Here is a 49199-nt window from a genome sequence, read left to right on the forward strand (position 1 = left end):
AGGAAGGGGATTTCTATTACCTGTGTCTGGAATATCAGGAAGAAACTGCAGAGCTTATGCATAACGTGACGGGGACCATGGGACGAAACAGCAGTGAATACAACAAATACAAAGAAGGTTACCGGCTGTTTGTAACTCAGGAGGAGCCAGAACGGGAAACTTTCTCTCCTGCCCGGCTTTATGAAGAACGACAGACGGTTTATCAGGAACAGGGCATAAAAATTTCTCAGGTACTGCCCAGCTTTCTGGAAATGGGAAAAGACACGGTTTTGCGGATTGAGGTGGAACATACAGGGCAGCAGGAACTGTCCTTTGAATATGAGCTGGAGCTTTCGTTTCTCACAAATGGAGAAGGAAACCGGGTACATGTTTCTTTTCAGGAAGAAAATCAGGAGAAAGCAGGAAAATATCAGATAGAAATTCCTATGAAAGCAGCCTGTGTCAATGATGTACAGGCGGAAGCCGCTCTGGTGGGAGACAGCTTTAAACTGAAATTAGGCGGCAGAGAATACAGTGAGGCCGCTCCCTGCGTCAGCCGGGCCAGGATCAGTGACCAAAATATCTATGATTGTCTGCAGACAGAATACTATAAAACAGCCATGGATTATATTGTGGGAAATACCTTTCAGCAGGGGATTTATCTGGCAAAAATTTATGTGGTCCGGGCCGGGGACGTCTGTTTGATTGAGCGGATTGAACCATTGCCTTTTGAACAGAAGATCATGCATACGGAGATTTCGGCGGCCATGATTGGCAGGCTAACGGAAGACGTGAAAAGGCTGAAAGAAGCGGAGCTGCTGGAAACAGAGAACCGGAAGGAGCAGGAAGAGAAAAAACCTCTGAAAACAGCCTACGGGGACGTGGTCTTTGATGTGAGCCATATGCGTCCAGGCAAGGTATTGTATTCTGATGAAATTGTACATGGACTGGGTTTCGGCCCTGTGACCATTGATCTTGGATATGAAGTGGATAATGGATTTTCCGGAGATTCCCAGATGGTATTTGGAGACGCTTCCCTGTTTCAGGATAAATATGGCTTTGCGGCTTCTCTGGGGGCAAGGCTTGAGCCTTCCAGGGGAACTTTTGAAATTGCTCTGAAGATTATAAAAAACAGCAGTGCAAAACTGATACGGGTGCACTGGACTGCATTGCGCAATGAAGTCCGCAAATCAGAATCAGCCAGGAAGAAACGTATTTATATACAGCCGGATAATCCAAATGTGTTTACCGGAGACAGTATTGCTTTTACTGCGGTTTTGGAAGGATTTACGGACGAGCGGCTGCAGTGGAGCGTCAGGGACCGTAATGGCGGGACCATTGATAAAAACGGAAAATATACTGCGCCGGAGACTGCAAGTATTTTCCAGATTTCCGTATCCAGTACGGCTTATCCCCAGGTACAGGCGTCAACCTTTATAGTGGTACGCGAGAAAGAGTGAGACAGATATGGTACTTAAGTTTCAGGATGAACAGTATGAGCTGATTTCAAAGATTAAGACCACAGGTTCCGGAGCCATTGATCTGTATGTAGCCTGTGACGCTGCCGGGACAGAGGGCGTCCGGTATACGGTGGCCTGCGTCAACGATATGGAACTGGCCAGAAAACTGGTGCCGGTCACTACCAGGAATAATATTAATTATACCTTTAAAGACTTTCAGACCAGCTTTAATGCAGAGGGAAAGTATTATATTGTGTTCAGCCATGCCAGCGGAAAGACATTGCAGCAGGCCATGGAACAGGGCAATTATAATCTGCTGGAACGTTTGCAGCTTATGAAAAATATTTTTGCGCAGATTTTTCTTCTGAATATGCCGGAATGTTTTCTGTATGAAGTGCTGCGGAAAGACAATATTGTGGTTGGGGAGGATTTGAGCGTCCGGTTTAATTATTTTTTTACGGAAGTGGACTACTACTGGCAGATACAGGAAAAAGATTGTATCAGCCGGGTCAGCGGCCTGGTGCAGGAGATGTTTTTAAAGGAGCTGGAACAGAAAAGCTCCAGAGAACTGATGAAATATGCCAGGGATATGGAAGAAGGCCGATTGGTTTATCTCTGGGACAGTTATGTGGCCTATGACAATATTTATGAGTCAGTGCTGACAAAAAGCGAACAGCAGGAGTTAAAGCCAGGAAGAATCTGGTGGCGCGTCTGGGAGGGACTTAAGAAAATATTTCCGAAAATCCGGGCGGTACTGGCAGCCCTTCTGATTGGCTCAGCGGCTCTGTATCTGTTGCTGACACTGCCCAATCCGGTGTTGTCAGATAAAGGGATTTCTTTTCAGAAAATCGGGACCCTGGAAATTCAGGAAACCGGGCGCATGAAGAAAAAGTAGTTCAGACAGGAGGGATGTAATATGCGGGGCGGACTGATTAGCCGTACAGCCAGGAGGCTGTCACATATTTTAACAGCGCCGTTTCAAGTGGCGTTTCGCAAGGCGAAGCGGATGGTCAGCCCGGAATCCTTTTCTTCAAAAGTTCTGAGTGACGTCCGTAAGGGAATCAATCAGAAAAAAAATAAAAAAGAGCGGACCATCGGGGATTATTTTTCTTTTGGCCATTATTATGTGCTGAAAAGGATGGTATATGTTGTTCTGCTTCTTCTGGCAATCCTTCCGGTTTTGTATGTGAAATTACTGCACCCCATTTTAATTTCACAGTTTTTTACCAAAACCATGGTGATTAATTCACCGGAAATGGTAGGGTACAGCGGAAAGGTGGAGCTGGTGTCTCAGGATGATGGAACGTTGATCTTTCAAGGAAAAATGGAGGAAGGGCGTATCAATGGAAAGGGACAGCTCTATACCTATACGGGAGCATTGCTGTATGACGGGAATTTTGAGATGGAGGCGTATTCCGGAGAGGGAGAGCTTTACTATGAAAATACGGATATTCTCTGTTATAAGGGGAACTTTCTGCTGAATCAGTATGACGGTCAGGGGTTTCTCTATGATGAAGATGGCAGGTTGAAATATAAGGGTGATTTTAAAAATGGTCTTTATGAGGGGAATGGAACGCTGTATTTTCCAAATGGTCAGGAAGAATATGTGGGAACTTTTGCCAAAGGAGAGAAGGATGGAAAGGGAACTCTCTATGATGAAGACGGAAATGTGGTTGCAGAGGGAACTTTTGAGGACGGAGAGCCGGAACTTCAGGCTGTTGTCATGGAAGATGAGGATGGAACTGTCCTTTATGATGGAACAGTTAACAAGGATGGAGAATACGAAGGGGAAGGAAAGCTGTATGAAGATGGAGCCCTCGTGTATGAAGGTGATTTCGTAGACGGGAAAAAAGAAGGTTCCGGTACGGAATATGACGAAGACGGAAATGTTGCATATGAAGGTGATTTTGTCAATGACGTGTATGAAGGAGAAGGAAAACTATATGCAAGTGAACCTTCCGGGACCGGAAATGACAGAGAGGGAGAAACCACCGGAGGCGGAGCTGGAAATGAAGCGGGCGAGAGTTCTGAGGGCGGAACAGACAGTAATTCCAGAAGCGGAGACACCGCATCTGCGGCTGAAACAGGTATATCGGAGGGTAAAAATTCCTCAAATGGCGGGACAGAAGCTTCAGAAAGCGAATCTTCCACAGAAGACGAAACAGAATCAGAAGAAGTCCATAATAAAGGAGTTCTTGTGTATGAAGGCAGTTTTATCAACGGAGAAAAAGAAGGGGCCGGAACCTCTTATGATATGGATGGAAATACTCTGTACAAAGGAGAGTTTGTCAAAGGCCAATATGAGGGAAAAGGAAAACTCTATGAAAACGGGAAACTTGTATATGATGGTGGGCTGATTAATGGAGAATATGACGGAACCGGAAAATTTTATGATGAAAACGAGAATCTGACCTACGACGGAGCCTGGGTTCAGGGAAAACGGGAAGGAATTGGAAAATCCTATAACGAAGAAGGAAAACTGGTGTATGATGGTACGTTTAAAGGGGATCGGTATGATGGTACAGGCAAGCTCTATGATGCAGAAAAGGAGCTGCTGATTTATGATGGTTCCTTTGCGGACGGGCTGTATCAGGGTGCTGGTAAGCTCATAGACGCGGCCACGGAGATGTTGATTTATGATGGAGAGTTTTACAGAGGACAGTATAACGGAACAGGAAAACTATACCATAATACCACCGGAAACCTGATTTATGACGGCGGATTTCTGAAAGGAAGATATTATGGCTCCGGCAAATTGTGGGATGAGAATGGAAACCTCCTTTACAAAGGCGATTTTGTCAATGGAACTTATTTCGGCCACGGGATTCGTTATGAGGCGTCTACCGGAGAAGTTCTGGAGGCAGGGCAGTTTAAAAACGGGATTCTGACGGTTCCGGACCCGGAAGGAACCCAATACGATGATGAGGACGAGGAGAATCCCCAGGTACAGACTGAGGAATCCCAGGTGGATCCTTAAAATTCAGATCTCTGGACGGGACATGAGACTTCTGAATCACAATTCAGATAGAAAAGAGGAATGTTATGTCAGACTACACAAAAATTGCAGATACAGGAAATGGTATTTTATCGTTGCTGAAAGAAACGCTGATTCCGGAACTGTTAAACAGTCCGGACCAGATTGGTCTCTGTTCTCCGGAAGATCACGGGGATTTCGCGGTGGGCGTGTGGCTCTATGATGTAAGGGAAGATACCTCCATTCAGGACCATGAGATGACCAATATTGGAAGGAACGCCCAGCGTTATCCATCCATATATCTGACGTTGTATTATATGATTACCCTCTATCTGCAGTGCGATTTAAAATATCGGGCGGTGCAGGAACATCAGATTATGGGTAAAATTATCCAGGCGTTCCGGGACAAAGCGGTGCTGGATCCGGAGACTTTTGCACCTTCCGATGTGTCAGGCAATAACAATATTCGTATTCAGATGCTGGAACTGGAAACAGAGGAAAAGCTACGTCTCTGGACAGTGCCCAACGCAGCTTACCGGACATCCTTGTATTATACCGCGGGACCTGTGGAAATTCAGTCCACCAGACAGAAATCTGTAAAACGTGTACGGGAAATCAGTTACCGGTATTCTGGAAAGGAGACATAAGATGATATTACAGGAAACTAACATACATCTTTCCAAAGTGGTACTGCTCAGAGATGCATTTACCGGAATGCCTGTATCGGCGGGAATCCAAATCCATTCTCTGTCTGGCGGGTCAGCAGAGAAAAAAAGCGGAGGTTATGTTCTGTTTTTGAATGTGGACAGCCCGGAAATTGAGATAGAGGTGACTTCTCCCATTTATCAGTATCGAAAACTGTCTCTGAAGACTGATGGCGGAGAAGAAGCGGAAGAAATATTGCTGTATCCCTCTCCTGCCTGGCCTTTGAGAGAAGGACATACGGCAGTCCGGGGAAGGGCAAAGCCCGGAAGCGTGCTGAGATGCTATCTGGAGGATGCGCGGGAAAGCTGCCGGCTGCTTCAGGATTACAGGGAAAGGGAAAATAAGATTTCCTTTTATCTGAAACGTGGAACCAGAAGTGTGTTCTGGCATATTCGAAAGAAGCAGGAGAAATCAGGGGAATATTTTCATATGAGATATTTGGAAGGGGATCATGAATATTTTCAGCTTTTCCAGCCTCTGACAGGTTCCTGGCAGAAAAAAGATACGCTGCTCTTTCCGGCCCAGGAGAGCATTGCAGACGAAACGGGGGAAATTTACCTGCTTCTGGGAAAACTTCCTCAGGAAAAATGTATTCTGCAGTATTCCTGCAGATACGCAGAACAGGAAATATGCGGGGAAGCAGAGATTTTTTCAGGAAAGGAAAATCATATTTTGGAGGAGTGAGGATTATGGGATTATGTGTGACGGGAGGAGCGGCCATGACCTGCACATTTGGAATGGCGCCGTCTGTGCTGAATGTATTGCCCACAGCAAAAACCATGTCGGCAATGCCCCTTGCAACGATTGCTGATACCGTGCCATTTGTAAATATCACCCCCTTTGGGATGTGCCAGAGTCTGGCTAATCCCACAGTAGCCGCCGCTACTGCCGCGGCTATGGGAGTGCTGACGCCCATGCCCTGTACGCCGGTTCCGGCTGGGCCCTGGGCGCCGGGGGTTCCCCAGGTGCTGGTAGGCGGGAAGCCGGCAGTCAACGACCAGTGTAAACTGACCTGCGCCTATGGAGGAATGATACAGTTTACCAATTCGGGCTGCCCCACAGTGCAGCTTTAAGGAAAATCAGATTCTGAGGAAAGAAATATGAAGAAAAAAAGTTTGTATGGTATCTGGGGCATTGTGATTGCCGCGCTGGCCTTGATTCTTCTGGCCAGTCTGTATGGGAAAAATGTGAAATTAAATTATATCGAACAAATTCATCTGCAGGATGGATACCTGTATTATGTGGACCGGGGAGAGAGTGAGAATCTGAAAATCATCCGCTCGGATCCGAATGGGAAACAGGGAAAGATGATTTTGTTCCGGAGGCATGAAAATGAGCAGTATCGGATTATTTGTCAGATTTTTTTTGATGATGAAGGCGGTGTTTATGCGCTGATTCAGGAAACAAATGTGAAATCATGGAACGGAGTCAGCAATAAGGTTTATAAATGTGACTTTACCCATGGCAGGCTGGAAGATACGGAGTATGACCTTACAGAAGACACAGTTACTTACAGTCAGATATCTGTACAGTGTATTCAGGATGGCAAGCTCTGTTACATCTGCATTCCAGATACGGAAAAAAACCAGGAATCGGCCAAGCTGTTTACACTGAATCAGCAGGGAGAACGGGAGCAGAAGGATGAGATTCTTTTGGAGTACCCCTATCTGAATGCTCAGTTTTTCCTGAATAAAGATGGAATTCTGCTATGGACAGATTATGAGAGCGAGATTCATGCAAAAAGGGTGGGGACAGAGGACTACCTGGAAATACAGGGAATTACCGGCAAAAAAGGCGTGTTCAAAACCCTTGCGGATGACGGGAAGTATGCCTATGTGCTGGACTGCAGTTCGGACTGTGTCATACAGATAGATCCGGCCGGCCAGACGTCACAGGTTTTGTTTTCCGGAGAAAAAATCAGAGAAGATTATCCGGAGTTTACTTTTCGGGAGCTCCACAGTCTGGATTGCACCACGTCAGGATTCTGTGCAGGAACAGAGGAAGTTCAGGGAATGCGTTCCATCTGTTCTTATCAGAACGGGAATCACGAGGATATAGGGAAGGTTTCCCTTACGGCTCATTCTGTGATAAATCGAATGTTTTGGGTATATGCGGGAATTCTTCTGGCTGCTTTCCTTTTTGGGGGTTATTGGCTGGCTTGTGTAAAATACCATGTTCAGACGGTTCTGGTACGTCTCTGCCTGATTTTCCTTCTGGGACTTCTGGTTATGGACAGTTTTCTGGAATGGTGGATTGAACAGTCTATGCGGGAGCAGCTGGAAAACACCCAGACTCTGTCTTTGTCGGCGTTGGGCAAAGTGCTGAAAGAGGACATTGTAAAAAATATTGAGACCGATCCAGAAATGTTTCCCTCAGGAGACCGGGCTCTGATGCTGAGCCACCGTACTATCAGCAATGGAAGAAGTGCTTCGGAACTGTCTCTGTATGTTTACAGTATTTTACATGCAGATGAAGAAGGGCAGCTCTATATCAGGGAATCCATGTCAGAATACAGCGGCGTTCCGGTGGAATGGGCATATACTTCGGAAGTGTCTGAGTCCATCTATCAGGCCTATGATACCGGGGAAGTGGTAAATAAGATGGATGAAAATCAGAGTGGAAGACAGAACAATCAGTTTATCCCTGTTATTTTGAATGATGGAACGAAGTACGGGGTACTTGTTGTTTCTGGAAACGGGAATATGATGGATTATCAGATCTGGTATTACCAGTGGAATATGAAAAATGCATCTTCCATGCTTTTGCTGGTACTGACGGTGATTCTGATGGTGATTCTGTATATTTTCCTGCGGCCTTTAAAGACCTTGAAGGAATGTGCGGGGAAACTGGCGTCCGGAGAACTGGGCGTGACCATGGAAGTGCATGGACACGATGAGATGGCAGATATTGCATCTACCTTTAACCAGATGTCCCTGGAACTTGAAAATTATGTAGAAGATATCAGAAGCATGTCTGACGGCTATTATAAGTTTATTCCGGCGAAAATTCTGGAACTTCTGGGAAAGGAATCCATTCAGGATGTAAGGCTGGGGGACCAGATGAAAGGAGAGCTCACGATTCTGTCTCTTCATGCCATTGATTATCCCAAACAGAGTGCCCTCTTGTCCGCGGAGCAGGTCTACACGGATATCAACCGGGTGTTGTCCATGCTGGTGGAGCCTATTAATATACATCGTGGGGTGGTGGAACACTTTGAAGATACGGGACTTTCAGCTTTTTTTACTGTTAGCAGCCGGGAAGCGCTGGATGCAGCTATTGAGATTCAGAGACTTTTGGAGCGGCAGACGCCCGGAAACGGAAGAACCATTGCCATCAGTTACGGACAGGTAATGCTCGGTGTCATAGGCCATGAGAAACGGATGGAGGCAACCGCTATTTCCGCTCATTCGGATCTGGCAAAGGCGCTGCGTTTAAAAGGAGATAAATATGGAGCTCATATTCTGATCACCCATTTGGTTTATCGGCAGATTCCAGATTTTGAGGAGCATTATCATGCCAGATATCTGGGGAATATTTATCTGGCGGCGGACCATACATATGAACGGATTTATGACGTCTACGATGGGGATTCCGAGGAGGAATTCTATTATAAAGAGCTGACCAGACCTCTGTTTGAACAGGGTGTGGGGCTGTTTGTGGAAAAGAAATTTTATGAGGCAAGACTTGTGTTTGTGGAGGTGCTCAAACAGCACCGGAAAGATAAAGCAGCAAAAGAATATCTTTACCGATGTGACAGATATTATAAACTTCCGCCAGAGGAAGAAGTGGAAACAATAATTGAGAAATTTTAGCAAAACCGGGAGTGAGGTGAAGTAAAATGTCAGATGAATTACAAATGGAAAAGGAAAATGATCAGAAGGAACAGGATGTGCAGCCAGTACCGGTTCCGGCGGTAGGAGAGGGAAGTAGTGGAGATACATCAATACTGCCTATACAAACTGCTACTGTCCAGAATACTGCTGGTCAGACTGATAGTGACAAGACTACTAATGATCAGAATAGTAATACCAAGAATACTGATAATCAGACTGGTACTCCCAAGGATACTGATAATCAGACTGGTACTCCCAAGAGTGATACTCCACAGAATAATGTACAGCCGGTGCAGGACCGGGCCAATATGGATCTGGTCCGTACCGCGATGCGGGCAAGCGGGCGTCCGCGTCTGAAAAACATTAAAACAAGAACAACTCCTTTTCATACAATGAAGCAATTACTGCAAATGGAAGAAAGACATAAGAAAAAGGCGAAGGAGGAAAAGAAAAACGAAAATAGTGGGAATGAGGGCGATAAGAAACTGGACATAAATACTCAGGATGGTCTGGTAAATGGGCTGTTAGATATGCGGAACAGTAATATCTATAAGGCCGTAGTTCTGGCAAGGGAACTGGAAGGGGGAGGAAGCAATCCACTGAGAAGCGGACGATTTTCGCGGTTTTTTAAATCTTCGAAATATAACAAGGCGGCAGATTCCATGAAACTGATTGGCGCCGCAAACGGAGCGCTGGGGGTTCTGGATGGAGCGATAGGAGATGGCGGGTTTGCATCTTCCGTGGTTGGAAAGGGAATTACCCTGGTCTCCAATTTTATGGCTCTTATTACTTCTATCCGGGATTTTGTGGTAAAAATTAAGAATTTTAAAAAAGAGAAAACGAAGACAGGCAAAGTATTCAGTATTATCGGTATGCTGACAGATATTTTTACTGCGCTGGGCAAAGGCTGCGCCATAGCCAAGACCCTTGCAGAATATGGCGGGAAAACAGATGGGATTTTTAAGAATGGCGCACTGTGGGACCGGATTACCCTGCTTATGAACAGCGCTTCCCAGATTGGAGGCCTTCTGGGAGCCGCCCGAGGGCTGCATGTTACCAAAAACGGAATTTCAAAGTTAAAAGCTTTGGAGAATATAAGATGGAAAGGGGGAAATGGAGGAGACGGTATTCAGGCAATTGTGGCGAAATATGAACAGCCACAGATAGTTCAGGAAGGGGGAAATAATGATGTGCAGACAGAAGACTTGCAGGAGGAAGAAGAGCAGGAGGAAGATAGACAGAATAAGAACAGAGCCCCCATTTCGGGAGAAGGGAATCTGGAAAACGATGACAATGTAAATAATGCAAATCCTAATCTGACGGGTGCGCATGGAGACGAAGGGGAGAGAGAAGCGCCGGCCAGAAGACGAAGACTGATTTTACGTAGAAGGAGGAATGCCCAGAGGGCAGAGAATGCACCTCAGGCCGGAGCGGCGAAAAAACAGAAGCCGCAAACGGCCACGAAGACGGAACGGACGGAGCGGCGGGCCGCTGCAAACAGGTTGCTGAACAAAGAAGAAGTCAGCAGCGAGGAGAAAGACAGACTGGCTTCTTACGTGGCAATACACAGAAGGATTGAGAAGACCCAGTCCTCTCTGACCACGACTTCTACAGGGCTGGTAGCTGCTGCAATCGGGCTTGGTTCCAGCGTTGCTATCAGTGTGAATAACAATACGGGCAGCGACTCATCAAAAACAGCAAAAACCTGGATGGGTTTTGCAGCAAGCCTTGGAGGAATTGTAGCAACCGGAACGAAAATGGGACTGGAGAAACGTAACCAGAAAAAGCAGGATTCGGATGAAGCAGATGCGATTCAGGGAAGGCTCTGGGGAACCATTGAAGAACTGAAAGATGATAAATATGGGCTGAGAGGAGCCAGAAAAAAGGCAGATGAAGCCACAGAAGAGGCGGAACTTGATGAACCAAGAGCTGTATATAAGAGATATATGGCTGCTCAAAGCCAGTTTGAAGATTCAGGCGTGAAATACGACCAGCTTTTTCAGGTGCCGGATCTGAGAAGTTTCAAAAAAGCGTTGATATCAGGGATATAGTAAATGGATGGTGGATTGATATTGGAAGGACAGGAAGCATATTTTAAAGAACTGCTGGAGCTGGTTAAGCAGGAAATCGACCTTTATACCAGGTATGCGGTGCGTCTGCGGGAGGACGGAGGAATCCGTCACATCTATCAGACGAAGCTGTTAAAAGAGGAACTCTCCAACATTCTGGAAAATCCCTTTTCCCATATGGATTTGAAATCTTACCGCAGGGAGCGGGAACTTCTTATATTCCGATGGCAGGAATTTCATGCGAGGGCTTTCTATACCATAAAAAGCGGAGAATTGCTGCCTTTTGAATATATGCTCCGCAGACTGAAACTTGACGAATTTGAACAGTATCTGGCCTGCCTTGCCATGGCGCCGGAATTAAACCGGGAATTTGAACGGTTGTACTGCTATCTGCAGGATGACCTTGCATGGCGGTATCCTTCTCTGGATTTGTGTGTGAAAATGTATACCATGGACGAACAGGAACAGAACACGCTGATTGGCAGGACTTTCGTGCGCCGGGAGCTGCTGAGCTGCATTTTTGAGGAAACTCAGAGAGGGCGGGAAAGCGAGCTGTCCTGGAAGCTGAAGCTCAGGAGAGATCTGGTGTCTTATGCATATTTTCAGGAATCAGATCTGCTGAACCGGAAGGTGGAGTATCGTCTGAGTATTCCGGATGGGAAGCCTGCACCCACGCTCAATATTAATAATCAGGTCATGGAGGTTATCCAAAAGCGCCTGAAAGCGGGAGGTTCCGGTCAGAATGCGGGGCAAGACAGAATAAAACTCAGGCTGTTTCTCCTGAGGGGGTCCAAGGGAAGCGGGAAAAAACTGCAGATAAGACTGGCGGCAAAAGCCATGGGGCAGGGCGTATTGTTTTTTGATCTAAGAGTTCTCTCCGGTAAAAATGAAGAACAGATGCGGGATTCCATCTGCAATGCTCTGGTGCGGGCGGTGTTGGACCATGCTTTTTTGGCGTTTTGTCACTGGGAAACCTTGTGGGCCAAAGAGGAGAAGAAGCGATTGTTTGCACAGGAAATCCTGCTGAAAACCTCTCTGTTTTTTCAGGATGTATTTCTGACGGTGGAGGAGGAAGTGGGTCAGGATGTGTTTGGCGGAGAATATCCCGCCGGCTGCCGGATAGAAGAATTTTCCCTGGGATTCCCTTCCATACAGGAGCGAAGCATGCTCTGGAAAACCTTCCTGGAGGAAACAGGACATGAAAAAGAAACCTGCGGGCAGGAAAAGCAGCAGGTATACGATACTCTGGCGGCCCAGTTTGATTTTACGCCGGGAATGATAAAAGAGGCGGTGGAGCTGGCCTGCCGGGAAGGGGAAATTTACGGGGAAGAAGTTTCCTCCGTTCGTCTGTACCGGGCCTGTCAGCAGAAAATTTCCCATCGGCTGGGAGAGCGGGCCAGCCGGGTCAGCGCGGTCTATACCTGGGATGACCTGGTGTTGGAAGAAGGACCAAAAGAACTGCTGCGGCAGGCCTGCGGGCAGGTGTCTTTCCGGGGAAAGGTCTACGAGGAATGGGGCTTTCAGGAGAAGATTGCCTATGGCCGGGGAGTATCCATGCTGTTTGCGGGGCCTCCGGGAACCGGAAAAACCATGGCGGCCCAGGTTCTTGCCAGTGAGCTGAATCTGGAATTGTATAAAGTGGATCTTTCCGGCGTGCTGTCAAAATACATTGGAGAGACCCAGAAAAATCTTAGGGAAATTTTTGATGAGGTGAAAAAGAGCAGGAGTATTCTCTTTTTTGACGAGGCGGACGTGCTGTTCGGAAAGCGTGTGGATGTGACAGACGCAAGGGATATCAGTGCCAACGCTCAGACTGCATATTTGCTGCAGAAAATGGAAGAATATGATGGGATTACCATTCTGGCCACCAACCTGCTGCAGAATTTTGACGACGCTTATAAGCGTCGAATCAAATTTATCATCCATTTCACTTTTCCTCAGAAAGAGCGGCGCATACAGCTCTGGCAGAAAGTATTTCCCAGGAAGATGCCCCTGGGAAGCGATTTGGATATAGAATATCTTGCGGAAAATTTCGAGCTTTCCGGAGCAGCCATTAAAAATATCGCGGTCAATGGGGCCTTTCTTGCAGCCTCCAGACAGGAAATTATCGGAATGGAGCATATTATGACAGCTTTGCAGCAGGAATATGAAAAATCCGGAAAAATACTTGGAAAAGCAGAGTTGAAAGAATATTATGTATACAAAATATAAGGCTTGTGCAAAGAGGCAGGCGGAATGGAGGAAATTATGAATAAAGCAGAGTTGCGAAAGGGCTTACAGAGATTGAAGGAGTATCTGGCCGGCCAGGAGTTTGAAAGTATGTTACTGGAAGAAGGAGAGGAAGCCGCGCTGGATTCCCTGATACTGCCATTGGAGATCAACGAGGAGCTGAGCCTGGATATCAGCTGTAATTTCGTCCATGTACCGGAATTTGGGGATATGCTCCAGTATTACGGGCATCTGGAAGTAGATGAGCTGTTTGCAGAAAATCCGGAATCTTTTACGGAATTTAATGTATTGCAGCTCCTGAATGCCCTGAACCAGATGATTCCGGTGGGCCAATTTCTTTTCATGCAGGACCAGGCAGAGGGAGAGGAACAGAATGTAATTGGAATTCGTTATACGGTGCTGACTGCACTGGACAATGAAATAGAAATGGAAAAATGCGTCAGTGTAATTAAATTTCTGATGCATATTTATGAGCTTCTCTGCAGTAGTCTGGTGCTGCTTCTGGAAGGAGAAACGGTGCAGAACGCATTATATATCATAGGTGATGTGATAAATTTATAAGATTGGAAAAGTCCGGCCATAAGAAATGATGATGGCGGATTGAAATAAACGGGAGGTTTATATGAAAGAATGTACAACAAAAAGAACGACAGTGGAACTGGTGCTGACGGGGCTGGTGCTTCTGTCTGTTGTCCGGCAGTTTTTTCTGGGCAGTTATCACAATATGTTTCTGGGAATACTGACGCTGATCCTGTTTATGGCGCCTCAGTTTATCGAGAAGACAGTGGGCGTAACCATTCCAACAGGATTGAAAACAGTGATTCTTATTTTTATTTTTTCAGCGGAAATTCTGGGAGAAATCAATGCTTTTTACATAAAAATTCCCCTTTGGGATACCATGCTTCATACCACCAACGGATTTCTGATGGCGGCTATTGGATTTGCACTGATAGATCTGTTTAACAGAAGTGAGAGATTTTCTGTGAAGATGTCTCCGTATTTTGTGGCCTTTGTGGCATTCTGCTTTTCCATGACGGTGGGCGTGGTATGGGAGTTCTTTGAATTTACCATGGACTGGTTCTTTTACACGGATATGCAGAAAGACTGGATTCTTCCCACCATCAGCTCTGTGAAACTGGACCCTGCCGGGGGCAATCATCCCATAAAAGTGGCGGTGGAGTCTGTGGTGATCAATGGGGAGGAATGGAATCTTGGCGGTTATCTGGACATTGGAATTGTAGATACCATGAAGGATCTGATGGTAAACTTTCTGGGAGCTGTTGTGTTTTCTGTGATAGGTATTGTCTATCTGAAGCAGAGGGGGAAAGGCAGGCTGGCTTCTTCTCTGATTCCTCAGGTAAATGAAAAATGGGAAAAAGGAGAGAAAAACCATGAATAAATCAGTCAGGAACAATCTGTATCTTATCCTGTTCTGCGGAATCATGGGGGCTGTGGCCGGAGGGGTCATATGGACATTTTTAAAGGTCATGTCTCTGGGAATTACATTCTTGTGGGAATGGCTGCCAAAGCAGGTTTCCATTCCATATTATACGGTGCTGATGTGTACTGCAGGCGGAGCCCTGATTGGCTGTTTCCGTTGGAAATTCGGTGATTATCCGGAAGAACTGGACACAGTGATGGGAAAAATAAAAGCAGAGAAAACCTATGATTATTCCAATATGGTGGTACTTCTGCTCAGCGCTCTGTTTCCACTTTTGCTGGGCAGCAGTATTGGTCCGGAGGCGGGACTTACCGGAGTGATCGTGGGCCTTTGTTACTGGGTTGGGGATAATCTTTCTTTTGCCCGGCAGAATGCCAGAGAATATTCCCAAGTGGGGGCTGCCGTAACGCTGGGTGTGCTGTTTCGTTCCCCACTGTTTGGCGTTTTTGCGGTGGAGGAAGAAAACCGGGACAAAGAGATTCTGAAACTGCCGGGAACCATGAAACTGTTTCTGTATGGTCTGGCAGCGGCGGCGGGAACAGGATTTTATATGCTGTTGTCTGAATTATTTGGAGCAGGACTTTCCGCCATGCCTTCCTTTCCGGAAATGGAGCCGGATGCATTTGATTATCTGATGGTAATTCTTTATATTCTGCTGGGATGTATTCTGGCAAAATTTTATTTTATCACCCACGGGGCAGCAAAATGGGCTGCAGGAAAGATTCCTGCCGTTGCAAAAGAAACGGTGGGCGGCCTGTGTCTTGGAGTTATGGGTATGACAGCGCCAATTCTGATGTTTTCAGGCGAGGAAGCAATGGGTGAACTGATTGCGGATTATAACATGTATCTGCCTCTGACCCTTGCAGCCATAGCGTTTTTGAAGGTGCTGCTTACTAATATATGTATTCAAACAGGATTGAAAGGAGGGCATTTTTTTCCGGTAATATTTGCAGGAGTGTGTCTTGGATATGCCGCTGCAATGATTGTATTTGGCAATGGGGCAGGTCACGGTGTATTTGCCGCGGCAACGGTGACAGCCGCCCTTCTTGGGGCGATTATGAAAAAGCCCCTGGCAGTTACAGTGCTGTTGTTTTTATGTTTTCCAGTCAGGCTGTTTCTGTGGATTTTTCTTGCGGCAGCAGCAGGGAGTTTTCTCGCAGGCAATAAAGAAAAATCACCTGTGGGAAAAAACAAATTTAAAGAATCAGGAGGAATTTAGTTATGAAGATTTTTACAATTATTCTTGGAGTGCTTATGGCAATCTGCGGGGTTTCCTGCATTTGTACGCCGGTGATGACTTTTCTGGAGGCAGGTTATTTTCTGGTAATTTTGTTGCTGGTCTATGGAATCGGCGCCATAGTAAAGGCGGTTATGGAAAAAGAGTATGGACTGCCTTTTCTGTTTGGGATTCTGAGTATTATTCTTGGCATTGTGATTATGGTTGTGCCGGGACTGAAACTGATGACGGACGGAATGCTGATTTACTTTATGGCAGTATGGTTCCTTCTGCAGGGAGCTGTCGGTATTTTCATGGCAGTCCGGCAGAAAAATTCAGAAGAAAGCAAGGGATGGGTCTGGGTGTTGATTCTCGGCATACTCGGAGTGCTGGTAGGTATTTATTCTCTGGTACATCCCATGCTGCTGGCATTTACCTTTGGAATTCTGGTAGGTCTTTATTTTATTGAAAGCGGAATCAGCATGATTGTTCTGGTGTGTTCAGTACATTCGGAATAGGAAACAGATATGAGGACGTGGAAGCGGTGTTATAAGATTCTGAAACGGACAGGCACATTGAAAATATTTATGAGTTTTCTCATGTTCCTCTGTGCTGCCGGAGCAGCGTTGATGGTGGTGGAGCCGGATATTGAGTCTTTTGGCGATGGCCTGTGGTACTGCTTTGTGGCAGCCACCACCATCGGATTCGGTGATATCTGCGTGAACACAGGCATTGGACGGATCATTACGGTACTTGTATCTGTATACGGAATCCTTATGACAGCCATGGTTCCCGGCGTTGTGGTCAGTTATTACATGGAATATTTAAAAGTCCGGGAAAAAGAAACTATCTCTGTTTTTCTGGAAAAGCTGGAGCGGCTGCCAGAACTGTCAGAGGAGGAACTGGAACAGCTTTCTCAAAGAATTCGGGAATTTGAACAGAGAAACACCGATATTGGAGGTCTGAACAGGAAATGAATACATTTTTGATAAATACGGTAATTTTACTTGCTCTTGTGGTGACGTTGGGGTATCTGAATGAAAAGGTGACCAGATTTCCGGATGAGATTGCCTTGATGATGTTCAGCATCGTAATTGGCGGTGTGCTGGTGATATCAGGCATAGCTTTTCAGGGAACGGAATCGGCCATGAAGTTTTTGAGCGGTCTGAAATATTTTGATCTGGAAAAATTTCTTATGGAAGGGGTGCTCTGCTTTATGCTGTTTGCAGGTTCCTGCCATATGCGGCTTCTGGATTTTAAAACCCATGCCCGGACGATTTCTCTGCTGGCAGTTGCCGCCACGTTTCTGGGAGCAGTGTTTTACGGCCTGCTGTTTTACGGCGCCGGTAAACTGATAGGGCTTTCCATGACCCTTCCTGTCTGCCTGATGTTTGGAAGTATTGTGGCGCCTACGGACCCCATTGCGGCCACCAGCATTCTGAAAAAATTCAACCTTCCTTCCGGTATCAGTTTTATTATGGAGGGAGAATCTCTGCTGAATGATGGAGTGGGCGTTGCACTGTTTGTGTTCTTTTCCGGAATGGTTACTGCGCAGAAAAGCGGCGGATTCTTTCAGGTGATGGCGAAGGAACTGCTGGGTGCCGTTCTTGTGGGAATTTTTGTAACAACAGTGTGCTTTTACATATTTCGACATACGAAAGATGAGGCGAGGCAGATATTTGCCAGCTTGCTGGCAGTGTCGTTATCCTATCTGTTATGTGAGAATTTTGAATTTTCCGGGGCCATTGCCTCAGTGGTCTGCGGCGTTCTGTTTTCTGCATTGCGTAATTACAGGGAATTCAAGGGGGAAGCTCTTTCATTGGAGCAGTTCGACAACTTCTGGTCTGTTTTGGATACGCTGTTGAATTCTGTTTTGTATGTGATGCTTGGCTTGTCCTTTATTCACATCCTTCAGATGCCCCATGTGCTGGTTCTGTCTCTGGCAGCTATTCTTGCGAATCTGATCGGCCGTGCTGGAAGCCTTGGGATTTCTGTTTTGTTTACAGGGCCGCTGCCGGATGGGTATGATAAGATTTCTTTTATAAAGCTGCTGACCTGGGGAGGACTCCGGGGAGGTCTGTCGGTGGCCCTTGCCATGAGTGCAGGGAGTATGGTGGATGAGAATACCTGTAATATTATTATGGGAGGAACTTATGCCATTGTGTTCTTTACCACTGTTATACAGGGCATGACCATGCCCAGGGTATACCAGAATATCCAAAAGGGAATTGGAAAGAAAGGATAACAGAACGGGGCGTTTGCATCATCAACAGATGTTTGATGCAAATGCCCCTTGTTCTGGAACTTAATCATGTACTTTCATATTATGCAGTGCTTTCACAAATCCAGGGTCGCTGTGATTGACGATTTCACTGTGTCCAAGATCTAATTTTGCGATTTCGTTCATATCTTCTTCTGTCAGGGAGAAATTCCAGATATCCATATTCTCTGCCATACGGTCCTTGTGGACAGATTTTGGGATTACCACAACGCCTCGCTGGACATTCCAGCGAAGAGCTGTTTGTGCAGGGCTTTTTCCATATTTCTTACCGATGGCAGTTAAAACCGGATGGGTAAAAATGCCATGATTGCCCTCTGCAAAAGGTCCCCATGCTTCCGGGCATACGCCATATTCTTTCATCAGGGAGAGGGCGTTTTCCTGCTGGAAGAAGGGATGCAGTTCCACCTGATTAACAGCAGGAATTACGGAAACTGTTTCGCACAGGTCAGCCAGGCGTTCCGGATAAAAATTGCAGACGCCGATGGCCCGGAGGATTCCTTCTTTGTACAATTCTTCCATGGCCCGGTAAGCTCCCATATAATCCCCCATGGGCTGATGAATCAAATACAGATCCAAATAGTCCAGTCCCAGTTTGTTCAGAGAAGTCTGAACTGCTTTTTTTGCGCTTTCATAACTGGCGTCCTGTATCCATAGTTTGGTGGTGATAAATAAATCTTTCCGGTCTACGCCGCTTTTTTTGATGGCAGAGCCTACCGCTTCTTCATTCATATAAGCAGCGGCAGTGTCAATCAAACGATAACCGCAATTTATAGCATCCTTTACGGCTGTTTCACATTGTTCCGGGTCTGGAACCTGAAATACCCCAAATCCTTCCAACGGCATTTTTACTCCATTATTTAACGTAATAAATTCCATATTTTTTACCTCCAGTTCAAATGTTCTGATATGATTGTATCTGATTTTTCAGTAAAAGTACAATATATATTCTGAAATGTGCTATAATTAAAAGAAATAGTAAAACAGGAGGTGGAACATGATTGAACTTTATCTGCTGGAACAATTACTGGCATTTTCAGAATACGGAACTCTTTCTGCCGCATCAAAACATCTGCATATTTCGCAGCCCGCTCTGACCCATTCCATGCAGAAGCTGGAAGAACTTATGGAAGTGAAATTATTTGAAAGGCAGAAAAACAGGATTACCCTGAATGAAACGGGAAAACTGGCAGTGGAATATGGGAAAAAAGTGTTGGATCAGGAGAAAGAGATGATAGAACAGATCCGTCTGTTTGACAAAAGCAGTCGTACCATTACCCTGGGGGCCTGTGCGCCCGTTCCGGTTTGGGATATGGTGCCTCTGCTTTCACAGATTTACAGCGGGCTGACAATCTCATCTGAAATAAGAAATCGGGATGAGGAACTTCTGGAAGGATTAGAAAAAAATAAATATCAGTTGGTTATTCTTCATGAAAAGCCTTCAAACGGGGAGATTTATGTTCAGGCATACGGAAAAGAACGCTTATTTCTTTCTGTTCCTGAGGGACATCCTTTGGCAGAGCGGTCGGAAATTTATCTTAGTGATATAGACGGACAGAATCTGTTGTTGTATACAGAAATCGGATTCTGGTATGAGCTGTGCAGGCAGAAACTTCCCAATGCCCATTTTCTTATGATGAGCGAGCATGACGCCTTTGGAGAAGTTGCAGGGAGCGGAGCATTTCCATCGTTTGTGTCTGATGTATTGATGAGAAGGGATCCTAACAATAGTCTGATGGAAAAGAAGATCATTCCTATTTTGGATAATGAGGTAAATGTCACTTATTATTGCGTTTGCAGATATTCTGACCGGAAGAAGTTTGAACCTCTGTATCGCAGACTGGGAAGTTATAAAATCTAACATAAATTATATGATACAAATTATAGAATTTGGTTGTGTTCTCACATAATAAAAGGTTTAAGGAAAGGAATATGGTGCTTAAATTATTTGCATCATGATTGAAGTGGATGAAGAAAGATTATAATCTATATTATTCTAGTAGAATTATAAGCGGAATAGGAGATGCGTTGCAGGATATAGCAGTAATTACAATAATTGCGCTATTTACTAATTCAGCGGCTATTTCTGGACTTGTTGTTGCATCAAATGCATTGGTAAGAATTATATGTTCTCTTTTTGCAATTAGTAACACGTATGTGAAAGATTGTAGGAGGGTTCTGACATATTTAAATTATTTATATGCACTTATTACAGGTTTGTTTTATGTATTTTTAATATTTGATACTCCATTATTAGTATTGAAAATAAGTGTTGTATCTTATGAAACAATATGTAGTTTAATATATACTTTTTATAAAATATATCAAGACATGATAGTAAAGGAAGTGTCAGATAACAATGAAAAAATTGCAAGGTTGTATGCTACGGACAATGTAATAAAAGTTTCAACTTCACTTATATCAACAATTTTACTAATTATTATGTCTTATAAAGGATTTTTAGTTATAAATGCAATATCTTTCTTGATTTCTGGAGTTATTGTGTCTAAGTTAAAAGTTGATATGTCAACGAATAAGACACAGCTAAAGAAGAGTGGGCATTTTAAAATAATAAATAATATCAAGGGATTTCGTGAAAAATATTTATCTGTATTTAAGATTGTAATTTTGAGCGCTATTCTTTCTTTCTTTTTTGCATCTTATGCTGTATTGCTTCAGAAGGCGATAAAGATTTTTGAAATTGATATAAAATATATTGGTATTTTAAATGGTATATATTATGTCGTGTCAATTTTATTGTCCTATGGAGCTGGTTATATAGATGTTAAGAACATAAAGAAGGTTTCTTTACCAGTCTTAGGAATAGGATTGTTATTCTCAGCACTTTGCTTAACAAATTATAAGTGGATTATTGTTGCTTTTATACTGCTTGTTTATCCTATTATTGGAGCTGGTTATAATACGGTAGTTCAAATATACTTTCAAAATGAAACATGTAGAGATGATATTCCTGTTCTAAAAGGTATTTATAATATTGTTTGTGGAATAAGCATCCTATTGTCAGGCTTTTTAACTCCGCTGTTGGTTGCGGATATAAATGTTTTTTTCGTTGCAATGTCTTTACTTTTTATATTCTCAATTATCTATTTGTTTGTATTAAAGATTTACCTAAATCAGTGAAACTCAACTGCCTTGAAGATGGATGGGTTCATGGGAATCAGCGCACTGACGATAGGAGTTTCGTTTTTTACCCTGGTTCGTTCTCTGCCATTGGGCAACTGGTATACAAATTTTCTCCAATCAACAGGATTATACGATATTTTAAATTTCCCAATCCTGATTACGTCGGAGCTTCGGGAATTTTCCTCGCGATGATTGTTGGGTTCCGTTTCCAAATATATCATAACTACTTTCAGGGCTTGTCCTAACATTGAAGCTGTTTCCAGATCCAAGGAATCTGTGCTATAGTACAGATCCTGCTGTGCTTCTTCTTATGCCCGTCTCCTTTCTCCTTTATTTTACATCAGCAGTATACGGAAAACAAGTGAAGAATTTTATTCGTCACTGCTGTTTTTGATTGTTACGTTTCCCAACTCCGTGAAAAGTAACCGAAAATTTCAAAGCCGTTCAGAGCCAGAAGGACTGTCCTTGACTGGAAGAAAGCCGTTTGCTATAATAAAAATCATAAAATGGAGAAGGGCAGCTATACAGGAAGTCTTTCCAAGTCATTTAAAATCAATCCCAGAGCCCCGAAAATCACAAGTCTTAAGGCCATGAAAAAAGGATTTATCATAATATGGAAAAAGCAGACTGCCAAAGAGAGTTCTGGTTATCAGGTTCAGTGGAGCAGAACCTACAAAACAGTTTGGAAAAGAATTACTATTCTTCCTGGTCTGCCGCAAAGAAAGTAACAGCAAAGCAATAACCAGACAATAACTCTCAAGGAAATTGACGATATCTCAGGAAACCCGTATAATATTCCTTGAGCATATATTATATTTTAGAAAGAAGGTGACACAATGGTAGAATTAGACCAGTTCAAAACAACTTTGAACGCTTGCAAAGAACCATTAGTGGAAGTGAGGGATTCACTTTAACCTGGCAAATAAAGAAAAGAAGATCCAGGAATTAGAACGGGAAATGGAAGCCCCGGATTTTTGGGACAACACCGAGCTTTCCCAGGTAAAAATGAAAGAACTGAAAAGCTTAAAGGATGATGTGGAGACATACGCCAGGCTTTTGGGCCAGTACGAGGATATTGAAACACTGCTGGAAATGGGCTATGAAGAAAACGACGCCTCCCTGATCCCGGAAATCGAAGAAGCTTTACAGGAATTTCAAGAAACTTTTGAAAATATCCGAATTAAAACGCTTTTGTCTGGAGAATACGATATGGAAAACGCCATTGTATCCCTTCATGCAGGGGCGGGCGGAACGGAATCCTGCGACTGGAATTCCATGCTTTACCGGATGTACAAACGGTGGGCGGAAGATAAAGGATTTGATGTGGAAGTGCTGGATTCCCTGGACGGAGAAGAAGCGGGCATTAAATCCATTACCTTTGAGGTGCGGGGAGAGAATGCCTACGGCTACCTGAAATCAGAAAAAGGCGTCCACCGTCTGGTGCGGATTTCTCCCTTCAATGCAGCAGGCAAGCGGCAGACGTCTTTTGCTTCCTGCGATGTGATGCCGGATATTGAAAAAGATCTGGATATTGAGATTAAGGACGATGAGCTGAGAATTGACACTTACCGTTCCAGCGGAGCCGGCGGTCAGCATATCAACAAAACTTCCTCGGCCATCCGCATTACCCATCTGCCCACCGGAATTGTGGTGCAGTGCCAAAACGAACGGTCCCAGCACATGAACAAAGACAAGGCCATGCAGATGTTAAAAGCCAAATTATATCTGTTAAAACAGGAAGAGAATGAGAAAAAAGCGGCAGATATCCGGGGAGAAGTGACGGAAATCGGATGGGGCAACCAGATCCGCTCCTATGTCATGCAGCCCTATACCATGGTAAAAGATCACCGAACCAATGCAGAGACTGGAAACGTTGACAGCGTTATGGACGGAAAACTGGATTTGTTTATCAATGCTTATCTGAAGTGGAAAAGCATAGGAGGGTGATGTGCATGGAGGCATTACAGGATATGACAGTGGAAGAAAAAGGAGATATGCTGTTAGAATTGTAGATTAGCCAGATATCAGGCTCTGAGGTAAGGAAATACAGGAGGAATCAGAATGGGAATTATCAGAGCGGCAGTCCAGGCCGTATCCGGCGGGCTGGCAGACCAGTGGCTGGAAGTGTATGAGCCGGATGATATGGGAGAACGGACTGTCTTTACTCAAGGAGTAAAGACCAGAAAAGGGCAGAATACCAAAGGAAGCGGCGATACCGTAAGCAACGGTTCTGTCATCCATGTATACGACAACCAGTTTATGATGCTGGTGGACGGGGGAAAAGTGGTAGACTATACGGCAGAGCCGGGATATTACAAGGTGGACAATTCTTCCCTGCCGTCCCTGTTCAACGGACAATTAAAGGATACAGTGAAGGAATCCTTTCGCCGTGTTAAATTCGGCGGCCAAACGCCTACAAAGCAGAAAATATTTTATATCAACTTACAGGAGATTAAAGGAATTAAATTCGGAACCAGAAATCCTGTAAATTATTTTGATAACTTTTATAATGCGGAGCTGTTTTTAAGGGCTCACGGAACGTATTCTATCAAGATTACAGATCCCATCCGGTTTTATGGGGAAGTGATTCCAAGAAATGCCCGACAGGTGGAGATGGAAGATATCAATGGTCAATATCTTTCTGAATTTTTGGAAGCCCTGCAGTCTGCCATTAATCAGATGTCCGCAGACGGAATCCGCATTTCCCATGTTGCTTCTAAGAGCAGAGAGCTTGGCAAATACATGGCGGACACTTTGGACGAAGATTGGAACCGGATGCGGGGCATGGAGATCCAGGCAGTGGGAATTGCCAGCGTCTCCTATGATGAAAAATCTACAGAATTGATTAATATGCGCAACGAAGGCGCTATGCTCAGCGATCCTTCGGTGCGGGAAGGTTATATGCAGGGCCATGTGGCAAGGGGAATGGAGGCGGCAGGCTCCAACGCCAACGGCGCCATGGCCGGATTTATGGGAATGGGTTTGGGTATGCAGGCCGGAGGCAGCGCTATGTCTGCGGCTTCCGCGGCCAATATGCAGCAAATGCAGATGCAGAATATGCAGCAGAATTCCAATATGCAGAACCAGAATACGGCGCAGTTTAAGCCAAATCAGAATATGCAGAATCCCTCTGCCGGATGGACCTGCGAATGCGGCGCCCAAAACAGCGGCAAATTCTGTTCCGAATGCGGAAAGCCCCAGCCGAAACAAACCGACCAGTGGACCTGTAGCTGCGGCCATGTGAACAGCGGCAAATTCTGTTCCGAATGCGGTGCGCCAAAACCCGCACAGCCCGGTGCATGGACCTGTGGGTGCGGAGCGGTAAACGAAGGCAAGTTCTGCTCGGAATGCGGGAAACCGGCCGGCACAGCAGCCCAATAATTTGCGGCTTTTATCAGATAAGGAGAATACAAATGGCAGTTGTCAGTTATAAATGTCCAAACTGTGACGGCGAGCTGGTATTTGATCCAAGGACGCAGAAGTACAGGTGTGAATACTGTGCTTCTGCGTTTTCTCAGGAAGAAATCAACCAGCTCCAGCCGGAAACAGAAGAAGAAAAACAGGAAAATACCCGTGTTCCAGAAGGCGAAGAGGGCAGTGTTTATCACTGTCCAAGCTGCGGCGCCCAAATCGTCACAGAAGAAACCACAGCAGCGTCCTTCTGTTATTATTGCCACAATCCGGTTGTTTTGTCAGGAAGGGTATCCGGAGAATTTCTGCCGGATAAAATCATTCCCTTTGCCATCGACCGGAAACAGGCGGTAGAAAAGTTTCTGGAATATGTACATCATAAAAAATTTGTGCCTAAAGCATTTTTTCATAAAAATCAGATTGAGAAAATTTCCGGCGTTTACTTTCCTTACTGGATGGCAGATATGGATATGGAAGGAGAACTGAAGGCGGAAGGCAGGAATGTGCGGGTGTGGCGCAGCGGCGATACAGAGTATACCGAGACGAAAGTTTACCGGGTGGAACGGGAAGAAGAAATTCATCTGGAGGATATTACCCGAAATGCCTTAAGGAAGGCAAACGGGAAACTGGCCCAGGGCGTCCTGCCCTATGATGTGAATCAGGTTCAGTCCTTTCAGATGAGTTATCTGTCCGGATTTCTGGCAGAAAAACGGGATATGGAACGGGCGGAACTGGAAAATGGGGTAAAAAGAGAAGCAGAGGAACACGGCAGGCAGCTTCTTCGGGAAACTGTGAAAGGATACAATTCCATATCTGTGAAAAACTGCCGTCTGAATTGCAGGAGAGAACACTGGGATTATATGATGCTTCCTGTGTGGACGGTCACTTATCCCGGCAGGGACGGCAAAGTGTATTATTATTCCATGAATGGGCAGAACGGTAAAGTATGCGGGGAACTTCCGATTGATTATAAAAAGGTGTGGGCAGTCAGCGGACTTGTGTCCCTGCTGGTATTTGCACTGGGACTGGTGGGAGGTTTTCTGATATGAGGAAAAAAATACATAGATTGGGGATGTTTCTGGCATTTGTGTTCTGCCTGCAGCTTTCTTTTTTTTCTGTACAGGCGCAGGAAAATATTCAGCTTGCAGATGACGCCAAACTTTTAACGGAAGAAGAAGCAGCAGAAATTAATCAGCAGCTTGCAGAACTGGAAAAAAATACTGGATGGGACCTTATGGCTTACACGACGGGAGACGCTGGGAATATGAGCGCCAGGACTTACACCGAGACTTTTTTTGATGAACATACCACTTCGGATGACGGAATTATTTGCGGAATTGATATGGACAACCGGGAAATTGTAATCCGGGCTTTTGGAGAAGGCAGATATTACATCACCGACAGCAGAACAGAGCAAATTCTGGACGCAGGATATGATGACGTAAGTGATGAGCAGTACGGAAATGCTTTGAAAGCCATGCTGCGTGAGGTAAACCGTGTCCTTCAGGAAGAAAATCCAAAGGATAATTATCTTTATGATGAGGATACCGGCAAAGTGACAAACTATCGTCAGGGACACCGGGGCTTGAGCAGACTGGAGATTTTGATAGCAGCTTTTGCAGCTCTTGCAGCAGGCGGCTTTACTGCAGGGGGAATTATTGGAAGATATCGTTTCAAATTGGGCGCTTATCAATATCCCATTGAAAAAAACGGCAGCGTCCGTCTTAGGAAAAAGGAAGACTATTTTGTCAATCAGTTTGTGACCCGCAGGCATATTCATAGGGAGAGCTCCAACGGCAGCAGCAGCGGCGGAGGGAAAAGTACGGTGCATGCAGGCGCCGGCGGGCGCAGTTCCAGCGGCGGCAGCAGAAAATTTTAAAAAGAGGTTGCATTTGGAAAATAAATATGCTAATATCTTCCCTGTGACTACAGATGTTTTTGACAGACACACAGAAAAAGCAGCAGACCGGAGGAAATAATGGAAGAAAAGACCAAATATTTTGTGCTGAAGAAAAAAGCTGTTCCGGAAGTTTTGCTGAAAGTGGTGGAGGCAAAGAGACTTTTGGAATCAGAGCGGGCGGAATCAGTACAGGAAGCCACAGATATGGTGGGGATCAGCCGCAGCTCATTTTATAAGTATAAGGATGATATTTTCCCATTCCATGACAATGCCAGAGGGAAGACCATCACCATGGTAATACAGATGGATGACGAACCAGGGCTTTTGTCCCGGGTGCTTGGGATTGTGGCGGATTTTCACGCTAATATCCTTACCATCCATCAAAGTATTCCGGTCAATGGGGTGGCGTCTTTGACCTTGAGCGTTGATGTGCTGCCAGATACGAAAAATGTGTCCCAGATGGTGGAGAATATTGAGCAGCAGGAAGGGATTCATTATTTAAAAATATTAGCCAGAGAGTGACAGAATGGAGGAAGTTATGATAAAGATTGCAATTTTAGGATACGGAACCATAGGTTCCGGCGTTGTGGAGGTTTTGCATACCAACAAAGAGAGTATTGCAAAGCGGGCAGGAGACGAAATTGAAGTGAAATACATTTTAGATCTGCGGGATTTTCCAGGGGACCCTATGGAAGAGAAAGTAGTGCATGATTATGATATCATTGCAGATGACCCGGAGGTACAGGTGGTTGTAGAAGCCATGGGCGGTGTGGAACCGGCCTATACATTCGTAAAGCGGGCGTTGCTGGCTGGCAAAAGTGTGACCACTTCCAATAAAGCGCTGGTTGCAAAGCACGGAGCGGAGTTGATTGCCATTGCAAGGGAACAAAGCATCAATTTTCTGTTTGAAGCAAGCGTGGGCGGGGGAATCCCCATTATCCGTCCCCTGAATTCTTCCCTTACCGCAGATGAGATCGAGGAAATAACGGGAATTTTAAACGGTACCACCAATTATATGTTAAGCAAAATGTCCTTTGAAGGGCTGGAATTTGAAGATGTGTTGAAAGACGCCCAGTCCAGGGGCTATGCAGAGGCAGATCCTACCGCAGACATTGAGGGTTATGACGCATGCAGGAAAATTGCAATCCTCACCTCTTTGGTATGCGGTCAGCAGGTGGATTTTGAAGAGATTTATACTGAAGGAATTACCAAAATTACAGCGACGGATATTCGTTACGCCAAAGCAATGGGAAGGGTGATCAAGCTTTTGGCAACCAGCAAAAAGACATCGGAGGGCTACTGTGCCATGGTGGTGCCCTTTCTGCTGTCTGGTGAACATCCCCTCTATAATGTTAATGACGTCTTTAATGCGATTTTTGTACATGGAAATGTATTGGGTGATGCGATGTTTTACGGAAGCGGTGCAGGAAAACTCCCCACAGCCAGCGCTGTAGTTGCAGATATTGTGGATATTGCCAAGCATCTTCACAAGAATATTCTGATTTCCTGGAGCTCCCGGAAAATGGATTTGGTGGAATATAAGAAAGCAAAGAGCAGGTTCTTTGTGAGAACCCAGGAACCGAAAGACGCAGTGGAAAAACAGTTTGGCCAGGTGGAATGGGTAGAGGCAGAAGGGATTACCGGAGAGAACGGATTTTTGACAGAAATCATGACAGAAGAGGAATATGAAGAAAAAGCATTGGGACTTAAGAACATTTTGCAGAGAATCCGCGTAGTTTAGAATAGAGAGGAACAGTATGAAATATGTGATTGTGTTGGGGGACGGAATGGCAGACCGTCCTCTGGAAGAGTTACAGGGAATGACGCCCCTGGAATATGCCGAAACGCCTGCAATGGATCAGCTTGCAGCAGCAGGTGAGATTGGGATGGTTCATACCATTCCTGACGGAATGTCACCAGGAAGCGATACGGCGAATTTGTCTGTATTGGGATATGATCCGAAGATTTACTATTCCGGGCGCTCTCCCCTGGAGGCTTTAAGCATTGGCGTGGATATGAAACAGGATGACGTATCGCTGCGCTGCAATCTTGTGACGCTGTCTGAGGAAGAGGAAAGATACGAGGACAGAAAAATTCTGGATCACAGCTCTGATGAAATATCCACAGAAGATGCCGCCGTGCTGTTAGAGGCGGTGAAAAGAGAGCTGGAGACAGACGGCTATCATTTTTATGCAGGAACCAGTTACCGTCATCTTCTGATTTGGGAAAAAGGCTCTGTGATAGATTTGACACAGCCCCATGATGTGCTGGGACAGACCATTGGACAGCATTTGCCCAAAGATCATATTCTCCGGGAAATGATGAAACGAAGCTATGACATTCTGGTCAGCCATCCCATCAATCTGGAGCGGAAAAAGCAGGGACTCCGTCCGGCCAATTCCTGCTGGTTCTGGGGCGCAGGCACCAGGCCGTCTCTTTCCTCTTTTGAAGAGAAAACCGGACTGAAGGGAGCTATGGTGTCAGCCGTGGATTTGCTGAAAGGAATTGCCGTAGGGGCCTCTATGAAGAATATTTCCGTTCCCGGAGCCACCGGCGGGCTTCACACCAATTATGAAGGCAAGGCTCAGGCCGCTGTGGATGCTCTTACCAAAGACAATTGTGACTTTGTGTATGTGCATGTGGAAGCGCCGGATGAAATGGGGCATCAGGGCAGCATTGAGAAAAAGGTGCAGGCCATCCAGTTTCTGGATCAGCGGGTCATCGCTCCCATCCGGCAGGGGCTGGAACAGGCAGGAGAAGAGTTCCGAATGTTGGTGACGCCGGATCATCCTACGCCGATCTGTATCCGCACCCATACGGGAGATGATGTGCCTTATCTTCTGTATGACAGCAGCAGGATTCAGCAAAATACCTGGAAATATAATGAAAAAGAGGCTGCAGAAAGCGGCCATCGTATCTCAAAAGGCTGTGAAATGATCGATTATTTCATTCAAAAATAGTTCAGGAGAACGCTATGTTAATCGTAAAAAAATTCGGAGGCAGCTCCGTAGCAGATAAAGAACGGATTTACAATGTGGCAAAACGCTGCATAGAAGAGTATCAGAAGGGCAATGATGTGGTGGTGGTATTGTCCGCCATGGGAAAGACCACGGACGGCCTGCTGGAACTGGCAAAGGATATTACCCCAAATCCTTCCCGCCGGGAGTTGGATATGCTTCTGGCCACAGGGGAACAGACCTCTGCGGCCTTAATGTCCATGGCAATGGGGGCTTTGGGCGTGCCTGCCATTTCTTTGAACGCCTTTCAGGTAATGATGCAGACGTCCTCCAGATACGGCAACGCCCGGTTTAAGAAAATTGATACTCAGCGTATCCGCCATGAGCTGGAGAACCGTAAGATTGTCATTGTCACAGGGTTTCAGGGCGTGAATAAATATGACGATCTTACCACCCTGGGACGGGGCGGATCGGATACCACGGCGGTGGCTCTTGCGGCAGTGCTCCATGCGGACGCCTGTGAAATTTACACAGATGTGGAGGGGGTTTACACTGCAGATCCCAGAATTGTGCCGAACGCCAGGAAGATTTCAGAGATTACCTATGATGAAATGTTAGAGCTGGCAACGCTGGGCGCAAAGGTGCTTCACAACCGCTCTGTGGAAATGGCAAAAAAATACGGAGTTCAGCTGGTGGTGCGTTCCAGCCTGAACAATGCCCAGGGAACCATTGTAAAGGAGGAGACAGACATGGAGAGTATGCTTGTCAGCGGAGTTGCAGTAGATAAAAATACAGCCAGGATCGCAGTGTTCGGGGTAAAAGATGTACCGGGTATTGCCTTTAAAATATTTGATTTGCTTGCTAAAAATAATATCAATGTAGATATTATTCTGCAGTCAATCGGGGGAAACGGAACAAAAGATATTTCCTTTACCGTGGCCAGAGAGGACGCCCAGGAGACGGTTGCCATCTTAAAAGAGTATAAAAACCGGATCACAGCCAGAGAGATTGAAGTAAATGATAAGGTTGCAAAGGTATCCATTGTAGGGGCAGGCATGCAGTCCAATCCTGGAGTGGCCTCCAGAATGTTTGAGGCGCTGTATAATGTGGGCGTCAATATTCGTATGATTGCCACATCAGAAATCCGCATTACCGTACTGATTAACGAAGAAGATGTGGATAAGGCAATGCGGGCGGTTCATGACCAGTTTATCGAAGATTAGGCGGCGTTACAGGCTGATTCCTTCCAGTAAATCAATATGCCAGACAATCAGCAGCAGATTTTTTATAAGAAAATTCACAGCGACAATCACCAGGGCGGCCCATATGTAGCCGTCCCTGTATTTTAATCCGATTTTTATCCGGTGCCTGGTAAGCCGTTCTATGGTCTGGCTGATAAGGAACCAGCCGCCTGCGGCGGCAGTATATGGCACCAGCGGGTGGCAGAGGAAAGAGGTCAGAAAATCTCCGTGAAGGAGAGCGGACACAGCTCTGGTTCCGCCACAGCCAGGACAGTAGATTCCAAGCAGAGTCTGCACTGCACAGGGAAGCAGCAGTTTATGGAAAGGAATGGGAAACAGCTTAAGCAGAACCCAGATTATGCCTGTCATAGCAAGCAGCGCCCATCCGACATAGAACAGGGCAGTTTCTTCTTTTTCTTGTTGTCTCATAAAATCCGTCCTTACGATAGCATATAAACGAAAAGTTAGTCATAATATTTTGTCTGTAATGCAGTATAATCTCTTTTTTTCAGTTTGTCAAAAAGAAAAAAATGTGATATAGTGATGATACAGGCTCAGAAAGTAAAAAGAGAAGTGAGGTGTTTATTATGGTAGGAGCAATCGGTGGGGGAAACAGTTACAGCAATTACGGGAATTATGCCGGAATATACGGCAACGCCGGAGAACGGGCCAATAATGGGGCTCAGAATCCAGAGGGAATTCCCGGGGTTCGGGAGAGCAAAGACGGTTCTGAGAAGGAGATATCCAAAGAACGCTGCCAGACCTGTGCAAAGCGCAAATATCAGGATGGTTCCGATGAGAATGTATCTTTTAAGGCTGCGGCCCATATTTCTCCTGAAGCGGCAGGAGGAGCGGTGCGCGCCCATGAAGGAGAGCATGTGTCCAACGCCTATACCAAGGCAGCTCAGAAGGATGGAAAAGTGCTTTCCGCTTCCGTCAGCATACATACATCTGTCTGCCCGGAATGCGGAAGAACCTACGTGTCCGGCGGAACCACTTCCACGAAGATAAAATATCCGGCCAACCCCTATGAAGAGAGCAAAAAGACCCTTGGCGCAGAAGAGACCAAAGGGAAAAATATTGACTATGCAGCATAGAATAATCAAATTGTAATTTCAGGAGGAATGACTTATGGAAAAACGAAAATTATCAGTAAGGATTTTTATGGTATGCTGTTTGGCGTTGATTGGGATTCTTGCCGTTCCCAGCACTGCATACGCCAAGAAAATTACCAGTGACCGGCAGGTTGAGAAGATGGCTAAGAAGAAAGTGAAAGGCGCAACCGTGGTAGAAGTGGACAGAGATTATGAGAAAGGGAATCTCGTCTATGAGGTGAAGCTGATTAAGGGAACCAAAGAATATGATTTGACTTACCGCGCTTCCGATGGAAAGCTGATAGAATATGGCTGGGAAGAAATGCGGGTAAGGCCAAGCTCCAAGAAGCTGATCAGTGAGAGCAAATGCAAAAAATTGGCCAGGAAGAAGGTAAAAGGAGCGCAAATCACCAGTATCAGACTGAAATATGATGATGGAATTGAAGAGTATAAGGTTAAGATGCAGAAGAGCAGCAAAAAGTATGAATTGGAGTACCATGCCCGTACCGGCAAATTAATCGGATACCAGTGGAAAGAAAATCTGAAGACCAAGCCGGGCAACAGCGGCTATATCGGAGTGGAAAAAGCAAAACAGATTGCCCTGAAAGAGGTTCCCGGCGCAACAGTGGTCAAAGCGGAATTTGATAATGATGACGGAATTCCAGTTTATGAAGTGGAGCTGGTAAAGGACGTCTGGGAATATGAATTCAAGATTCATGCTAAGACAGGCGCAATATTGGAGCGGGATCAGGACAGTATTTATGATTAGATCCTGTAACGTCAGAAGGAGAACAGGATAGCATGTTTCGTTAAATTGTGTAACAGAGTGGAAATGGAGCGTAACAGAGAATGAATCGTACATCGGCAGAATTAAAAAGACTGGCAAGGGAGAAGCTGACAGGGCACTGGGGTCTGGTGATTGGCGCAACGCTGCTGCTGAGCCTGATTATGTTTGCGGTGCTGATACCTTTTTATGCGCTGTTTTTTATCAGCAGAGGCGGGATGGTGCAGTTTTTTGCATACATGGCCGCAACGCTGATTGTCAGTATTGTATCTGTAATTATGCAGTGCGGAATCAGCAGAATGCAGCTTGGATTTGCACGGGGACAGAACACCGGAATTGGTATGCTGTTCGGAGAATTTGCCCAAAGGCCGGAACGCTATATTTTGGGAATCTTAATGATAATTGGTATGGAACTGGTCTGCTTTTTGCCTGCGATTATCTGTTGGACAGTGGCAGCCATGCAGGGAATGCTTCCGGCGTTTATCATTGCGTTTGTCCTTTATATAGCTGGAATGATCGTGGGGCTGATACTGGCTTTTCGGTATGCTTTGGTTTTTCTGCTGATGGTGGATCATTTGCAGATGGGGTCGGTAACGGCGTTTCGGGAAAGTTCCCGGCTGATGGATGGGAACAAGGGACGCTTGCTGTATATTTACCTAAGTTATATTGGCTGGAGTATTTTGGCTATGCTTTCCTGCGGAATAGGAACCCTCTGGATTTCTCCTTATATGAATCAGACCATTATAAGCTTCTATTTGGATTTGACAGGAGAATTTGACAGGATGCAGAAAGCGGAGCCGGAATTTACCGTTCCTCAGGGACAATATTGATTCAGAAGAAGTGAGAAAATATACTGGAGTTTTCCTTTTTTGAAGAAGGGGCAAACTCCAGTATTTTTTTCAAGTTTGATTTATGCTTTACCGGAACCTGTTGGCAGTGCGATGCAATGCTTCACAGCATCCAAAAATAAATGATATTCCTTCATAGAGTTGTCGTTGCCGTTTCGGATATCAAATTTTTTGGATATATCCCGCGCTTCTTTTCCATAATATTCTGCCAGCGTTTCAATTCGGTAGCATCCATCTGGCTGATGATAAGGAAGCTTGGAGGGCAGCTTTAGACGGACATTTTTCTTGCCTTGCTTCATCAGGGCCCGCATCATAATCTCAGCTCCGGTGCAGAATTCCATTTTGTCCAAAGGCGTGTAAGTCAAAGCCTGATAAGGGGCTTCTTCCTTGAAAAAGCTCCATGCAGCCTGCAAGTTAGTCAGCGTTAGATAAACGATGGTATCTGCGAAATAGCAGGAATGCATCTGCTGCTTTTGGCGGAGATGTTCCATTTTTTTGTAATAAGGTTCTGCTTGCTTTACATCGTGAAGCCGTACCGCATAGTGATACAAAAGCCTTCCGTATTGAAAGATAAGGGTATATTCATCATAATATTTTGTTTCCAGCAGCTTTCCCGCTTTCAGTAAATGCTCAAGATCCCCGTACCAGCAAGCCATTTCCCCTTCGAATGCTATAGTATCTGCATTTCTGATATGGTGAGAGCGGTTAAAAAGACGGAACTCGTGAAGGCTCTGCATGGCCTTTTCTTTTTTACCTGCCGCACGGTATAATCTTGCAGCCGCCATATGGTACATGCAAAGGGAATAGCCGTATTTCTGACAAAAAGATTTATATTTTGCAAGATATTTTTCCATATCTGAGACAGAGATTTGATAAAAGAAATCTGCACAGTCTATCACCCAGGTAAAAACGTCTTTGACAGCCTCTTCTGCAGTGATATAGCAGTCTGGGGGCATCTCAATCTCCGGATGAGCCTCAAAGAGATCCAGAATTTCCGGGAAAATTACGTAGAGGTACAGCAGATAATTGTTGTCACAGGCGCAGGCATATTCATAGCGGAAAAACATCATGTAGCCGTAGTCTTTTTCCAGATCTGCTTCCTGGATGGCTTGGCGGATGCCGGAAAGCCTGGCTTCACCAGGAGCCATCTTCTGATATTCTTCCATTAGCTTTTGTGGGTAGTACATGCCTGTCTCCTTCCGATTACAGTATCAGTTACTTGAGATGCCGATATGTTACAGGGTATCATAGAAATCATAAGGGCTGACAGAGTCAGGATAACCCATTTCCTGCATCAGCTCTTCAATATAATTCAGATAACCTTCCCATCCTCCGAATTGTACCAGCAACGTGAAAAAGGAATACATCAAGAAAAGAATTCCGCAGACAATGCCGATAATACCCAGAATTAGCCCTGCTTTGGCATAACCATTGGTATGCATTTCCCCGCCGCGGGAAAGCAGTGCAAAAATAATAGCCAGGGAACCGAAAACAATTGCCGGATACACGCAGCAGCTCATCACAAGGCCCAGAATACCCATGATCATTGCAGCCACAGACATGCCGGCGGAGCGCATCTCTATATAAGATTTATTTGATTCATAATCCATAAGAAACCTCCTTAAAAATCTTTTTCACTGTGTTTTATTGTAGCACGTGCACCAGAAAAATACAACAAAAAGAATTTTAACGGCTGTAGGCAGGGTTCTTGATTTTTTGAAGAATATAAGATAAACTTTCCATAGTGCAGGAAAGAAAATGCTTTCTTGCAAAAAGGGAAATGAGATAAGGAGAATTATTGATGGACATTATTGCAAAATTAGCAGAAGAATTAAAGATCCGAAAGCAGCAGGCAGAAGCTGCGGTAAAGCTGATTGATGAGGGAAACACTATCCCCTTTATTTCCAGATACCGGAAAGAAGCCACCGGAGCCTTAAACGATGAAGTTCTGCGCAGCCTCAATGAAAGGCTGTTGTATTTGCGGAATTTAGAAGAGAAGAAAGAACAGGTATTGTCCTCCATTGAAGAACAGGGCAAACTGACAGAAGAGTTAAAGCAGCAGATACGTTCAGCAGAAACATTGGTGGCAGTGGAGGATTTATACCGTCCCTACCGTCCCAAGCGGCGGACCAGAGCCACCATTGCCAGGGAAAAAGGATTGGAGCCTCTGGCAAATATTATCTTGCTGCAGATGACAGAGAAACCGCTGGAAACAGAAGCAGAGGCGTTTCTGGACGCGGAGAAAGGCGTGAATACTGCAGAGGACGCCCTTGCAGGGGCCATGGATATTCTGGCGGAAAATATTTCAGATGAAGCGGACTACCGGAAATACATCCGGGAGCTTACCATGCGTACCGGAAAAATTATATCTACTGCCAAGGATCAGGAAGCGGAGTCCGTATATGAGATGTATTATGATTTCGAAGAAGGGCTGGCAAAGCTGGCAGGCCACCGGATTCTGGCTCTGAACCGGGGAGAGGCGGAGAAGGTTCTCACTGTGAAAGTGGAAGCGCCTGCAGAACAGATTTTACAGTATTTAGAGAAGAAAACGATTTCCAGGGATAACTCGTATACCTCCCCTGTGTTAAAGGCAGCGGCGGAGGACAGCTATAAACGGCTGATCGCCCCGGCTATTGAACGGGAAATTCGAAATGAACTGACAGAACGGGCGCAGGACGGAGCCATTCGGGTATTCGGAAAGAACCTGGAGCAGCTATTGATGCAGCCGCCCATTGCCGGAAAAGTGGTGCTGGGCTGGGACCCGGCCTTTCGTACCGGATGTAAGCTGGCAGTAGTGGATTCTACTGGAAAAGTGCTGGACACCACAGTAATTTATCCTACGGCTCCCCAGAATAAAGTGGAGGAATCCAAAGCGGTTTTGAAAAAAATGATTCAGAAATATGGAATTTCCCTGATTTCTGTGGGAAATGGAACCGCCTCCCGGGAGTCGGAGATGATTATTGTAGATTTGCTGAAGGAAATTCCCGTTCCGGTTCAGTATGTGATTGTAAATGAAGCAGGTGCTTCGGTATATTCTGCCAGCAAGCTGGCGACAGAAGAATTCCCTAATTTTGATGTAGGCCAGAGAAGCGCGGCGTCTATTGCAAGGCGTCTCCAGGACCCACTGGCGGAACTGGTGAAAATTGATCCCAAATCCATCGGAGTAGGCCAGTATCAGCATGATATGAACCAGAAAAAATTAAGCGACGCCCTCGGCGGCGTGGTGGAGGACTGTGTCAATAAGGTTGGGGTGGATCTGAACACGGCTTCTGCTTCTCTGCTGGAGTATATTTCCGGTATTACAAAGGTTATCGCCAAAAATATTGTAGCGTACCGGGAAGAAAACGGCAGATTCCTTACCAGGGCACAGTTATTGAAGGTGGCAAAATTAGGCCCCAAGGCATATGAACAATGTGCAGGATTTATGCGTATCTCCGATGGGAAAAATCCTCTGGACGGAACCAGCGTCCATCCGGAAAGCTATGAAGCAACGCTGAAGCTGCTGGATAAACTGGGCTATCAGCCGGAGGATATTCGGGAAGGAAAACTGGCAGGAATTTCCCAAAAGGTATCCAATTATAAGAAACTGGCGGCAGAGCTGGAAATCGGGGAAATGACCCTGCAGGATATTGTAAAGGAATTGGAAAAGCCTGCAAGAGACCCCAGGGAGGATATGCCAAAGCCTATTCTGCGCAGTGATGTACTGGAAATGAAGGACCTGACCCCGGGTATGATTCTGAAGGGAACAGTACGCAATGTGATTGACTTTGGAGCTTTTGTGGATATCGGAGTCCATCAGGACGGACTGGTACATATTTCCCAGATGACAGAGCGGTATATCAAACATCCTCTGGAAGCAGTCAGCGTAGGAGATATTGTGGAAGTGAAAGTTATGAGTGTGGATTTACAAAAGAAACGGATTCAGCTTACAATGAAAATCTGACATTTTGAAAAATATGCCTGTTGACAGATACAGCAGGCAGGAGTAGAATAGAGCTATAAATTAAATAGTGTTCTTCAGGGCAGGGTGACTTTTTCCCGGCAGAATCCAGGCACAGGATTCTGGAGAAAAGGAATTCCCGACCGACGGTGATACCCCAGGAGGGCAAGTCCGTGAGCCGCAAGGCATGATTTGGTGAGAATCCAAAACCGACAGTACAGTCTGGATGGGAGAAGAAAATATTTATTAATGCGTGTATTTTATATGCCCTGGATCTCTGGATTCAGGGCGTTTTTTTGTAGTTACGCAGAAAATATACCGCCCAAGGAAGATTTTGTAAAATCTGAAACAGCGGTTCTGAAGACACGAAATGATTAACTTATAAAGGAGTGTTTTGTCATGAATCAAAGGAGTACAGCAACAGCAGGAAAACAGACTAGGCAGAAGGATATCTGGAAAATGACTATGACCGCCATGCTGTCAGCCATTGCATTTCTTCTGATGTTTTTGGAATTTTCCGTTCCCATTATGCCGGCTTTTATCAAGATGGATTTGTCGGAGCTTCCGGCGTTGATAGGGGCGTTTGCCATGGGGCCGGTGAGCGGGGCGATGATTTGTCTGATTAAGAATCTGCTCCATCTGTTTATGACCACCACCGGAGGTGTGGGGGAACTGTCTAATTTTATTCTTGGAGCTTCCTTTGTGGTTCCGGCAGGGCTGATTTACCGGAAATGGAAAGGGAAGAAAAGTGCAGTTGCAGGAGCTTTGGCCGGAGCTGTTTTAATGGCGGTGATCAGTGTCTTCTCCAATTATTTTATTGTATATCCCGTATATTATAATTTTATGCCGGAGGAAACGGTATTGGCAGCTTATCAGATGATTTTTCCGGGTGTGAAAAATATGCTGCAGTGCCTGATTGTTTTTAATGCGCCCTTTACTTTTGTAAAAGGAGTGTTCAGTGTGGTGATTACAGTGCTGGTTTATAAGCCGCTGTCTCCATTTTTGAAAGGAAATTACAGAGGTTCCAAAGCGCCTGGGAAGAACACAGGATACAGCGCTTAGACCGCCAGCAAAGTTTTTGCATAAACCTTATATTGTTGAGCATCAATCTCAGGAGGAAAACATGCAGCAGAAGAAAACGCCCGAAGATTATATGCGGCAGGCCCTTGTGCTTGCCAAGCAAGGGGAAGGAAAAGTATCGCCCAATCCTATGGTAGGCTGCGTAGTGGTAAAGAATGGAATTGTCATTGCCGAAGGTTACCATGAGAGATACGGCGGATTCCATGCAGAGCGCAATGCTCTGCAAAATTGCAAAGAGGATACCGAAGGGGCGGAGCTTTACGTGACTCTGGAGCCCTGCTGTCATTATGGCAAGATGCCGCCCTGTACCGAAATTATTATAGAAAAGAAGATCAAAACGGTCTATGTAGGCTGTCTGGATTCCAATCCCAAGGTGGCCGGAAAGGGCGTTCAGATTTTACGGGAACATGGGATTTTAGTGGAAACCGGAATTTTAGAACAAGAATGCAGAACTTTAAACGAAGTGTTTTTTCATTACATGGAAACAAACATGCCTTTCCTTACAATGAAATACGCCATGACCCTGGATGGGAAAATTGCCTGTGAAACAGGGGATTCCAAATGGGTGACGGGAGAAGAATCCAGAAATTATGTACAATTTCTGCGTAACCGCTGCCGGGGAATTATGGCAGGCATTGGAACGGTTCTGACAGATGATCCTATGCTGAACTGCCGGATGGAAGGAGGCAGGAACCCGGTACGGATTATCTGCGACTCCAGGCTGCGGATTCCTTTGGACAGCCAGATTGTAAAAACCGCTTCTGAGATAGAAACCATCGTAGTCTGGAATCCGGCAAAAGCAATTGCATGGAGAGCCCAGGGCGAAGGCTTAGAAGAGAAAAAGCAGGAGTTGGAAAGCCATGGCTTGTTTTTGCTGGAGGTTCCCACGGGAGCAGACGGAGAACTGGAGCTTTCCTATTTACTTGGACAATTAGCAAAACGTGGGATTGACAGTATATTACTGGAGGGCGGCGGAACCCTGAATGCTTCTGTGCTGAGAGCAAATCTGGTACAGCGGGTCTATGCCTTTATCGCTCCGAAACTGGTAGCCGGGGCCGATGCTAAATCTCCCATTGAAGGCAGCGGTATTTCCCGGATGAAAGATGCAGTCAGGCTGGAGGATTTAGAAGTTATCAGATTTGGTGAGGATGTATGTATGACCGGCAGGCTTACAGGAAAATCTGCATCATATCGTTCATTTGGCCTGCAGGTATCGGAAAAACAAAATTTGTGCAGACGGGAGGAAAAATGTTTACCGGAATCATAGAAGAAACAGGAGAAATCTGTGAAATTAAAAAAGAAACCCTTTCCGCCAGGATAAAAATCCGCTGCCGAAAGGTTTTAGAGGGAACGAAAATCGGCGACAGTATTGCAGTCAACGGCATCTGCCTTACGGTGACGTCCCTTGCAAAAGACGGGTTTACTGCAGATGTGATGGCAGAAACCATGCGCCGCAGCAGTTTATCAGAGCTGAGGATTCCCGGGATCGTGAATCTGGAGAGGGCCATGGCGGCAGACGGAAGGTTTGGCGGCCATATCGTCTCTGGTCATATTGATGGAACCGGAACCATTGCCGGAATCCGTCAGGAGGAAAATGCGGTCTGGTATACGATTGCTGCAGAACCAAAGCTGCTTCGTTATATCGTGGAAAAAGGCTCTGTCGCTTTAGATGGGATCAGCCTGACTGTGGCGAAGGTGACAGAAGAGGATTTTCAGGTATCTGTCATTCCCCATACTCGCCAGGAAACTGCGTTGACGGAGAAAAAGCCAGGCGGCAGAATCAACATAGAGTGTGATGTTATCGGAAAATATGTGGAAAAACTTCTTACAGACGTGAAGCCGGAGGAAAAGAAATCACATCTCACCGAAAGTTTTTTGATAGAGCATGGTTTTTTGTAAAAATAGTCGGGCTATATTATGAAAATTCTTTCGGTTTAGTTTACAATGGCAGCAGGCTTTTGCAGGAAGTTTAGAAAGGAAGAAATAAGATGAGTAAAAAAATAGATACCATTAGGCAGGCAATTGAAGATATCAGACAGGGAAAAATCATTATGGTAATTGACGATCCGGACCGGGAAAATGAAGGAGATTTCATCTGCGCCGCAGAATTTGCCACGCCGGAAAATATCAACTTCATGGCTACCCATGGAAAAGGCTTAATCTGCATGCCCATGAGCAAGGATTTATGCCAGAAGCTTGGTTTAAAGCAGATGGTGGAGCAAAATACAGATAACCATCAGACAGCATTTACCGTATCCATTGACGGCGTACATACAGACACAGGAATTTCTGCTTTTGAGCGTTCAGAAACAGCCCTGGCAGCGGTGAAAGACGATGCGAAGCCAGAGGACTTCCGCAAGCCGGGCCATATGTTTCCGCTGGAATCCAGAGAAGGAGGAGTGCTGAAACGCACCGGCCACACAGAGGCCACCGTAGATTTGGCAATTTTGGCTGGATTAAAGCCCTGCGGCCTTTGCTGTGAAATTATGCGGGAAGATGGAACTATGATGCGAACCACAGAGTTGTTAGAGCTGGCAGAAAAATTCCAGATGACGGTCATTACCGTTGCGGATCTGGTGCGTTACCGAATGGATATAGACAGTCTGGTGCGCCAGGAAGCCCATGCCAAGCTTCCCACAAAATATGGGGAATTTGAAATCTACGGCTATGTTAATAAGTTAAACGGCGAGCATCACGTAGCATTGGTGATGGGAGAGGTTGCTGATGGAAAGCCGGTGCTGTGCCGGGTTCATTCCGAATGTCTGACTGGAGATGTCTTTGGTTCCGGCCGCTGTGACTGCGGTGAACAATTAGATGCGGCCATGAAAGCAATTGCAGAAGAAGGCCGAGGCATTCTTCTTTATATGCGCCAGGAGGGCCGCGGAATCGGATTGATTAACAAACTAAAGGCATACGAATTGCAGGAACGGGGCCTTGATACCGTAGAAGCCAACGTAGAGCTGGGATTTGCGCCGGATTTGCGGGATTACGGCATCGGCGCCCAGATTCTGCATGATTTGGGCGCCGAAAAGCTTCGCCTGCTTACCAACAATCCTAAGAAAATTGCAGGACTTTCCGGCTATGGAATATCCATTGAAGAACGGGTTCCCATACAGATGCCGGCAAAAAAAACAGACGTATTTTATCTGAAAACCAAGCAGAGTAAGATGCAGCATATGACGAATTACTGATTGGAACTTACAGTATTCGAATCATGTTAGAAATAGAAAAAGGAGAAAGTTATGCGAGTATTAGAAGGAAACGTAGTTGCAAACGGAACAAAAGTAGGAATTGTAGCGTCCAGGTTTAATGAATTTATCGTATCTAAGCTGATAGGCGGCGCACAGGACGCTCTGATCCGCCATGGAGTCAATGATGATGACATCACTCTGGCATGGGTGCCGGGCGCTTTCGAGATTCCACTGACGGCACAGAAGATGGCGGAGACAGGAAATTACGATGCAGTCATCTGTCTGGGAGCAGTGATCAAAGGGGCCACCACCCATTACGATTATGTGTGCGCAGAAGTCAGCAAGGGTGTGGCAGCCGTAGGCTTAAAGACAGAAATCCCTGTAATCTTTGGAGTAGTCACTACTGACAATATTGAGCAGGCCATCGAGCGCGCCGGAACCAAAGCTGGAAATAAGGGTTATGACGCAGCATGTACAGCAATTGAGATGGTGAATCTGATTCAGAATATGAAATAGCATAAAATATTTGTGAAAGAAATGGCCCTTTTTAATAGTTATATATGGGGTTCAAAAATAGAAGGAGTTGTTGTGAAATCATGTTTCATGGCAGCTCCTTGCTTTTTGCAAACCACAAATAGTAAGGAATATTTGGTTGACAGGCATGTTAGAATTAACATATCTAAAAATGCGTAAGACCTGTGTGAGGAAAAAACTCTTGTACTGCTTATCGGAACATAGTATAATATGACGAAAGTAAAGAAAAGGAGAATACAAAATGTCAGTTGAATTTGATACAACCATCACAGAGAAAGACATGTACCAGTTTAACCTGTACCATGCCTATCATGGATTTCAGGGAATTGTGGCAACCCTGGTGGGCGTATGGGTATTGATTATGGCAGTAATAACCTTCGGAAAAGTAGAGCTAATGTATACCCTGCTGTATCTTGCGTTCGGGGTGGCGTTTCTGGTTTATGTGCCCGTAAGTCTTTATCTGCGTTCCAAACAGCAGATAAAAAGCTCTGAGATATTAAAACAGGCCCTTCACTATAAAATTGATGATGCAGGAATCCATGTGTCCCAGGGGGAAGAAACCGCAGATCTGGAATGGAAGCAGATCTACAAGATGATATCTACAAAGAACAGCCTGCTTATTTACAGCAACCGCATAAATGCCTATGTCATCCCCCGGGAAGCGGTAGGGGATCAATATGAGAAACTAGTGGGCCTTGCCGTAAACCATTTGGAAAGCTACCGGCTGAAGTTGAATCCTTTTCACATATAATAGTGAGAAGCTGTTGGCAAATTATGTGGTTCACGGGTATAAAAACAGCAAAAAATCGAGGTTAATATGCATAGAATAGAAACATTTTCCCCAGAAGAAACTTACCAGCTTGGGCACAAATTAGGAGAGCAGGCCAGGCCGGGAGAACTGTATACACTAATCGGCGATCTGGGCGTCGGGAAAACCGTGCTGACCCAGGGCATTGCCAGAGGACTTGGAATTGAAGAGCCAGTCAGCAGCCCCACATTTACGATTGTGCAGGTGTATGAGGAGGGAAGAATGCCCTTCTATCATTTTGACGTCTACCGGATTGGCGGCGTGGAAGAGATGGAGGAAATCGGTTACGAAGATTATTTTTACGGACAGGGCCTTACTATGATCGAGTGGGCCAATTTGATTGAGGAGATTCTTCCGGAACACTATTGGGAAATAAAGATAGAAAAAGATCTGGAGCAAGGATTTGACTACCGCAAAATTACGGTAAGAGAGGTAACGAGATGAAAATATTAGGACTGGACAGCTCTGGCCTTGTGGCCAGTGTGGCTGTTGTGGAAGAAGATAACCTGCTGGCAGAATATACCGTAAATTACAAAAAAACACATTCCCAGACATTGCTCCCCATGCTGGACGCCATCGTCAAAATGATAGATCTGGATTTTGATACCATAGATGCAGTTGCCGTGGCAGGAGGCCCAGGATCCTTTACTGGACTGCGGATCGGTTCCGCCACCGCCAAAGGACTGGGGCTGGCCTTGCAGAAACCGTTGATACAGATTCCTACCGTAGACGGCCTTGCCTATAATCTTTATGGCTGCAGGGATATGGTATGTCCTCTGATGGACGCCAGGAGAAATCAAACCTATACCGGCCTGTATGAATTTACGGCAGAAGGCATGAAGACGTTGCAATGCCAGTGTGCAGTGGGAATTGATGAAATTGTGAAAGAAATCAATAACCGGAGCCGTCCGGTTGTGTTTTTAGGAGACGGCGTACCGGTGTTTCGGCCGTTTTTGGAAGAAAACTGTAAGACAGAATATTCTTTTGCGCCGGCCCATATGAATAAACAGCGGGCAGCCTCTGTGGCGGCGTTGGCCTGTCTCTATTATCAGGAAGGCAAAACAGAAACTGCAGCAGAACACAGCCCGGATTATCTGCGTCTGTCCCAGGCAGAGCGGGAGCGGCAGGAAAAGGAGCGGCAGGAGCAATAAACTGGTGTGCAGTATACGGTTTGCAGAAGAAAATGGCGGACAAAGGAGCAGGAGGAAAATGGCAGAATTAGTATTTCGGGAAATGGATGTCCGGGATATCCCGGAAGCTGTCAGACTGGAACGGCAGCTTTTTTCCTGTCCATGGTCTGAGCAGGCGTTTCTGGAATCTCTGAATCAGGATACATTGTTTGTGACAGCGCAAAAGGACAGTGTAATCGTGGGGTATTGCGGAATGTACTGTTATGCCGGCGGAGAGGGGGAGATTACCAATGTGGCTGTGGCTCCCCGCTGCCAGAATCAGGGGATCGGCCGGAAGATGATGGAATATCTGCTGGCACAGGCGCGGACAAGGGGAATCATCCGTATTATTTTAGAGGCTCGCGTCTCCAATGCAAATGCCATTCATTTATACGAGGAAACAGGTTTCAGAAGCTGCGGAATCCGAAAGAATTTGTACGAACTGCCCAGGGAAGACGGCATAATAATGGTATTGGAATGACAGATTTTTGCCAGATAGATTTTTTGGGGAGGATTGGCGGTATGATTCATAGTTTCCGTGTAATTGGACGGTATGTTTTTGGCTGCAATTTCCTCTTTCCAACGTGAGAGTCCTTTCGCTATAATAAGAATGAGAAACTGTCAGTTTACTGCAGATTTTACTGCCGGTTTCATTAAGCGCATTCCGTTTCAGGCTGTATCCGCAGGGCGTACGGAAGAAGCGCAGAGCAGGGAGGACGCCAGATGAAAACAGAAGAAAAGAAAATTATATGCAATTGCTGTAAAAAAACAATTCGGGAAGAGAACGGAATACCCAGAGAAGAATTTCTTCATGTAGAGAAAGAATGGGGATATTTTTCCGGAAAGGACGGGGAAAGGCAGGAATTTGATATTTGTGAAGCTTGCTATGATAAATGGGTGAAAAGTTTTCAGATTCCTGTACAGACAATAGAAGTAACAGAACTGGTTTAAACGAGATATAGTTTGAAAGGAAATATTATGTTAGATGTATGTTTGTTGGGAACTGCAGGAATGATGCCGCTGCCTTACCGCTGGCTTACTGCGCTGATGACCCGGTATCATGGAAGCAGCCTTTTGATTGACTGCGGTGAGGGCACACAGATTGCCATGAAAGAAAAGGGCTGGAGCGCAAAACCCATTGATACCATATGTTTTACCCATTATCACGCAGATCATATCAGCGGTCTGCCGGGACTTTTGCTCACTATGGGAAATGCAGAGCGGACAGAGCCGCTGACTATGATAGGGCCGAAAGGATTAGAACGGGTAGTCAGTGCACTGAAGGTCATTGCGCCGGAGCTTCCTTTTGAGATCCGCTTTGTGGAGCTGACCCAGCCGGTGGAGCATTTGGAGGAACAGGGGTATCACATTACCGCATTCCGTGTCAATCATAATATTACCTGTTATGGATATACCATAGAAATTCCAAGAGCCGGCGAATTTCAGGTGGAACAGGCGAAAAATCTGGGGATTCCGATGAAACTCTGGAACAGGCTGCAAAAAGGGGAAACCCTTCAGCAGGAAGGGAAGACTTATACCCCTGACATGGTATTAGGACCGCCCCGAAAAGGAATTAAACTGACCTATTGTACTGATACCAGACCAGTGGCAGCTATTACGGAAAATGCCAGAAATGCCGATTTATTAATTATAGAGGGAATGTATGCGGAAAAGGAAAAAGCAGCGAAGGCCAGACAGTATAAGCATATGACCTTTTATGAGGCGGCAGAAATTGCCAGGGAAGCAGAGGTTTCCGATATGTGGCTCACTCATTTCAGCCCTTCGCTGGTGCATGCAGAGGATTATATGGATGAAGTGCGCAGCATTTATCCGGCGGCAAAACTGGGGAAAGACGGAAAAACAGCAGAATTGGATTTTGCGTAAATATTCTGCAGGAATGCTGGACGATGGTCTGTTCATCTGTACGGCAGCAAGCAAAAACTTCCGCAGAAAAGTCCAGGTATGCTCAGCCCGATTGGTGAGGAGGGATTTTTATGAAGAAAAATGGTGTGAAATCAGCTATAATCGTTATTGTCTGTGCCGCTTTATGTCTGGGGTATTATTATTACCTGACTCAGCGGGACAGTGGGAAGGAAACAGGATTGTCAGAGGTGGAAATGATTATTTCCAAGGACTTGGAAAAGTCATATCCTAAAACAGCCAGAGAAGTGGTGAAATTTTATAATCGGATTCTGGAGTGTTATTACAGTGAGGATTATACTCAGGAGCAATTAGAAAAAATGACGGAGCAGGCCAGAATTCTTATGGATGAAGAACTGAAAGAAATCAACCCTCAGGATCTTTATCTGGAAGCAGTAAAAGCAGATATTTCCAGCTATAAAGATGATAAAAAGATGATATCTAATGTAACCGTGGAGGGCAGTAAGGAAGTAGAATATAAGACGAAAAACGGCAGGGATTGCGCTTATGTAGACGTGTCTTATTTCCTGAAAAGCAATAATAAGAACGAGAAGTCAGGGCGCGTTTCCCAGACCTATATTCTGCGGAAAGACGAAGACAGCAATTGGCGGATACTGGGATTCTATCAGGAGTAACTAAAATGGTGAGAGAGAATCGGGAGGATGCAGTGATCCTGGCAATTGAAAGTTCCTGTGACGAGACAGCGGCGGCAGTGGTAAGGAATGGAAGAGAGGTATTGTCCAATATTATCTCTTCCCAGATTGAGCTGCATACTTTGTATGGGGGCGTAGTGCCGGAAATTGCATCCAGAAAACATATAGAGAGAATCAATCAGGTAATTGAAGAGGCATTGGCAGAGGCCGGAATGGCTTTAGAAGATATGGACGCCATTGCTGTTACCTATGGCCCTGGATTGGTAGGGGCGCTGCTGGTAGGAGTGGCGGAGGCCAAAGCCATTGCCTATGCAGCAGGAAAACCATTGATTGGCGTCCATCATATTGAAGGGCATATTAGTGCCAACTATATTGAAAACAAAGAATTAAAGCCGCCCTTTTTGTGCCTTGTGGTATCGGGCGGACATACCCATCTGGTAAAAGTGAAGGATTTTGGCGTATATGAGATATTGGGAAGAACCAGAGACGACGCAGCGGGAGAAGCATTTGATAAAGTAGCCCGTGCCATAGGGCTTGGGTATCCCGGAGGACCCAAAATTGAAAAAGCTGCCAGAGAAGGAAATCCTCAGGCAATTGCGTTTCCAAGGGCGAAAGTGGCGGATAACCCCTATGATTTCAGCTTCAGTGGGGTAAAGTCCGCAGTGCTCAATTATATCAATGGATGCCATATGAAAGGTATTCCCATTGTGGAAGCGGATATTGCGGCGGCTTTTCAGAAAGCAGTGACGGATGTATTGATTGAACATGCGATGACAGCAGCGGCAGAATTTCAGATGGAGAAGTTTGCCATTGCCGGGGGAGTGGCTTCCAATGGCACATTGCGCAGCGGAATGGAGGCTGCCTGCAGGGAGCGGGGAATTCAATTTTATCATCCTTCGCCTGTGTTTTGCACGGATAATGCTGCAATGATTGGTGCAGCGGCTTATTATGAATATCTTGCAGGAAAATTTGCCGGATGGGATCTGAACGCAGTGCCGAATTTGAAGCTGGGGGAACGGTAATGACAGAGAAAAAATATGCGGCAGTAGTTTTGTCTGCCGGCAAAGGAACGCGTATGAACAGTGCAGTGCCCAAACAGTACATGATGTTGGAAGGAAAACCTGTGCTGTATTATTCTTTATATGCTTTTGAAAAAAGCATGATAGATGAAATTGTTTTGGTAACAGGTGAAGAGGATGTGGAATATTGCCGGAAAGAAATAGTGCAAAAATATGGATTTACCAAAATAATATCTGTGACAGCCGGAGGAAAAGAACGGTATCATTCGGTATTTTGTGGGCTGACGGACTTGAATAAAGAACAAAACCGGCCGGATTACGTGATGATTCATGACGGCGCCAGACCGTTTATTAACGATGAAATCATTTGGCGGTGCGCCAGGGCAGCGGAAGAATTTCGAGCCTGTGCAGCAGGGGTGCCGGCGAAAGACACTATAAAGATTGCGGATGAGTCCTTATTTGTCAGGGAAACGCCAAAGCGAAAATATGTCTGGCAGATACAGACTCCTCAGGCATTTGCATTTCCTCTGATATATCAGGCATATGAAGAATTGCTGAATCGGGAACAGCGCGGAGAGTTTTATTCTGTGACAGACGATACTATGGTGCTGGAGGCAATTTACGGTCATAAAGTTAAATTAGTAGAGGGTTCCTATGAGAATATCAAGATAACAACGCCGGAGGATCTTAAGCTGGCAAAGGCTTTTTTGCCGGAGTAGCCCAGGAAAAAGCGGTTAAATGCCTGAAAAGTAAAAAAATGTAAAAAAAGTAAAAAAACCTATTGACATATTGGAAATGTTTTGCTAAAATCATACATGCGCTGTTGAAAACAGACGATTCGGAGAGGTGTCCGAGTGGTTTAAGGAGCTGGTCTTGAAAACCAGTGATTCCGAAAGGGACCGTGGGTTCGAATCCCACCTTCTCCGTTTTATCGGAATTGCAACAGCCAACAGAATAGTAACAATTATTATTTTGCCACATGGAGAAGTACCCAAGCTGGCCGAAGGGACACCCCTGGAAAGGGTGCAGGTCGTTAATAGCGGCGCGAGGGTTCAAATCCCTCCTTCTCCGTTTTTGATATTTTATCATGAATAGATATTTAAAAATATTAAAAAAAGGTATTGACAAATAGAAAATAGCATGATAAAATATTCAAGCTGGTTGTGAAAAGACAGGAAATGACTTGAAACGACAGCAAAAAAAATAAAAAAAGTTGTTGACAAACACAGATGATTGTGATAGAATACAAAAGCTGTTAAAAACAACGAAACGACCTTGACAACTGAACAGTGGAATAACCTTGAAAGATTCAAAGAGTTTCC

General features: G+C 45.4%; 48 protein-coding genes, 2 tRNA genes and 1 riboswitch (1 of these 51 only partly in view). Of the genes, 45 read left to right on the forward strand and 5 right to left on the reverse strand.

What is annotated here, in order from left to right:
* The 15 genes from E5329_RS08740 to E5329_RS08810 all read left to right on the forward strand — a co-directional run.
* Positions 1-1439 carry the 3' portion of a hypothetical protein gene (locus E5329_RS08740; RefSeq protein ID WP_135989187.1) on the forward strand. It extends 289 nt beyond the left edge of the window, so only the last 1439 of its 1728 coding nucleotides appear in the window; its start codon lies beyond the left edge, outside the window; the stop codon is at positions 1437-1439.
* Positions 1440-1446: 7 nt separating this feature from the next.
* Complete coding sequence (locus E5329_RS08745) at positions 1447-2334, forward strand: hypothetical protein (RefSeq protein ID WP_135989188.1); 888 nt, start codon at positions 1447-1449, stop codon at positions 2332-2334.
* A gap of 21 nt (positions 2335-2355) precedes the next feature.
* Positions 2356-4416 carry a hypothetical protein gene (locus E5329_RS08750; RefSeq protein ID WP_135989189.1) on the forward strand — a complete coding sequence of 687 codons (2061 nt, stop codon included), beginning with the start codon at positions 2356-2358 and terminating at the stop codon, positions 4414-4416.
* Positions 4417-4481: 65 nt separating this feature from the next.
* The gene (locus tag E5329_RS08755) at positions 4482-5060 is read left to right on the forward strand and encodes a DUF4255 domain-containing protein (RefSeq protein ID WP_135989190.1); all 579 of its coding nucleotides are present in this window, start codon (positions 4482-4484) and stop codon (positions 5058-5060) included.
* A gap of 1 nt (position 5061) precedes the next feature.
* On the forward strand, positions 5062-5802 hold the full coding sequence (locus E5329_RS08760) for a hypothetical protein (protein WP_135989191.1): 741 nt from the start codon (positions 5062-5064) through the stop codon (positions 5800-5802).
* A 5-nt stretch (positions 5803-5807) separates the two neighbouring features.
* Complete coding sequence (locus E5329_RS08765) at positions 5808-6191, forward strand: DUF4280 domain-containing protein (RefSeq protein ID WP_135989192.1); 384 nt, start codon at positions 5808-5810, stop codon at positions 6189-6191.
* Between the two features lie 27 nt (positions 6192-6218).
* Positions 6219-8930: a HAMP domain-containing protein gene (locus E5329_RS08770; RefSeq protein ID WP_135989193.1), complete on the forward strand. Its 2712-nt coding sequence runs from the start codon at positions 6219-6221 to the stop codon at positions 8928-8930.
* Between the two features lie 26 nt (positions 8931-8956).
* Positions 8957-11002, forward strand: a complete 2046-nt coding sequence (locus tag E5329_RS08775) for a hypothetical protein (RefSeq protein WP_135989194.1) — start codon at positions 8957-8959, stop codon at positions 11000-11002.
* A 3-nt stretch (positions 11003-11005) separates the two neighbouring features.
* Positions 11006-13231, forward strand: coding sequence for an ATP-binding protein (locus E5329_RS08780; RefSeq protein ID WP_135989195.1), 2226 nt, complete (start codon positions 11006-11008; stop codon positions 13229-13231).
* Positions 13232-13267: 36 nt separating this feature from the next.
* Entirely contained in the window at positions 13268-13810 is a 543-nt protein-coding gene (locus E5329_RS08785) for a hypothetical protein (RefSeq protein ID WP_135989196.1), read from the forward strand.
* A gap of 61 nt (positions 13811-13871) precedes the next feature.
* Positions 13872-14648, forward strand: a complete 777-nt coding sequence (locus E5329_RS08790; RefSeq protein WP_135989197.1) for a hypothetical protein — start codon at positions 13872-13874, stop codon at positions 14646-14648.
* Positions 14641-15909, forward strand: coding sequence for a chloride channel protein (locus E5329_RS08795; RefSeq protein WP_275443132.1), 1269 nt, complete (start codon positions 14641-14643; stop codon positions 15907-15909). Before E5329_RS08790 ends, E5329_RS08795 begins: the two co-directional genes overlap by 8 nt.
* Before the next feature lie 2 nt (positions 15910-15911).
* Positions 15912-16424 carry an HdeD family acid-resistance protein gene (locus E5329_RS08800; protein WP_135989199.1) on the forward strand — a complete coding sequence of 171 codons (513 nt, stop codon included), beginning with the start codon at positions 15912-15914 and terminating at the stop codon, positions 16422-16424.
* Positions 16425-16433: 9 nt separating this feature from the next.
* Positions 16434-16883, forward strand: a complete 450-nt coding sequence (locus E5329_RS08805; protein ID WP_135989200.1) for a potassium channel family protein — start codon at positions 16434-16436, stop codon at positions 16881-16883.
* A complete protein-coding gene (locus E5329_RS08810; protein WP_135989201.1) occupies positions 16880-18151 on the forward strand; it encodes a cation:proton antiporter in 1272 nt (423 codons plus the stop codon). The genes E5329_RS08805 and E5329_RS08810 overlap by 4 nt, the downstream gene beginning before the upstream one ends.
* A gap of 60 nt (positions 18152-18211) precedes the next feature.
* Here E5329_RS08810 and E5329_RS08815 read toward each other — a convergent pair whose 3' ends face one another.
* Positions 18212-19063 (reverse strand): aldo/keto reductase, encoded by an 852-nt coding sequence (locus E5329_RS08815; RefSeq protein WP_135989202.1) that lies wholly within the window; start codon positions 19061-19063, stop codon positions 18212-18214.
* Between the two features lie 118 nt (positions 19064-19181).
* Between E5329_RS08815 and E5329_RS08820 the strand changes: the two genes are divergently transcribed.
* Positions 19182-20045: a LysR family transcriptional regulator gene (locus E5329_RS08820; protein WP_135989203.1), complete on the forward strand. Its 864-nt coding sequence runs from the start codon at positions 19182-19184 to the stop codon at positions 20043-20045.
* Between the two features lie 107 nt (positions 20046-20152).
* Positions 20153-21325: an MFS transporter gene (locus E5329_RS08825; RefSeq protein WP_135989204.1), complete on the forward strand. Its 1173-nt coding sequence runs from the start codon at positions 20153-20155 to the stop codon at positions 21323-21325.
* On the opposite strand, the gene E5329_RS08830 is transcribed toward E5329_RS08825, so the two are convergent.
* A complete protein-coding gene (locus tag E5329_RS08830) occupies positions 21319-21576 on the reverse strand; it encodes a hypothetical protein (protein WP_135989205.1) in 258 nt (85 codons plus the stop codon). The two genes, E5329_RS08825 and E5329_RS08830, sit on opposite strands and share 7 nt — an antisense overlap.
* Positions 21577-22164: 588 nt before the next feature.
* Here E5329_RS08830 and prfB point away from each other — a divergent pair.
* The 8 genes from prfB to E5329_RS08870 all read left to right on the forward strand — a co-directional run bounded on the left by prfB (position 22165) and on the right by E5329_RS08870 (position 30819).
* A protein-coding gene (prfB, locus tag E5329_RS08835) for a peptide chain release factor 2 (RefSeq protein WP_135989206.1) occupies positions 22165-23275 on the forward strand; the annotation gives its coding sequence in 2 pieces (ribosomal slippage) (positions 22165-22239 and positions 22241-23275; 1110 coding nt in all).
* A gap of 114 nt (positions 23276-23389) precedes the next feature.
* Complete coding sequence (locus tag E5329_RS08840) at positions 23390-24709, forward strand: SPFH domain-containing protein (RefSeq protein ID WP_135989207.1); 1320 nt, start codon at positions 23390-23392, stop codon at positions 24707-24709.
* A 32-nt stretch (positions 24710-24741) separates the two neighbouring features.
* A complete protein-coding gene (locus tag E5329_RS08845; protein ID WP_135989208.1) occupies positions 24742-25788 on the forward strand; it encodes a TFIIB-type zinc ribbon-containing protein in 1047 nt (348 codons plus the stop codon).
* Complete coding sequence (locus E5329_RS08850) at positions 25785-26618, forward strand: TPM domain-containing protein (protein ID WP_135989209.1); 834 nt, start codon at positions 25785-25787, stop codon at positions 26616-26618. Before E5329_RS08845 ends, E5329_RS08850 begins: the two co-directional genes overlap by 4 nt.
* A gap of 99 nt (positions 26619-26717) precedes the next feature.
* A complete protein-coding gene (locus E5329_RS08855; RefSeq protein ID WP_135989210.1) occupies positions 26718-27161 on the forward strand; it encodes an ACT domain-containing protein in 444 nt (147 codons plus the stop codon).
* A gap of 16 nt (positions 27162-27177) precedes the next feature.
* A complete protein-coding gene (locus E5329_RS08860) occupies positions 27178-28380 on the forward strand; it encodes a homoserine dehydrogenase (protein WP_135989211.1) in 1203 nt (400 codons plus the stop codon).
* Between the two features lie 16 nt (positions 28381-28396).
* Positions 28397-29599 (forward strand): cofactor-independent phosphoglycerate mutase, encoded by a 1203-nt coding sequence (locus tag E5329_RS08865; protein ID WP_135989212.1) that lies wholly within the window; start codon positions 28397-28399, stop codon positions 29597-29599.
* 14 nt (positions 29600-29613) lie between these two features.
* On the forward strand, positions 29614-30819 hold the full coding sequence (locus tag E5329_RS08870) for an aspartate kinase (protein ID WP_135989213.1): 1206 nt from the start codon (positions 29614-29616) through the stop codon (positions 30817-30819).
* Positions 30820-30825: 6 nt separating this feature from the next.
* Here the strand turns inward: E5329_RS08870 and E5329_RS08875 are convergent, their stop codons facing one another.
* Complete coding sequence (locus tag E5329_RS08875) at positions 30826-31266, reverse strand: DUF2752 domain-containing protein (protein WP_135989214.1); 441 nt, start codon at positions 31264-31266, stop codon at positions 30826-30828.
* A 158-nt stretch (positions 31267-31424) separates the two neighbouring features.
* Here E5329_RS08875 and E5329_RS08880 point away from each other — a divergent pair, with 158 nt between their 5' ends.
* The 3 genes from E5329_RS08880 (at position 31425) to E5329_RS08890 (ending at position 33545) form a co-directional block, all read left to right on the forward strand.
* Positions 31425-31934 (forward strand): hypothetical protein, encoded by a 510-nt coding sequence (locus tag E5329_RS08880; protein ID WP_275443133.1) that lies wholly within the window; start codon positions 31425-31427, stop codon positions 31932-31934.
* A 34-nt stretch (positions 31935-31968) separates the two neighbouring features.
* On the forward strand, positions 31969-32700 hold the full coding sequence (locus tag E5329_RS08885; protein WP_135989215.1) for a PepSY domain-containing protein: 732 nt from the start codon (positions 31969-31971) through the stop codon (positions 32698-32700).
* Positions 32701-32780: 80 nt separating this feature from the next.
* A complete protein-coding gene (locus E5329_RS08890) occupies positions 32781-33545 on the forward strand; it encodes a DUF975 family protein (RefSeq protein ID WP_135989216.1) in 765 nt (254 codons plus the stop codon).
* An 80-nt stretch (positions 33546-33625) separates the two neighbouring features.
* Here the strand turns inward: E5329_RS08890 and E5329_RS08895 are convergent, their stop codons facing one another.
* Both E5329_RS08895 and E5329_RS08900 read right to left on the reverse strand, forming a co-directional pair.
* Positions 33626-34750: a hypothetical protein gene (locus E5329_RS08895; protein WP_135989217.1), complete on the reverse strand. Its 1125-nt coding sequence runs from the start codon at positions 34748-34750 to the stop codon at positions 33626-33628.
* A gap of 48 nt (positions 34751-34798) precedes the next feature.
* Positions 34799-35173 (reverse strand): DUF4190 domain-containing protein, encoded by a 375-nt coding sequence (locus E5329_RS08900; RefSeq protein WP_135989218.1) that lies wholly within the window; start codon positions 35171-35173, stop codon positions 34799-34801.
* A 191-nt stretch (positions 35174-35364) separates the two neighbouring features.
* Between E5329_RS08900 and E5329_RS08905 the strand changes: the two genes are divergently transcribed.
* The 17 genes from E5329_RS08905 (at position 35365) to E5329_RS08985 (ending at position 48948) form a co-directional block, all read left to right on the forward strand.
* Complete coding sequence (locus tag E5329_RS08905; RefSeq protein WP_135989219.1) at positions 35365-37506, forward strand: Tex family protein; 2142 nt, start codon at positions 35365-35367, stop codon at positions 37504-37506.
* Between the two features lie 66 nt (positions 37507-37572).
* Positions 37573-37745: riboswitch (FMN riboswitch) on the forward strand.
* 157 nt (positions 37746-37902) lie between these two features.
* Positions 37903-38565 carry an ECF transporter S component gene (locus E5329_RS08910; RefSeq protein WP_135989220.1) on the forward strand — a complete coding sequence of 221 codons (663 nt, stop codon included), beginning with the start codon at positions 37903-37905 and terminating at the stop codon, positions 38563-38565.
* A gap of 61 nt (positions 38566-38626) precedes the next feature.
* On the forward strand, positions 38627-39850 hold the full coding sequence (gene ribD / locus E5329_RS08915) for a bifunctional diaminohydroxyphosphoribosylaminopyrimidine deaminase/5-amino-6-(5-phosphoribosylamino)uracil reductase RibD (RefSeq protein WP_275443134.1): 1224 nt from the start codon (positions 38627-38629) through the stop codon (positions 39848-39850).
* Positions 39832-40482, forward strand: coding sequence for a riboflavin synthase (ribE, locus tag E5329_RS08920; protein ID WP_135989221.1), 651 nt, complete (start codon positions 39832-39834; stop codon positions 40480-40482). Before ribD ends, ribE begins: the two co-directional genes overlap by 19 nt.
* Before the next feature lie 89 nt (positions 40483-40571).
* Positions 40572-41774: a bifunctional 3,4-dihydroxy-2-butanone-4-phosphate synthase/GTP cyclohydrolase II gene (locus E5329_RS08925; RefSeq protein WP_135989222.1), complete on the forward strand. Its 1203-nt coding sequence runs from the start codon at positions 40572-40574 to the stop codon at positions 41772-41774.
* Between the two features lie 51 nt (positions 41775-41825).
* Complete coding sequence (gene ribH, locus E5329_RS08930; RefSeq protein ID WP_135989223.1) at positions 41826-42290, forward strand: 6,7-dimethyl-8-ribityllumazine synthase; 465 nt, start codon at positions 41826-41828, stop codon at positions 42288-42290.
* Between the two features lie 259 nt (positions 42291-42549).
* Positions 42550-43059: a YcxB family protein gene (locus tag E5329_RS08935; RefSeq protein ID WP_135989224.1), complete on the forward strand. Its 510-nt coding sequence runs from the start codon at positions 42550-42552 to the stop codon at positions 43057-43059.
* Positions 43060-43125: 66 nt separating this feature from the next.
* Positions 43126-43560, forward strand: a complete 435-nt coding sequence (tsaE, locus tag E5329_RS08940) for a tRNA (adenosine(37)-N6)-threonylcarbamoyltransferase complex ATPase subunit type 1 TsaE (RefSeq protein WP_135989225.1) — start codon at positions 43126-43128, stop codon at positions 43558-43560.
* Entirely contained in the window at positions 43557-44267 is a 711-nt protein-coding gene (gene tsaB, locus E5329_RS08945; RefSeq protein ID WP_135989226.1) for a tRNA (adenosine(37)-N6)-threonylcarbamoyltransferase complex dimerization subunit type 1 TsaB, read from the forward strand. Before tsaE ends, tsaB begins: the two co-directional genes overlap by 4 nt.
* Before the next feature lie 58 nt (positions 44268-44325).
* Positions 44326-44766: a ribosomal protein S18-alanine N-acetyltransferase gene (rimI, locus tag E5329_RS08950; RefSeq protein WP_135989227.1), complete on the forward strand. Its 441-nt coding sequence runs from the start codon at positions 44326-44328 to the stop codon at positions 44764-44766.
* A 242-nt stretch (positions 44767-45008) separates the two neighbouring features.
* On the forward strand, positions 45009-45236 hold the full coding sequence (locus E5329_RS08955) for a hypothetical protein (protein WP_135989228.1): 228 nt from the start codon (positions 45009-45011) through the stop codon (positions 45234-45236).
* Positions 45237-45263: 27 nt separating this feature from the next.
* Positions 45264-46169 carry a ribonuclease Z gene (locus E5329_RS08960; protein WP_135989229.1) on the forward strand — a complete coding sequence of 302 codons (906 nt, stop codon included), beginning with the start codon at positions 45264-45266 and terminating at the stop codon, positions 46167-46169.
* Between the two features lie 110 nt (positions 46170-46279).
* The gene (locus tag E5329_RS08965) at positions 46280-46840 is read left to right on the forward strand and encodes a DUF6715 family protein (protein ID WP_135989230.1); all 561 of its coding nucleotides are present in this window, start codon (positions 46280-46282) and stop codon (positions 46838-46840) included.
* 5 nt (positions 46841-46845) lie between these two features.
* Positions 46846-47880, forward strand: a complete 1035-nt coding sequence (gene tsaD, locus E5329_RS08970; protein ID WP_135989231.1) for a tRNA (adenosine(37)-N6)-threonylcarbamoyltransferase complex transferase subunit TsaD — start codon at positions 46846-46848, stop codon at positions 47878-47880.
* Complete coding sequence (ispD, locus tag E5329_RS08975; RefSeq protein ID WP_135989232.1) at positions 47880-48596, forward strand: 2-C-methyl-D-erythritol 4-phosphate cytidylyltransferase; 717 nt, start codon at positions 47880-47882, stop codon at positions 48594-48596. Before tsaD ends, ispD begins: the two co-directional genes overlap by 1 nt.
* 121 nt (positions 48597-48717) lie before the next feature.
* A tRNA-Ser gene (locus E5329_RS08980) sits at positions 48718-48803 on the forward strand.
* A 55-nt stretch (positions 48804-48858) separates the two neighbouring features.
* Positions 48859-48948: transfer RNA gene (locus E5329_RS08985), tRNA-Ser, on the forward strand.
* Positions 48949-49199: the final 251 nt, after the last annotated feature.

Source organism: Petralouisia muris, from assembly GCF_004793545.1.
GTDB classification, from domain to species: Bacteria; Bacillota; Clostridia; order Lachnospirales; family Lachnospiraceae; genus Petralouisia; species Petralouisia muris.

Excerpts from the sequence above, each read along its gene's own strand:
- E5329_RS08745 (WP_135989188.1), top strand. The coding sequence starts at position 1,447 with ATGGTACTTAAGTTTCAGGATGAACAGTATGAGCTGATTTCAAAGATT.
- E5329_RS08750 (WP_135989189.1), top strand. The coding sequence starts at position 2,356 with ATGCGGGGCGGACTGATTAGCCGTACAGCCAGGAGGCTGTCACATATT.
- E5329_RS08755 (WP_135989190.1), top strand. The coding sequence starts at position 4,482 with ATGTCAGACTACACAAAAATTGCAGATACAGGAAATGGTATTTTATCG.
- E5329_RS08760 (WP_135989191.1), top strand. The coding sequence starts at position 5,062 with ATGATATTACAGGAAACTAACATACATCTTTCCAAAGTGGTACTGCTC.
- E5329_RS08765 (WP_135989192.1), top strand. The coding sequence starts at position 5,808 with ATGGGATTATGTGTGACGGGAGGAGCGGCCATGACCTGCACATTTGGA.
- E5329_RS08770 (WP_135989193.1), top strand. The coding sequence starts at position 6,219 with ATGAAGAAAAAAAGTTTGTATGGTATCTGGGGCATTGTGATTGCCGCG.
- E5329_RS08775 (WP_135989194.1), top strand. The coding sequence starts at position 8,957 with ATGTCAGATGAATTACAAATGGAAAAGGAAAATGATCAGAAGGAACAG.
- E5329_RS08780 (WP_135989195.1), top strand. The coding sequence starts at position 11,006 with ATGGATGGTGGATTGATATTGGAAGGACAGGAAGCATATTTTAAAGAA.
- E5329_RS08785 (WP_135989196.1), top strand. The coding sequence starts at position 13,268 with ATGAATAAAGCAGAGTTGCGAAAGGGCTTACAGAGATTGAAGGAGTAT.
- E5329_RS08790 (WP_135989197.1), top strand. The coding sequence starts at position 13,872 with ATGAAAGAATGTACAACAAAAAGAACGACAGTGGAACTGGTGCTGACG.
- E5329_RS08795 (WP_275443132.1), top strand. The coding sequence starts at position 14,641 with ATGAATAAATCAGTCAGGAACAATCTGTATCTTATCCTGTTCTGCGGA.
- E5329_RS08800 (WP_135989199.1), top strand. The coding sequence starts at position 15,912 with ATGAAGATTTTTACAATTATTCTTGGAGTGCTTATGGCAATCTGCGGG.
- E5329_RS08805 (WP_135989200.1), top strand. The coding sequence starts at position 16,434 with ATGAGGACGTGGAAGCGGTGTTATAAGATTCTGAAACGGACAGGCACA.
- E5329_RS08810 (WP_135989201.1), top strand. The coding sequence starts at position 16,880 with ATGAATACATTTTTGATAAATACGGTAATTTTACTTGCTCTTGTGGTG.
- E5329_RS08815 (WP_135989202.1), bottom strand. The coding sequence starts at position 19,063 with ATGGAATTTATTACGTTAAATAATGGAGTAAAAATGCCGTTGGAAGGA.
- E5329_RS08820 (WP_135989203.1), top strand. The coding sequence starts at position 19,182 with ATGATTGAACTTTATCTGCTGGAACAATTACTGGCATTTTCAGAATAC.
- E5329_RS08825 (WP_135989204.1), top strand. The coding sequence starts at position 20,153 with ATGAAGAAAGATTATAATCTATATTATTCTAGTAGAATTATAAGCGGA.
- E5329_RS08830 (WP_135989205.1), bottom strand. The coding sequence starts at position 21,576 with ATGTTAGGACAAGCCCTGAAAGTAGTTATGATATATTTGGAAACGGAA.
- E5329_RS08840 (WP_135989207.1), top strand. The coding sequence starts at position 23,390 with ATGGGAATTATCAGAGCGGCAGTCCAGGCCGTATCCGGCGGGCTGGCA.
- E5329_RS08845 (WP_135989208.1), top strand. The coding sequence starts at position 24,742 with ATGGCAGTTGTCAGTTATAAATGTCCAAACTGTGACGGCGAGCTGGTA.
- E5329_RS08850 (WP_135989209.1), top strand. The coding sequence starts at position 25,785 with ATGAGGAAAAAAATACATAGATTGGGGATGTTTCTGGCATTTGTGTTC.
- E5329_RS08855 (WP_135989210.1), top strand. The coding sequence starts at position 26,718 with ATGGAAGAAAAGACCAAATATTTTGTGCTGAAGAAAAAAGCTGTTCCG.
- E5329_RS08860 (WP_135989211.1), top strand. The coding sequence starts at position 27,178 with ATGATAAAGATTGCAATTTTAGGATACGGAACCATAGGTTCCGGCGTT.
- E5329_RS08865 (WP_135989212.1), top strand. The coding sequence starts at position 28,397 with ATGAAATATGTGATTGTGTTGGGGGACGGAATGGCAGACCGTCCTCTG.
- E5329_RS08870 (WP_135989213.1), top strand. The coding sequence starts at position 29,614 with ATGTTAATCGTAAAAAAATTCGGAGGCAGCTCCGTAGCAGATAAAGAA.
- E5329_RS08875 (WP_135989214.1), bottom strand. The coding sequence starts at position 31,266 with ATGAGACAACAAGAAAAAGAAGAAACTGCCCTGTTCTATGTCGGATGG.
- E5329_RS08880 (WP_275443133.1), top strand. The coding sequence starts at position 31,425 with ATGGTAGGAGCAATCGGTGGGGGAAACAGTTACAGCAATTACGGGAAT.
- E5329_RS08885 (WP_135989215.1), top strand. The coding sequence starts at position 31,969 with ATGGAAAAACGAAAATTATCAGTAAGGATTTTTATGGTATGCTGTTTG.
- E5329_RS08890 (WP_135989216.1), top strand. The coding sequence starts at position 32,781 with ATGAATCGTACATCGGCAGAATTAAAAAGACTGGCAAGGGAGAAGCTG.
- E5329_RS08895 (WP_135989217.1), bottom strand. The coding sequence starts at position 34,750 with ATGTACTACCCACAAAAGCTAATGGAAGAATATCAGAAGATGGCTCCT.
- E5329_RS08900 (WP_135989218.1), bottom strand. The coding sequence starts at position 35,173 with ATGGATTATGAATCAAATAAATCTTATATAGAGATGCGCTCCGCCGGC.
- E5329_RS08905 (WP_135989219.1), top strand. The coding sequence starts at position 35,365 with ATGGACATTATTGCAAAATTAGCAGAAGAATTAAAGATCCGAAAGCAG.
- E5329_RS08910 (WP_135989220.1), top strand. The coding sequence starts at position 37,903 with ATGAATCAAAGGAGTACAGCAACAGCAGGAAAACAGACTAGGCAGAAG.
- ribD (WP_275443134.1), top strand. The coding sequence starts at position 38,627 with ATGCAGCAGAAGAAAACGCCCGAAGATTATATGCGGCAGGCCCTTGTG.
- ribE (WP_135989221.1), top strand. The coding sequence starts at position 39,832 with ATGTTTACCGGAATCATAGAAGAAACAGGAGAAATCTGTGAAATTAAA.
- E5329_RS08925 (WP_135989222.1), top strand. The coding sequence starts at position 40,572 with ATGAGTAAAAAAATAGATACCATTAGGCAGGCAATTGAAGATATCAGA.
- ribH (WP_135989223.1), top strand. The coding sequence starts at position 41,826 with ATGCGAGTATTAGAAGGAAACGTAGTTGCAAACGGAACAAAAGTAGGA.
- E5329_RS08935 (WP_135989224.1), top strand. The coding sequence starts at position 42,550 with ATGTCAGTTGAATTTGATACAACCATCACAGAGAAAGACATGTACCAG.
- tsaE (WP_135989225.1), top strand. The coding sequence starts at position 43,126 with ATGCATAGAATAGAAACATTTTCCCCAGAAGAAACTTACCAGCTTGGG.
- tsaB (WP_135989226.1), top strand. The coding sequence starts at position 43,557 with ATGAAAATATTAGGACTGGACAGCTCTGGCCTTGTGGCCAGTGTGGCT.
- rimI (WP_135989227.1), top strand. The coding sequence starts at position 44,326 with ATGGCAGAATTAGTATTTCGGGAAATGGATGTCCGGGATATCCCGGAA.
- E5329_RS08955 (WP_135989228.1), top strand. The coding sequence starts at position 45,009 with ATGAAAACAGAAGAAAAGAAAATTATATGCAATTGCTGTAAAAAAACA.
- E5329_RS08960 (WP_135989229.1), top strand. The coding sequence starts at position 45,264 with ATGTTAGATGTATGTTTGTTGGGAACTGCAGGAATGATGCCGCTGCCT.
- E5329_RS08965 (WP_135989230.1), top strand. The coding sequence starts at position 46,280 with ATGAAGAAAAATGGTGTGAAATCAGCTATAATCGTTATTGTCTGTGCC.
- tsaD (WP_135989231.1), top strand. The coding sequence starts at position 46,846 with ATGGTGAGAGAGAATCGGGAGGATGCAGTGATCCTGGCAATTGAAAGT.
- ispD (WP_135989232.1), top strand. The coding sequence starts at position 47,880 with ATGACAGAGAAAAAATATGCGGCAGTAGTTTTGTCTGCCGGCAAAGGA.